This window comes from Luteibacter sp. ME-Dv--P-043b (genome assembly GCF_030209605.1).
Lineage (GTDB): Bacteria > Pseudomonadota > Gammaproteobacteria > Xanthomonadales > Rhodanobacteraceae > Luteibacter.
This window is the reverse complement of the sequence record NZ_JARVRT010000009.1, coordinates 1-46,281: the sequence shown is the minus strand read 5'-3', so window position 1 is coordinate 46,281 and position 46,281 is coordinate 1. Positions and strand designations below refer to the sequence as shown.

Annotated in this window: 36 protein-coding genes, 2 tRNA genes and 1 pseudogene; 14 read left to right on the top strand and 25 right to left on the bottom strand. The window is 64.5% G+C overall.

Features of this window, described 5'->3' with window-relative positions; genetic code table 11:
• Positions 1-131: 131 nt before the first annotated feature.
• On the bottom strand, positions 132-2,402 hold the full coding sequence (locus tag QRN34_RS06660; protein ID WP_285403151.1) for a thiamine pyrophosphate-dependent enzyme: 2,271 nt from the start codon (positions 2,400-2,402) through the stop codon (positions 132-134).
• A 29-nt stretch (positions 2,403-2,431) separates the two neighbouring features.
• On the bottom strand, positions 2,432-3,601 hold the full coding sequence (locus QRN34_RS06655) for an acyl-CoA dehydrogenase family protein (protein WP_285403150.1): 1,170 nt from the start codon (positions 3,599-3,601) through the stop codon (positions 2,432-2,434).
• A gap of 172 nt (positions 3,602-3,773) precedes the next feature.
• Between QRN34_RS06655 and QRN34_RS06650 the strand changes: the two genes are divergently transcribed.
• A complete protein-coding gene (locus QRN34_RS06650) occupies positions 3,774-4,649 on the top strand; it encodes a DMT family transporter (RefSeq protein WP_285403149.1) in 876 nt (291 codons plus the stop codon).
• A gap of 29 nt (positions 4,650-4,678) precedes the next feature.
• Here QRN34_RS06650 and QRN34_RS06645 read toward each other — a convergent pair whose 3' ends face one another.
• The 3 genes from QRN34_RS06645 to QRN34_RS06635 all read right to left on the bottom strand — a co-directional run bounded on the left by QRN34_RS06645 (position 4,679) and on the right by QRN34_RS06635 (position 11,759).
• A complete protein-coding gene (locus tag QRN34_RS06645; RefSeq protein ID WP_285403148.1) occupies positions 4,679-5,617 on the bottom strand; it encodes a 5'-nucleotidase in 939 nt (312 codons plus the stop codon).
• A gap of 97 nt (positions 5,618-5,714) precedes the next feature.
• Entirely contained in the window at positions 5,715-6,473 is a 759-nt protein-coding gene (locus QRN34_RS06640; protein ID WP_036143126.1) for an NAD kinase, read from the bottom strand.
• 366 nt (positions 6,474-6,839) lie between these two features.
• Positions 6,840-11,759: an NAD-glutamate dehydrogenase domain-containing protein gene (locus tag QRN34_RS06635; protein ID WP_285403147.1), complete on the bottom strand. Its 4,920-nt coding sequence runs from the start codon at positions 11,757-11,759 to the stop codon at positions 6,840-6,842.
• A gap of 272 nt (positions 11,760-12,031) precedes the next feature.
• Here QRN34_RS06635 and QRN34_RS06630 point away from each other — a divergent pair, with 272 nt between their 5' ends.
• The 3 genes and pseudogenes from QRN34_RS06630 to QRN34_RS06620 all read left to right on the top strand — a co-directional run.
• A complete protein-coding gene (locus tag QRN34_RS06630; protein WP_036143130.1) occupies positions 12,032-12,688 on the top strand; it encodes a TetR/AcrR family transcriptional regulator in 657 nt (218 codons plus the stop codon).
• Positions 12,685-13,905 carry an efflux RND transporter periplasmic adaptor subunit gene (locus tag QRN34_RS06625; RefSeq protein ID WP_285403146.1) on the top strand — a complete coding sequence of 407 codons (1,221 nt, stop codon included), beginning with the start codon at positions 12,685-12,687 and terminating at the stop codon, positions 13,903-13,905. The genes QRN34_RS06630 and QRN34_RS06625 overlap by 4 nt, the downstream gene beginning before the upstream one ends.
• A gap of 12 nt (positions 13,906-13,917) precedes the next feature.
• Positions 13,918-17,073, top strand: a pseudogene (locus tag QRN34_RS06620) (multidrug efflux RND transporter permease subunit); the annotation flags it as partial.
• A gap of 350 nt (positions 17,074-17,423) precedes the next feature.
• Here QRN34_RS06620 and QRN34_RS06615 read toward each other — a convergent pair.
• Positions 17,424-18,584: an acyl-CoA dehydrogenase family protein gene (locus QRN34_RS06615; protein ID WP_285403145.1), complete on the bottom strand. Its 1,161-nt coding sequence runs from the start codon at positions 18,582-18,584 to the stop codon at positions 17,424-17,426.
• 176 nt (positions 18,585-18,760) lie between these two features.
• Between QRN34_RS06615 and QRN34_RS06610 the strand changes: the two genes are divergently transcribed.
• Genes QRN34_RS06610 through metH form a run of 3 tightly spaced genes read left to right on the top strand, consistent with a single transcriptional unit; the run spans position 18,761 to position 23,480 of the window.
• Positions 18,761-19,705, top strand: a complete 945-nt coding sequence (locus QRN34_RS06610) for a metalloregulator ArsR/SmtB family transcription factor (protein WP_285403144.1) — start codon at positions 18,761-18,763, stop codon at positions 19,703-19,705.
• Positions 19,702-20,784 carry a homocysteine S-methyltransferase family protein gene (locus tag QRN34_RS06605; protein WP_285403143.1) on the top strand — a complete coding sequence of 361 codons (1,083 nt, stop codon included), beginning with the start codon at positions 19,702-19,704 and terminating at the stop codon, positions 20,782-20,784. The genes QRN34_RS06610 and QRN34_RS06605 overlap by 4 nt, the downstream gene beginning before the upstream one ends.
• Complete coding sequence (gene metH, locus QRN34_RS06600; protein ID WP_285403142.1) at positions 20,781-23,480, top strand: methionine synthase; 2,700 nt, start codon at positions 20,781-20,783, stop codon at positions 23,478-23,480. Before QRN34_RS06605 ends, metH begins: the two co-directional genes overlap by 4 nt.
• Before the next feature lie 7 nt (positions 23,481-23,487).
• Here metH and QRN34_RS06595 read toward each other — a convergent pair whose 3' ends face one another.
• From QRN34_RS06595 to QRN34_RS06560, 8 genes are all read right to left on the bottom strand, one after another.
• The gene (locus QRN34_RS06595; protein WP_285403140.1) at positions 23,488-23,820 is read right to left on the bottom strand and encodes a lipid-A-disaccharide synthase N-terminal domain-containing protein; all 333 of its coding nucleotides are present in this window, start codon (positions 23,818-23,820) and stop codon (positions 23,488-23,490) included.
• Positions 23,821-23,920: 100 nt separating this feature from the next.
• Positions 23,921-23,995, bottom strand: a tRNA-Val gene (locus tag QRN34_RS06590).
• A gap of 55 nt (positions 23,996-24,050) precedes the next feature.
• Positions 24,051-28,049, bottom strand: a complete 3,999-nt coding sequence (locus tag QRN34_RS06585) for a PilC/PilY family type IV pilus protein (RefSeq protein ID WP_285403138.1) — start codon at positions 28,047-28,049, stop codon at positions 24,051-24,053.
• Between the two features lie 116 nt (positions 28,050-28,165).
• The gene (locus QRN34_RS06580; protein WP_285403136.1) at positions 28,166-28,720 is read right to left on the bottom strand and encodes a hypothetical protein; all 555 of its coding nucleotides are present in this window, start codon (positions 28,718-28,720) and stop codon (positions 28,166-28,168) included.
• A 55-nt stretch (positions 28,721-28,775) separates the two neighbouring features.
• Positions 28,776-29,909 carry a PilW family protein gene (locus QRN34_RS06575; protein ID WP_285403134.1) on the bottom strand — a complete coding sequence of 378 codons (1,134 nt, stop codon included), beginning with the start codon at positions 29,907-29,909 and terminating at the stop codon, positions 28,776-28,778.
• A 104-nt stretch (positions 29,910-30,013) separates the two neighbouring features.
• Positions 30,014-30,478 carry a hypothetical protein gene (locus tag QRN34_RS06570; RefSeq protein WP_285403132.1) on the bottom strand — a complete coding sequence of 155 codons (465 nt, stop codon included), beginning with the start codon at positions 30,476-30,478 and terminating at the stop codon, positions 30,014-30,016.
• Positions 30,479-30,488: 10 nt separating this feature from the next.
• Positions 30,489-31,067, bottom strand: coding sequence for a GspH/FimT family pseudopilin (locus QRN34_RS06565; protein ID WP_285403130.1), 579 nt, complete (start codon positions 31,065-31,067; stop codon positions 30,489-30,491).
• A complete protein-coding gene (locus tag QRN34_RS06560) occupies positions 31,064-31,522 on the bottom strand; it encodes a type IV pilin protein (RefSeq protein WP_285403128.1) in 459 nt (152 codons plus the stop codon). The genes QRN34_RS06565 and QRN34_RS06560 overlap by 4 nt, the downstream gene beginning before the upstream one ends.
• 199 nt (positions 31,523-31,721) lie before the next feature.
• Between QRN34_RS06560 and QRN34_RS06555 the strand changes: the two genes are divergently transcribed.
• The 3 genes from QRN34_RS06555 (at position 31,722) to QRN34_RS06545 (ending at position 32,674) form a co-directional block, all read left to right on the top strand.
• On the top strand, positions 31,722-31,901 hold the full coding sequence (locus tag QRN34_RS06555; RefSeq protein WP_285403127.1) for a hypothetical protein: 180 nt from the start codon (positions 31,722-31,724) through the stop codon (positions 31,899-31,901).
• Between the two features lie 116 nt (positions 31,902-32,017).
• Complete coding sequence (locus tag QRN34_RS06550) at positions 32,018-32,278, top strand: hypothetical protein (RefSeq protein ID WP_285403125.1); 261 nt, start codon at positions 32,018-32,020, stop codon at positions 32,276-32,278.
• 159 nt (positions 32,279-32,437) lie between these two features.
• On the top strand, positions 32,438-32,674 hold the full coding sequence (locus tag QRN34_RS06545; RefSeq protein ID WP_285403123.1) for a hypothetical protein: 237 nt from the start codon (positions 32,438-32,440) through the stop codon (positions 32,672-32,674).
• Positions 32,675-32,683: 9 nt separating this feature from the next.
• Here QRN34_RS06545 and QRN34_RS06540 read toward each other — a convergent pair whose 3' ends face one another.
• Complete coding sequence (locus QRN34_RS06540) at positions 32,684-33,109, bottom strand: helix-turn-helix domain-containing protein (protein ID WP_285403121.1); 426 nt, start codon at positions 33,107-33,109, stop codon at positions 32,684-32,686.
• A gap of 111 nt (positions 33,110-33,220) precedes the next feature.
• Here QRN34_RS06540 and QRN34_RS06535 point away from each other — a divergent pair, with 111 nt between their 5' ends.
• From QRN34_RS06535 to QRN34_RS06525, 3 genes are all read left to right on the top strand, one after another.
• Positions 33,221-33,985, top strand: coding sequence for an SDR family oxidoreductase (locus tag QRN34_RS06535; RefSeq protein WP_285403119.1), 765 nt, complete (start codon positions 33,221-33,223; stop codon positions 33,983-33,985).
• Between the two features lie 102 nt (positions 33,986-34,087).
• Entirely contained in the window at positions 34,088-34,525 is a 438-nt protein-coding gene (locus QRN34_RS06530; protein WP_285403117.1) for a hypothetical protein, read from the top strand.
• Between the two features lie 76 nt (positions 34,526-34,601).
• The gene (locus tag QRN34_RS06525) at positions 34,602-34,940 is read left to right on the top strand and encodes a cupin domain-containing protein (RefSeq protein ID WP_285403115.1); all 339 of its coding nucleotides are present in this window, start codon (positions 34,602-34,604) and stop codon (positions 34,938-34,940) included.
• A 223-nt stretch (positions 34,941-35,163) separates the two neighbouring features.
• Here the strand turns inward: QRN34_RS06525 and QRN34_RS06520 are convergent, their stop codons facing one another.
• The 7 genes from QRN34_RS06520 to murJ all read right to left on the bottom strand — a co-directional run bounded on the left by QRN34_RS06520 (position 35,164) and on the right by murJ (position 43,669).
• Positions 35,164-35,361 carry a DUF3606 domain-containing protein gene (locus QRN34_RS06520; RefSeq protein ID WP_285403113.1) on the bottom strand — a complete coding sequence of 66 codons (198 nt, stop codon included), beginning with the start codon at positions 35,359-35,361 and terminating at the stop codon, positions 35,164-35,166.
• Between the two features lie 1,036 nt (positions 35,362-36,397).
• Positions 36,398-36,473 (bottom strand) — tRNA-Thr (locus QRN34_RS06515).
• Between the two features lie 43 nt (positions 36,474-36,516).
• Complete coding sequence (gene ispH, locus QRN34_RS06510; protein WP_285403110.1) at positions 36,517-37,458, bottom strand: 4-hydroxy-3-methylbut-2-enyl diphosphate reductase; 942 nt, start codon at positions 37,456-37,458, stop codon at positions 36,517-36,519.
• Between the two features lie 47 nt (positions 37,459-37,505).
• Positions 37,506-38,012: a signal peptidase II gene (gene lspA, locus QRN34_RS06505; RefSeq protein WP_036143164.1), complete on the bottom strand. Its 507-nt coding sequence runs from the start codon at positions 38,010-38,012 to the stop codon at positions 37,506-37,508.
• Positions 38,013-38,094: 82 nt separating this feature from the next.
• Positions 38,095-40,956, bottom strand: coding sequence for an isoleucine--tRNA ligase (gene ileS / locus QRN34_RS06500; RefSeq protein ID WP_285403108.1), 2,862 nt, complete (start codon positions 40,954-40,956; stop codon positions 38,095-38,097).
• Between the two features lie 48 nt (positions 40,957-41,004).
• A complete protein-coding gene (locus QRN34_RS06495; RefSeq protein WP_285403106.1) occupies positions 41,005-41,961 on the bottom strand; it encodes a bifunctional riboflavin kinase/FAD synthetase in 957 nt (318 codons plus the stop codon).
• Positions 41,962-42,061: 100 nt separating this feature from the next.
• A complete protein-coding gene (gene murJ, locus QRN34_RS06490; protein ID WP_285403104.1) occupies positions 42,062-43,669 on the bottom strand; it encodes a murein biosynthesis integral membrane protein MurJ in 1,608 nt (535 codons plus the stop codon).
• A 200-nt stretch (positions 43,670-43,869) separates the two neighbouring features.
• Here murJ and rpsT point away from each other — a divergent pair, with 200 nt between their 5' ends.
• A complete protein-coding gene (gene rpsT, locus QRN34_RS06485) occupies positions 43,870-44,133 on the top strand; it encodes a 30S ribosomal protein S20 (protein WP_036143173.1) in 264 nt (87 codons plus the stop codon).
• A gap of 245 nt (positions 44,134-44,378) precedes the next feature.
• Here the strand turns inward: rpsT and cgtA are convergent, their stop codons facing one another.
• The 3 genes from cgtA to rplU form a co-directional block, all read right to left on the bottom strand.
• A complete protein-coding gene (cgtA, locus tag QRN34_RS06480) occupies positions 44,379-45,446 on the bottom strand; it encodes an Obg family GTPase CgtA (protein WP_285403101.1) in 1,068 nt (355 codons plus the stop codon).
• 87 nt (positions 45,447-45,533) lie between these two features.
• Entirely contained in the window at positions 45,534-45,791 is a 258-nt protein-coding gene (gene rpmA, locus QRN34_RS06475; RefSeq protein ID WP_036111438.1) for a 50S ribosomal protein L27, read from the bottom strand.
• A 20-nt stretch (positions 45,792-45,811) separates the two neighbouring features.
• Positions 45,812-46,126 (bottom strand): 50S ribosomal protein L21, encoded by a 315-nt coding sequence (rplU, locus tag QRN34_RS06470; RefSeq protein ID WP_036143179.1) that lies wholly within the window; start codon positions 46,124-46,126, stop codon positions 45,812-45,814.
• Positions 46,127-46,281: the final 155 nt, after the last annotated feature.

The following is a 46,281-nucleotide window of genomic DNA, read 5'->3' as shown; positions in this document are numbered from 1 at the left end:
GAATAGATACACGGCCGCGCACGCGGCCCTTCCTTGACGGGTCGCCGCAGGCGTGACCACGAGGGTGGCACCCGCCGGCTCTTGCCTCGCAGCCTCGCAGCCTCGCAGCCTCGCAGCCTCGCAGCCGAACCCTAACCGCCCGCCAGCGCATCCGCCGCGGCGACGATGTCGTCGTCGCCGGGAAGAACCAGGAAAGCCGCGCCCGCCAGCGGCGTGAAGGTATCGGCGCCGACCACACGACGCAGCGGCAGGTGACCCAGCCCGGCTTCCACGATCGCCGTGATCACGCCCTCGCCCACCCCTGCACTCTTGCGCCCCTCGTCCACGACCAGGATGCGCTTCGCCCCGGCCGCCTGGGCGGCGATGAAACCGTCGTTGAGCGGCACCAGCCAGCGCAGGTCCACCACGCGCACCTTCCAGCCATGCGCCGCCTCGATGCGCCGCGCGGCGCGCAGGCTCATCGGCACACCGTTGCCGAAGGTGAACACGACCAGGTCCGTCGCATCCTCGTCGTACACGCGTCCCTCGCCCAGCGGCATCGCCTGCCCGAGCGCCGGATAGGCGAACTGCCACTGCCCGTCGCCGGCCTCGTAGAGGTCCTTCGTCATGTAAAGGGCGATCGGCTCGAGAAACGCGGTAACCCGGCCATCCACCTTCGCCAGCGCGGCCAGCGTGCGCAACATGGTGGCCGCATCGTCGCCGCGGCTCGGGCAACCGACGACGAGGCCGGGAATGTCACGCAGCGCGGTGATCGAGTTGTCGTTGTGGAAGTGCCCGCCGAAGCCGCGCTGGTAACCCAGCGACGCCACGCGCATCAGCATCGGGTTGCGATACTGGTCGTTGGAGAAGAACTGCAGCGATGCCGCCTCGCCACGGATCTGGTCGCAGGCGTTGTGGAAATAGGCCAGGTACTGGATCTCCGGCAGCGGCAACATGCCCATGTTGGCGTAACCCTGGGCCAGGCCCAGGATCATCGTCTCGTCCAGCAGCGTGTTGAATACGCGCGTGTTGCGGAAGGCCTTGTGCAGGCCCTTGGTCACCGTGTACACGCCACCCTTCTGCGCCACGTCCTCGCCGAACAGCAGGCTTTCCGGATACTTGGCCATCAGGTCGTGCAGCGCCTGGCCGATCTGGACGGCCATATGCTTTGGCGGCTGCACCTCGGGCAGGCGGTCCACGCCACCGAAGACGCGTTCGCGCTCGGCCGTGTCGCCACTACGCTCGGCTTCCGCGCGCACCGCATCGGGCGTGTAGGGCGCCAGCGGTGCCATCACCTCGGCGAGCGAGGTGATGCGTGGCCGCCGGTCGGCTTCCTCGGCCGCCTCGAAACACCGGTCGCGGGTGGCGTTGTAGAGGTTGAGCAGATCGTCCTTGGTGTACAGGCCCGACGCCAGCGCGATGGCCGCGCTGCGCAGCAGCGGATCGGTGGCTTCCAGCGCCACCAGTTCCTCGATCGCCCGCCATTCGATCTCGAAGTCGGTACCCGCGTGGCCCATCACCCGCGTGGTGGTGAGATGCAGGAAGGTGGGCCGGCGCGTGTGCCGGCAATGCTCTACCGCGCGCTGCACATCGGCATAGCCGCCGGCCAGGTCCAGGCCATCCGCGTGGAAGTAGTCCAGATCCGCACGGTGGCGGAAGTTGTTGGCCACCCAACCGCCAGGGGTCTTCACCGAGATGCCGATGCCGTTGTCTTCGCACACGAACAGTACGGGCGCGGGCAGCTTCTGGTAAGCCGTCCACGCCGCGGCGTTGAAGGCGGTCTGCGCGGTGGCGTGGTTGGATGAGGCATCGCCGAACGAACAGATGGCGATGGAATCCTGCGGGATCGGCAGCGCATGGCCGATCCGCCGTGCCTGCTCGATCGCAATGGCGGTGCCCAGCGCCTTCGGCAAGTGGGAAGCGATGGTCGAGGTCTGCGGCAGCACCCACAGCGGTTTGCTGCCCCACACCTTGTGCCGGCCACCGGAAGCGGGATCGTCCTGGCTGGCGGCGAAGGACAACGCCGAATCCATCACCGGGTCCATACCAGGCAACTTGCGGAAGCGCTCGGCCATGAAACCGCCGCTGCGATAGTGCAGGAACGCCGGGTCGGTGTGACGCGTGAGGCGCGCCACCATCGCGTTGCCTTCGTGGCCGGACGACCCGATGGTGTAGAACACCTTGTTCTGCACGCGCAGTACCCGCGCCATCAGGTCGAGGTGCCGGCTGATCAGCTGCGATTCCAGCAGCTCGCGGAAACCGCGCGCATCCAGCGCGCTGCCCGACAGGACCGGTTGGTCGTCGTCCGGCGCGCGGGACACGTCGCCCTGCCAGAACTGCACGAACTCGACGAAGTTCTGGTCGACGATTTCGGCTCGGTTGAAGCCCTTGTGGCGGGCGGCGATCGGGTGCGGGACGGACATGGAGGCAGGAGACTCGCTGGAAAGGAAGCTCAGAACGCGTTGATGCCCGTGAGTTCACGGCCGACCACCAGCTGGTGCACGGTCTCGGTGCCCTCGTAAGTGATGACCGATTCCAGGTTCAGCGCATGGCGGATCGCCGAATGCTCGGTGGTGATGCCCGCGCCACCGAGGATGTCGCGGCAATCACGCGCGATGTCCAGCGCCATGCGCACGTTGTTCCACTTCGCCAGCGATACCTGCGTCGGCTGAAGGCGACCGGCATCCTTCAGGCGGCCCAGCTGCAGCGACAGCAGCTGCGCGGTGGTGATGCGACGGGCCATGTCGGCCAGGCGGATCTGTACGGCCTGGTTGGCCGCCAGCGGACGACCGAACAGGATGCGCTGGGACGAGTAGTCGAGCACTTCCTTCAGGCAGGCCTGCGCGGCACCGATGGGGCCCCAGGTGATACCGAAACGCGCCTGGTTGAGGCAGCCGAGCGGACCCTTGAGGCCCTTCACATTCGGCAGGCGGGCGCTGTCGGGCACGCGGACATCGTCGAGGAACAGGCCCGACGTGACGGATGCACGCAGGCTCATCTTCTTGTGGACTTCCTGGGCGGTGAAGCCCTTGGTGTCGGTCGGCACCACGAAACCCTGGATACCGTCGTCAGTCTGCGCCCAGACGATGGCGATATGGGCCAGGTTGCCGTTGGTGATCCACATCTTGGCGCCGTTGATCACCCAGTCGCCGCCGTCCTGGCGGGCCACGGTTTTCATGTTGGCCGGATCGGACCCGCCGTGCGGCTCGGTGAGCCCGAAACAGCCGATGACCTCACCCGCCGCCATGCGCGGCAGGTACTCGCGCTTCTGCTCCTCGGAGCCGTACGCGAAAATCGGATACATGCACAGCGAACTCTGCACGGAGGCGAAGCTGCGCAGGCCCGAATCGCCGCGCTCCAGCTCCTGGCAGATCAGGCCGTAGCTGACGGCGTTCATGCCGGCGCAGCCGTACTCCTCGGGCAGGGTGGCGCCGAGCAGGCCCAGTGAGGCGATCTCGGACACGAGCTCGGACGGGAAGCGGCCCTGTTCGAAAGCATCGCCGATGATCGGCAGCACCTTCTCGTCGACGAAGCGGCCGACGGCGTCCTGCACGGCACGCTCCTCGTCGGTGAGCAGCGAGCGGACATCGTAAAGATCGAGCGGGTCGAGACGGTGAGCCATGCGGATACTCGTACGTGGGCGGCCGGAAACCGCCGATTGTAGACCTCCAGGCCAGGGGCGGTCATGGCGTCCCGCAACATGTGGGCCCAGCGAGTACCTGAACCCGCTCGCGCGCCAAGGGAGGGGGACGCCTGCATAATGGGCCGCCCTCCCCCCGCTGCAGGATTCCCCCATGTTCAAAGGCGTCCTTCTCGGCTTTGCCTGCTACGCCGCCTACGCATGGAGCGATGCCTTCGTGAAGTCACTCGAAGGCTCACTGCCACCCTACGAGGCGGTGTTCTTCGGTGCCGTCCTGGCCATGGCGGCGTTTCCCTTCCTGAAGAAGCCCGGCGACCGCTGGAGCGAGATCGTGGTCTCGAAGATGCCCGGCCTGTGGCTGCTGCGCGCCATGGCGGGCGCCATCGGCAACATCACCGCGGTGATGGCGTTCACCGCCCTGCCCATGGCCGAGGCGTTCTCGCTGATCTTCCTGCTGCCCATCTTCGTCACCATCCTCTCGGTGGTGTTCCTGCGCGAGCACGTGGGCTGGCGGCGCTGGTCGGCGGTGGTGGTGGGCTTCCTGGGCGTGCTGGTGGTGCTTCGCCCCGGATTCCGTCACCTGGGCCAGGGCCATGTGGCCGCGATCATCTGCGGCATCACCGGGGCCCTGTCGATCATCGCCCTGCGCATGGCCGGCGCGACCGAGAAACGCATCACCCTCTACGGCGCCGGCGTGGTCGGGCCGATGATCGCCGGCTTCATCATGATGCTGCCGCACTTCGTCTGGCCGGACGCACACCAGTGGTTGCTGGTGCTCGGCTACGGCCTGCTCGCCGCGGCCGGTGCCGTGCTGCTGATGCTGGCCACGCAGAACGCACCGGCGGCGCGCGTGGCACCCACGCAGTACAGCCAGATGCTGTGGGCCATCCTGTTCGGCTACCTGATCTTCCACGACCACCTGGACTGGCCGATGCTGGTAGGCATCGTGCTGATCCTGGGCGCCGGCCTGTTCACCTTCGTCCGCGAGGAAAAGAAGACTGACTGGTGGCGGTGGACGAACATCGTCTGAGCCAGGCGGCCCGTCGAGCCGCCCGGCGTCTAGGGGTTGGACACGCCGTGCGGCACGTGCCCGGTGGCCACGTGCCGCCGGGCCGATTCCACGTTGGCCGGGGAGTCATCGAAGAAGATGTCGGCGCCGAACGCGTCCAGGAACGGGCCCTTGTCGCGGCCACCAAGGAACAACGCTTCGTCGATGCGCACACCCCACCGGCGCAGCGTGAGGATCACGCGCTTGTGCGCGGGCGCGGAGCGGGCAGTGACCAGGGCCGTGCGGATCGGCGAGGTCTCGGCGGGAAACGCCGCCTGCAGACGATGCAGTGCAGCCAGGAAGCCACGGAACGGGCCACCCGACAGCGGCTCGGCCCATAGCTCGGATTCGCTGCGATGGAACGCATCCAGACCCTGCTCCTTGGACACCCGCTCGCCTTCGTCGCCGAAGATCACCGCGTCACCGTCGAAGGCGATGCGCAGCTGCTCGCGGGAGCGCTGCGGGGCCGTGGACGGCAGGATCGTCGCGGCGGCGACACCGGCACGCAGGGCACGACCCACATCCTCGGCATTGGCGGAGAGAAACAGGTCGGCGCGGAACGGCGCGATGTAATCGGAGGTGGGCGCACCGCTGGTGAAGGCGGCGCGCGAGATGCCCAGCTTGTAGTGCTGGATCGCGTTGAAGATGCGCAGGCCGGTATCACCCGAGTTGCGCGACAGCAGGATGACCTCTACCGGGGGGACATTGCCGGACAGCGCGTTCAGGCCGAGCAGCTTCTGCACCAGCGGGAACGCCACGCCCGGTTGCAGCAGGTCGTCCTCGTGCTCGATCTGGAAGGCGCGGTAGGCATCCAGGCCGTCGCGCTCGAACAGGTCGTGGCTATCTTCCATGTCGAACAGCGCACGCGACGAGATGGCGACGACGAGGCGGTTGTCGCTTATGGCGCTGTCGGCGTGGGCGTTGGTGGCGTCTTGGGAGGGATGGGTCATAGTGGGTTTGGGGGGTGCATGATTTACGTGGGTCGGGCGCTGTGGCGCCTTGTTTTCGCGCACATCGTGCGCTCCCACCCTCGCGGTGCGGGTGGGGTCAAGGGGCGAATTGTTCGTCGAGGATGCGTTGCTGGAGGTTGTGTTCGGGGTCGAACAGCAGGCGCACCGCGTTGCGGCGGGATTGCTTTATCTCGACCGACTTCACGTCGCGCACCTCGTGGAAATCCGCCGTGGCGCTGATCGGGCGCTTGTTCGGGTCCTTGGTGTGCAGGGTGACGCGCGTGGCGTGCGGCAGGATGGCGCCGCGCCAGCGCCGTGGGCGGAACGGACTGATCGGCGTCATGGCCAGCACGTTGGCGTCCAGCGGCAGGATGGGACCGTGCGCGGAGAGGTTGTACGCCGTGGAACCCGCCGGGGTGCAGACGAGCACGCCGTCACAGACGAGTTCATCGAGCTTCAGGTCGCCGTTGAGGCTGACCGTCAGGTGGGCCGCCTGGTTGCTCTGGCGCAACAGCGCCACTTCATTGAAGGCCAGGGCACGGTGCTCCGTGCCGTCGCAGCAGGTGGTATGCATCTCCAGCGGATGGAGCACGGCCGGGTGGGCCCGTTCGATACGCTCGGGCAACTGATCGAGGTCATGCTGGTTCATCAGGAAGCCCAGGCGACCGAGCTTCATGCCGTAGAACGGCAGGCCGAGGGTGCGATGGGCATGCAGCGTACGCAGCATGAAGCCGTCGCCACCGAGTGAGACCACGATCTCGGCGTCTTCGGGCGCCACGCCCTTGTAGCGTTTGACCAGCGCCGCACGGGCGCGCTGGGCCACATCGGTTTCGCTGGCGACAAAGGCTAGACGCATGGGAAAAGGGGTTCCATATCCAGTGCGGAGCTTAGTCCCTAAATGCGGCGGACGGATAGGCCGGGGTGTTGCGGGGTGGATGGTGGGCGTTGGGGTGTGGCGGGATGGTTGGGTGCGGCGGATTGCCCGCGGACGCGGGATCGCCGACATCGTCGGCTCCTACAAGGCATCGCGATGCCTGTGTAGGAGCCGACGATGTCGGCGACAAGGCACCACATTGCCCTGGTAGGAGCCGACGATGTCGGCGATAAGGCATCGCGGTGACTGGGTAGGAGCCGACGATGTCGGCGATGCGGCCGCCAGGCCGCTGGAGACGCCGCCACAGACCCGCGTGGTCGCCGGCCATGCGGCCGGCGACCACGCCGTTTACACCGGAATCTGCGCCAGCTGGGCCAGGCGGCGGACGGCGACCGAGGCGATCGGGTAGTCGGCATTCTGGGTCAGGATCTCCGCCAGCATGGCGCGGGTGTATTTCAGCGTGGCATCGTCACGCTGCAGCCAGGCCTGCACCGGGCTGACATCCGTGCGATCGCCGGCGACCGAGAGCACCTGCAAGGCCAGGGCGCGATGCTGGGCGTTGAGCTCGTCCAGCAGGGAACCACGGGCCTGCGCGTGCCATGCGCCTTCAACCGGCAGCGCCTCGATCTGGCCGCGCAGCCATTCCAGGTCCAGCACCTCGGCCAGCTCGTAGAACACATGCGCCACGGCGGCCATGTCCTTGCCGCTCTGCTTGGATACCTCGACCATGTCCAGCGCCGCACGCAGCACCGGCACCCGGGCCAGGCGTACCGCCAGGGTGTCGGGAACGCCCAGGCCTTCCCACTTCTCCCGACTGGCGTCGAAATCGCCACGGCCGGTGTCGGTGAGCGCATCGGGCAGGGCCTTGCGCAGCACCGTCACCTCGTTGGCGAAGCGATCCACGTTGGCGGCGATATCCAGCGTGCCGCCCGGACGGTTGAGCAGCCAGCGGGTCAGGTGACGTAGCAGCGACCAGATATGCAGGATCGCGTCGATCTGCGTGTCCTCGGCCACCGCGCCGTCCAGCTTCTCGATCTCGGCCCACAGCTCGCGCGCATCCAGGATCTCGCGGGCGGCGGTGTAGGCCTTGGCGATGGACGCCGGGCCGTGGCCCGTGTCTTCCTGCATCCGCATCATGAACGTGGCGCCCATGCGGTTGATCGTCGAGTTGGTCACCGCGGTGGCGATGATCTCGCGCTTCAGGCGATGGCGCTGCATGTGCTCGGCGTACTTCTCGTGCAGGGGCAGAGGGAAATAGCGCACCAACTCGCGCGACAGGTACGGGTCTTCAGGGACATCCGATTCCAGCAGTTGCTGGAACAGGCGGATCTTGTCGTACGACAGCAGCACCGACAGTTCAGGACGGGTGAGGCCCTGGCCACGCAACTTGCGCTCGGCCAGCTCGGCCGCGGTGGGCAGCGACTCGACCGCGCGGTCGAGCATGCCTTCCGCTTCCAGCGTGCTGATGAAATGCGCCATCGAACCCAGGCGGCGCACCGACTGGTGCTCCATCACGGTGATCGCCTGGTTCTGCCGGTAGTTGTCCCACAGCACGAGGCGGCCCACTTCGTCGGTCATCTCGGCCAGCTGGCGGTTGCGGCCCTCGAAGGTCAGCTCGCCGCGCTGCACGGCATCGTTGAGCAGGATCTTGATGTTGACCTCGTGGTCCGAGGTGTCCACACCGGCGGAGTTGTCGATGAAGTCGGTATTGAGCAGCACGCCGGCCTGGCTGGCTTCGATGCGGCCCTTCTGGGTCATGCCCAGGTTGCCGCCCTCGCCCACCACCTTGCAGCGCAGTTCGTTGCCGTTGACACGTAGTGCGTTGTTGGCGCGGTCGCCGACATCCGCATGCGTTTCGCTGGCCGCCTTGACGTAGGTGCCGATGCCGCCGTTCCAGAGCAGGTCCACCGGCGCCTTCAGGATCGCCGAAAGCAGGTCGGTCGGCGCCATGTGCGTGGCTTCGCTGCGAATGCCGAGCACCGCCTTGATCTCCGCCGACACGGGAATGGACTTGGCCGTGCGCGGCCAGACGCCGCCGCCCGCCGAGATCAGCGAGGTGTCGTAGTCGGCCCACGAGGAACGCGGCAGGGCGAACATGCGCTCGCGCTCGGCGAACGAGGTCGCGGCATCCGGATTCGGATCGAGGAAGATGTGGCGGTGATCGAAAGCGGCCAGCAGGCGGATCTTCCGCGACAGCAGCATGCCGTTGCCGAACACGTCGCCCGACATGTCGCCCACGCCGACCACGGTGAAATCCTCGGTCTGGCAATCACGACCCATGGCACGGAAGTGGCGCTTGACCGACTCCCACGCGCCCTTGGCCGTGATGCCCATGCCCTTGTGGTCGTAGCCGTTGGAACCGCCGGAGGCGAACGCGTCGTCCAGCCAGAAGCCGTGCTCCGTGGAAATGGCGTTGGCGATGTCCGAGAAGGTGGCCGTGCCCTTGTCCGCGGCGACTACCAGGTAGGGGTCGTCCTGGTCGTGGCGAACCACATCGTGCGGCGGCACCACGGCACCCTCGACGAGGTTGTCGGTGATGTCCAGCAGCCCGTTGATGAACATGCGATAGCAGGCGATACCCTCGGCCAGCTGCGCATCGCGATCGGCACTCGCCGGCGGCCGCTTGACGAAGAAACCGCCCTTGGAGCCGACCGGCACGATGACGGTGTTCTTCACCATCTGCGCCTTCACCAGGCCCAGCACCTCCGTACGGAAATCCTCGCGGCGATCCGACCAGCGCAGGCCGCCACGCGCCACCGCACCGAAGCGCAGGTGGATGCCTTCCACGCGCGGCGCGTACACGAAGATCTCGCGGAACGGCACCGGCTTGGGCAGGTCGGGCACCTGGTGCGAATCGAACTTGAAGCTGATGTACGGACGGAACACGCCGTCCCACGACTGGAAGAAGCTGGTGCGCAGCGTGGCGTGGACCAGGGCCAGGTAGCTGCGCAGGATGCGGTCTTCGTCGAGGCTGGACACGTTGTCCAGCAGCGCGTTGATGGCCTCCTCGATACCGGCGACCTGCTCGTCTCGCGAGCGCGACAGCGACGCCACCAGCGTGTCGATCAGGCCGGGATGGGCGGACAGCGTGTCCTCGCCGATCAGCGTGTGCATCTCGTGCGAGAGCATCGCCTCGGCGGTGGCGCGCTCGGCGCCGTCGAGGTGCTCTCGACGTGGGTCGAAGCGCGCGTTGAACAGCTCGACGATCAGGCCGGCGATGGCCGGATACCGGTTGAGCGCATCCTCCATATAGGCCTGCGAGAACGCCACGCCTGTCTGCAGCAGGTACTTGGTGTAGCTGCGCAGCACGGCGACCTGGCGCCAGCCGAGCTTCGCGCCCAGCACCAGGCGGTTGAAGCCGTCGTTCTCGGCGTTGCCCCGCCAGATCTGCTCGAAGGCGTCCTCGAACAGCGTGCCCACTTGCGCCACGTCGAATGCCAGCCGGCCCACGGGCTGCACTTCGAAATCCTGGATGTACAACAGGCTGTCGCCGACCCGAACCTCGTACATGTGCTCGGTGAGTACGCGCAGGCCCAGGTTCTCCAGCTGCGGCAGTACCTCGGACAAGGCGATGTCGGAACCGGAGCGGTAGACCTTGAAGCGCAGTTCTTCCGGCCGATGCGGCGGGTGGTAGAACGACATGCTGATGGCGTCGGGGCCATCCAGCCCCGCCAGCGCGCGTACGTCGGCGGCGGCCACCTGCGGGGACACCTCGTCGACGTAACCGGCCGGCAGCAGCTTGCCGTAGCGATTGGCCAGGATGATGCCTTCCTGTTCGCTGGTCTTCTCGATCAGGCGATCGCGCAGGTCGTCGTGCCAGTTGCGCGCGATGGCCGTGATCTGCGCCTCGATACGCGCGGCATCGTAGACCGGGTGATCGCCGATGCGCGGGCGCACCACCACGTGCAGGCGCACCAGGGCGGCTTCGCCCATCAGTACCGCGGAGTCCACGTGCTCGCCGTGGAAGGCTTCGCGCAGCACGTTTTCCACGCGCTCGCGCACGCTGGTGTTGAAACGATCGCGCGGGACGAACACCAGGCACGAGAAGAAACGGCCGTAGCTGTCGCGGCGGATGAACAGGCGCGTACGCGTGCGCTGGGCCAGTTCGAGCAACCCGGTGGACAGGGCGTAGAGCTCATCGGTGCTGCACTGGAACAGTTCCTCGCGTGGCAGCGTGTCGAGGATGTGGCGCAGCGCCTTGCCCGAGTGGGAATCGCGCTTGAGGCCCGAACGGGTCATCACCGCTTCGCATTTGTCGCGCACCAGCGGCACGTGCTGCGGATGGGCCATGTACGCGTTGGACGAGAACAGGCCGAGGAAGCGCTGCTCCGCCACCGGGCGGCCCGCGTCGTCGAACTTGAGGACGCCGATGTAATCCATGTAGCCCGCGCGGTGGATGGGCGAGCGCGCGTTGGTCTTGGTCAGGATGATGGCGTCGGTGGCACCCGAGCGCGGCAGTTCGCTGGCCACCAGGGTGCGCAGCGAGCGCGGCGCCAGCGAGCGTTCCGCCGTGCGCAGGATGCCCAGGCCGGAGCCCTCGACCGTCTTGAGCACGTCGTCGCCCTGTCCCGGCGCCACCTCGTACTCGCGATAGCCCATGAAGGTGAAATGGTCGTCGGCGACCCAGCGCAGGAAATCGCTGGCCTCGCTCACTTCCTCGGCCGTATACGGCAGGGAGCGACGGCCCAGGTCGTCGGCGATCTCGTTCATCTTGCCGCGCATGGCACGCCAGTCGTCCACCGATTCGCGCACATCGGACAGGGCCGATTCGACGTGGGCCTTGAGCGTGTCCAGCTCGGTGTCGTCGATGCGGTCGATCTCGAAGCGCATGATCGACTCGGTGGTCGTGCCGCGGCCGATCGCCTCGAGCACGCCGGTGGCCGAACGCAGCACCGGCACCACGGGATGGATGATGGCGTGCACGTCGGCGTGCGTGGCGGCGACCATCGACACGGTATCGACCAGGAACGGCATGTCGTCGGTAACGACCTCGACCACGGCGCGCGTACCGGATAGCCCCGGGTTGTAGACACGGACCTTGGCCTTGCCCGGCGTGCGCTCACGGGCGAACGACAACAGGTCGGCGATCAGCGCGGCCCAGCGATCCGGCGCGTGCAGCGCATGGTCGGCCGGCGCGATGCGCTCGAAAAAGGCCTGGATAAAAAAGTGCGCCTCATCGAGGCGCTCCGCGGGGTAGTCGATCTTCTTCAGTTCAGCGAAGACGAGGGCTTCGAACTGGCCGCTTTCGGCGGTGCGAATCGCATTCATGGGCGGATATCGATGTGGGGACGGGAAGGAAATCCGTGAAAGCATAGCGCCCACGCAGGGGATGTAGCCACACCGCAGGTTTGCCTTGGCAAGGCGCTTTTTCACTGCATCGCGACATCCGGCGTGTGCAGCTTTCGGTCCGGCCGGCAACAGGGCCTCGTCCGCGTCGAGCTGCGATGCAGCAATTCGCCCGCGAATGGCACGGCTGCCCGTTGACGCTGGTCCGAAGCAGATACTAAACTGGACGGTATAGTCCAGCAGGTAATCGGTCGATGTCGCACCTGGAGTTACGCCCCGCGTCGGATCATCAGCAGCGGGTGCTTCAGGCGGCGTGCGCCCTGTTCCTGCGTGACGGTTACCGGGTCAGCATGGGGGCGGTGGCTCGCGAGGCCGGCGTATCCAAGCAGACCGTGTACGCCCATTTCGAAAACAAGGACACCCTGTTCCACGCCGCCGTCCAACAGCTCGCCCACCCCTTGCACGCGAGTCTTGCGCCTGAGAGTCGCGGTCTGGCCGACACCCTGTATGCGTTGGCACAGGCGCACCACACGTACGTGATGGACCACGAGCACGTCGCGCTGGGCCGAATGTTGATCGCCGAGGCGCCCCGTTTCCCGGCTGCCGCGAAGACCTTCTTCCGCACGGCGATCGGCACGGTCGCCGTGCGGCTGTCGCGCTGCATGGCCGAGGCCATGGACGCAGGCGGCATGCGCCGGGACGACCCGGAGGTGGCCGCCGAGCTGTTCCTGGCCATGCTTCACGGCCTGGAAGGCGACCGGCGGCTCTTCGGGATGCAGGCGCGGGGGCAGGAAGCGCAGGACGACTGGGCGCGACACGCGGTAACCGTATTTATGCACGCGTACGACATCCCCACGGATGACCGGCCGCGAAAGATCAAGAAACCTGGAATAGGAACGGAGTTTTCATGAATCCCCTGCCCCTGCGCACGTCCCTCATGGCCTTCGGCCTGACCGCGGCGCTCGCCGCCTGCCACAAGCAGGAGGCGCCCCAGCAGCCGCCTCCGCCCGAGGTGGGCGTCATCACCGCCCAGCCCCAGGATGTTCCCCTGGTCCAGGACCAGGTCGGCCGCGTCTCGGCCTTCCGCACCGCCGACGTGCGCGCCCGCGTACCCGGCATCCTGCTGCACCGCCTTTACGACGAAGGCACCGACGTGAAGGCCGGCCAGAAGCTGTTCAAGATCGACCCGCAGCCGCTGACCGCCGAGCTCGACGCCCAGCTGGCCGCGCTCTCGTCGGCCAAGGCCGCCGCGGCCAACTACAAGGCCACGGCGGATCGCTCGCGCGGGCTGATCGGCAAGAACTACATCTCGCGCCAGGACCTGGACACGGCCGAGGCCAACGAGCGCACCGGCAACGCCTCGGTGAAGCAGGCCGAGGCCAACGTCCAGTCCGCCCGGATCAACCTCGGCTTCACCGACGTGGTCTCGCCCATCGACGGCCGCGCCGGTCGCCAGCAGGTCACCGAGGGTGCCCTGGTGGGCCAGGGCGACACCACGCTGCTGACCCAGGTCGACCAGATCGACAAGGTCTACGTCAACTTCAACATGTCCGTAGGCGACCTTGACACCATGCGTGGCGCCGCCGCCAAGGGCAATGTCACCCTGAGCGACACCGACAAGTCCACCGTCAGCATCCAGCTGCCCGACGGCAGCGACTTCGGCGAGCAGGGCACGATGGATTTCTCTTCCGCCACGGTGAACCCGCAGACCGGCACGGTCGACCTCCGCGCCTTGCTCACCAACACGGGCACGCGCCTGCTGCCGGGCCAGTTCGTGACGGTGAAGGCCAACCTGGGCAGCCTGCACAACGTCTACCTGGTGCCCCAGGCCGCCGTGCTGCGCGACGCCAACTCGGCCTACGTGCTGGTCGTGGACAAGGCCACCAGCAAGGACCAGGCCGGCAAGGAGCAGACCATCGACTCCGCCGCTGTCCGCCGTCCCATCCAGACCGACCGCATCGCGGGCGGCAACTGGGTGGTCACGGGTGGCCTGAAGCCGGGTGACAAGATCATCGTGCAGGGCGTGCCCAAGGCCAAGGAGAACGCGCCCGTCAAGGCGTCTCCTGCCCAGCCGGCCGCCGATCCGGCGAAGGCGGGCTCGTCCGCCGCGCCGGCCGGTCAGCAGTAAGGGAGTTCCGTCATGCCGAGTTTCTTCATCGACCGCCCCATCTTCGCGTGGGTGCTGGCGATCCTGATCAGCCTTTGCGGCACGATCTCCCTGCTCAACATGGGTATCGAGTCGTATCCCAACATCGCTCCCCCCCAGGTCACCGTTACGGCGACCTACCCGGGTGCGAGCGCGGATACGACCGAAAAAACCGTGACGCAGGTGATCGAGCAGCAGCTGACGGGTATCGACCACCTGATCTACTTCAGCTCGCAGTCCAGCTCGTCGGGCCAGGCCACGATCACGCTGACCTTCGACACCGGTACCGACCCCGACATCGCTCAGGTGCAGGTGCAGAACAAGGTGTCGCTGGCCACGCCGCGCCTGCCTTCGGAGGTGACCCAGCAGGGCGTCGTGGTGGCGAAGGCCAACCCCGACTTCCTGATGTTCATCGCGCTCACCTCGTCCAACAAGGCGATCGACAGCAACGCGCTCACCGACCTGGTGTCCTCGCGCGTGCTCGACCAGGTGGCGCGTCTGCCCGGTGTGGGTAGCACCCGCCAGCTGGGCGCCGAGTACGGCATGCGCGTTTGGCTCAACCCGGACAAGCTGCGCGGCTACGGCCTCTCCGCCACCGACCTGCGCACCGCCCTGTCGGCGCAGAACGTGCAGTTCGCCGCGGGCTCGCTGGGTACCGACCCGGCCACCAACGGCCAGGGCTTCAGTGCCACGGTGTCCGCCGAAGGCCGCTTCACTTCGGCCGAGGAGTTCTCCAACGTCATCCTGCGTGCCAACAACGACGGCACCGTGGTTCGCCTGAAGGACGTGGCGCGCGTTGAGCTGGGCCCGCAGAACTACGGCTTCGCCACCGAGTACAACGGCATTCCCACCGGTGCCTTCGGTGTGCAGCTGCTGCCCGGCGCCAACGCGCTGGACGTGGCCAACTCCGTCCGTTCCAAGATGGACGAGCTGGCCAAGAGCTTCCCGGACGGCGTGACCTGGTTCGCCCCGTACGAGTCAACCAAGTTCGTGGTGATCTCGATCGAGGAAGTGGCGCACACGCTGGTGGAGGCGATCATCCTCGTCTTCCTGGTGATGCTGATCTTCCTGCAGAACTTCCGCGCCACCATCATCCCCACGCTGGTCATCCCGGTGGCCCTGCTGGGTACGTTCATCGGCCTGGCGCCGCTGGGCTTCACCATCAACCAGCTCACCCTGTTCGGCATGGTGCTGGCCATCGGTATCGTGGTCGACGACGCCATCGTGGTCATCGAGAACGTCGAGCGCATCATGTCGGAGGAGCACCTGCCTCCGAAGGAAGCCACGCGCAAGGCGATGGGCCAGATCACCGGCGCCATCGTGGCGATCACCGTGGTGCTGGCGGCGGTGTTCATCCCGTCCGCGCTGCAGCCGGGCGCCTCGGGCATCATCTACAAGCAGTTCGCGCTGACCATCGCCGTGTCCATGGGCTTCTCGGCGTTCCTCGCCGTGACCTTCACCCCGGCCCTGTGCGCCACCCTGCTCAAGCACGAACCGGAAAAGCGGAAGAACGTCGTCTACCGCAAGTTCAACCAGATGTTCGACTGGACCACGCACAAGTACGGCGGTCATATCGACTCGGCCGTGCGCCATGGTCCACGCTGGATGATCGTGTTCGTGGCCGTCGCCGTACTCACGGGCTTCCTGTATACACGGCTGCCGTCCAGCTTCGTGCCGGACGAGGACCAGGGCTATGCGCTGGCCATCGTGCAGCTGCCGCCGGGCGCCAGCCTGGCCCGCACGCAGAAAGTGCAGGAGCAGATCCGCGGCATCCTGCTGAAGAATCCGGAAGTGGAAGGCGTCTTCCAGATTTCGGGCTTCAGCTTCGTCGGCCAGGGCGAAAACGTGGGCATGGACTTCATCCGCATGAAGGACTGGTCCGATCGCGACATCACCGTGCCCGAGTTCCTGGGCAAGGCCAACGGCCAGATGCAGGGCGTGCGCGATGCCACGGTGTTCGTGGTCAACCTGCCGACCATCCGCGGCCTGTCGCAGTTCGGCGGCGTGGACATGTACCTGCAGGCCCGCTCCGGCCAGGAACGCACCGAGCTGACCCAGGCGCGCAACCAGTTGCTCGGCGCCGCGGCGCAGGACAAGTCGCTGGTGGGCGTGCGTCCCAACACGCTCGAGGATGCTCCGCTGCTGCAGCTGAAGGTCGACCGGACCCAGGCGCAGACCATGGGCCTGTCGGTCAGTGACATCTATACCGCCATCCAGCTCACCCTGGCGCCGGTATACATCAACGACTTCCAGTACGGCGGACGCGTGAAGCGCGTAATGATGCAGGCCGATGCCCCGTACCGCATGGGCACGGATGCGTTCGCGCACATCTTCACGCCGAGCACGCTCGCCGCCTCCAGCGCCAGCGGTTCCACGAGCACCACGTCCACCGTGGCCAGCGCGTCCACCGCCACGGACAGCAGCATGATCCCGCTGTCCACCGTGGTGCATTCGGACTGGACCATGGCCGCCCCGACCCTCACCCGTTACAACGGCTACTCGGCGGTGGAAATCGTGGGCAACAATGCGCCGGGCACGTCCACGGGCCAGGCCATGAGCACGATGGAGAGCATCGTCAACGACAAGCTGGGCAAGGGCTTCGGCTTCGACTGGACCGGCACCTCCTACCAGGAAGTGCTGGCGGGTAACTCGGCCACGGCGCTGATGGTGCTGTCCATCGTCATCGTGTTCCTGTGCCTTGCCGCGCTGTACGAGAGCTGGTCGATCCCGGTGGCGGTGCTGCTGGTGGTGCCGCTGGGCCTGCTGGGCGTGGTGGTGTTCTCCATGCTGCGCGGCCTGCCGAACGACATCTTCTTCAAGATCGGCATGATCACCGTCATCGGCCTGGCCGCGAAGAACGCGATCCTGATCGTGGAATTCGCGGTGGAGCAGCAGCAGGCAGGCAAGACACTGCGCGACAGCGTGGTCGAAGCCGCCCGCCTGCGACTGCGCCCCATCCTGATGACCTCCATGGCCTTCATCCTCGGCGTGCTGCCGCTGGCGATCTCCACGGGTGCGGGTGCCAATTCCCGCCACGCCATCGGTACCGGCGTGATCGGCGGCATGCTGTTCGCCACGATCCTCGGCCTGCTGCTCATCCCGGTGTTCTACACCTCGGTGCGACGCATGCTGGGCGACAAGCTGGACGAGGTGTCGCACAACATGCCGCACGTGGGCCATGACGGCGACCACGATCCGGACGGTGGCGGCCATGACGGCAACGGTGGTGGCAAAGGCCCGAACGGCCCGACCAACCTCCACCCGCACGCCCCCAACGTCGGTGATGTCCGGGCGTTCGACTCGGACCCCCGGCGCGGCACCGACCGACCGTAACCCCCGGTCGATTGCAAACGAAAAAGCCCGGCAATGCCGGGCTTTTTCTTTATCCGCGGATGATCCCGTCGGCTACCTTTCCGTATCGTCCATGCATCCGTGCCGGCCATGCTTCACGTAGGAGCGCACGATGTGCGCGATGTGCGCGATCCGGAAAAACCGAACGCTTACCGCAACCCCGTCTCCGCCCGCGCAATCACCAACCGCTGGATCTCGCTCGTGCCCTCGTAGATCTCGGTGATCTTCGCATCGCGGAAGTATCGCTCCAGCGGCATCTCCTTCGAGTAACCCATGCCGCCATGGATCTGCACGGCCTGGTGGGTGATCCACATCGCCGATTCCGAAGCTACCAGCTTGGCCATCGAGGCCTCGGTGCCGAAGCGGCCACCGTTCTTGTCGGCCTGTGCCTTGGTCCAGGCGGCGCGCAGCGTGAGCAGCAGCGACGTGTCCAGTTTGCACTTCATGTCGGCGATCTTGGACTGGGTCATCTGGAACGTGCCGATGGGCTGGCCGAACGCCTTGCGGTCGCGCGACCACTGCAACGTGGCCTCGTAGGCGGCGCGGGAAATACCCACCGCCTGGGACGCGATGCCGATGCGACCGGCGTCCAGCACGCCCATGGCGATGCCGAAGCCCTTGCCCTCCGCGCCCAGCATGTCTTCCTGCGGGCAGATGTAGTCGTGGAACTCAATCTCGCAGGTGGCCGACGCGCGGATGCCCAGCTTCGGCTCCGTCTTGCCGGCCAGGAAGCCGGGGCGCTGGGTATCGATGACGAAGGCGGACACGCCACGCGCACCCATGCCCGGCGTGGTGACCGCGAACAGCACGATGTAGCGGGCCACGGGGCCGGAGGTGATCCAGCTCTTCTTGCCGTTGATGACCCAGTCGCCCTCGGCGTTCTTCACCGCGCGCGTATGCATGTTGGAAGCGTCGGAGCCCGACTGCGGCTCCGTCAGCGCGTAGGCGCCGATGGCCTCGCCCGACGCGATGGCGCGCACGTACTTCTGCTTCTGTTCTTCCGTGCCGTTCTTCAGGATGCCGTTGCAGAACAGCGAGTTGTTCACCGACATGATCGTGGAGGTGGCGGCGTCGGCCGCGGCAATCTCCACCATGGCCAGCACGTAGGACACCGGGTCCATGCCCGCGCCACCGTATTCCTCCGGCACCTCGATGCCCATCAGGCCCAGCTGGCCCATCTCCTGGATGTTCTCCAGCGGGAACTCCCCCTTGGCGTCCAGTTCGGCCGCAACGGGAACGATGCGCTTCTGGGCGAAGTCGCGGGCAATGGCCTGGATCGACAGCTGGTCGTCGGTAAAGCGAAAATCCATGGGGGTTCCTCGCGCCGGCCTTCACGGGCGGCAGATCGTGGGGGTGGAGGTGGTAATCCGGTCATTCTAACGGTCGTTCGAGCGGTTGCCGCCCTGCACTGCAACATGTGGCCTTGACGCTGGCCGGGTCGGGCCCCATCCTTACGCATCTTTCTATCGCGATATAAGGATGCAGGATGGACCTGTCGACGGCCTCCGCGGTGCTGCGACTCCTGGCCGACCCGACGCGCGTCCGCCTGCTCGCCCTGCTGGACCGCGAGGAACTGACCGTGGCCGAGCTGGCCGCGGTGCTGCACCTGGCCCAGCCACGCGTGTCCACTCACCTGGCCAAGCTGAAGGAAGCCGAGCTGGTGCGGGATCGCCGCGCCGGCGTCTCGGCGTATTACCGGGCCAACGCCGAAGCCGACCCCACCCTGGCCGCCCTGGTCGCGTCGTTGCGCGACACGCTGAGCGACGCCCTGCTCCGCGAGGACGCGGAGCGACTGCCCGCCGTGCTGGCGCAGCGCGCGCGTGCCGAAGGCTGGGCTGATACGGTGGCCGGCGACATGGAGCGCCATTACTCACCCGGGCGCACCTGGGAAACCCTGGCCCGTTCGCTGCTGCAGCTGCTGGCCACCGGCGACGTGTTGGACATCGCCTCCGGCGACGGCGTCACCGCCGAACTGCTGGCCCCGCACGCCCATTCCATCGTGTGCATCGACAGCTCCGACCGCGTGGTGGATGCGGCGCGCCAGCGCCTGAGCACCTTCGGCAACGTGGACGTGCGCACCGGCGACATGCACGCGCTGGACCTGGCCGACGAACGCTTCGACCTGGCCCTGCTGCTGCACGCCCTTACCTATTCGGAACGCCCCGACGCGGTATTCGCGGAGGTAACCCGTGTGCTCAAGCCCGGCGGGCGCGTGCTGGCCTCCACGCTGGGCGAGCACGATCACCGCGCCGTGGTGGAGCCGTTCGACCACCGCAATCTGGGCTTCACCTGCGAATCGCTCACGGCGCTCGCCATGGGTGCCGGCCTGGAAGTGGTCAGTTGCGAGCGCCTGAGCCGCGAGCGCCGCGCGCCGCATTTCGAAGTCATCAGCCTGCTCGCCCGCAAGCCCGATACCCGGAGAACCGCATGAGCGCCCTGCCCTGGCTGCACCCCGATCGCGTCGCCCTGATCCACAAGGGGCTGGCCGAACGCATCATGATCCTGGACGGTGGCATGGGGACCATGCTGCAGGGCCATCGGCTGGACGAAGCGGGCTATCGCGGCGACCGCTTCGCCGGCAGCCTGGACAGCGCGCATACGCACCACCATGACCACCCCGGCGAGTGCGATCTGAAGGGCAACAACGACCTGCTGTTGCTGACCCAGCCCGAGATCATCCGCGGCGTGCACATGGCTTACCTTGAGGCCGGTGCGGACTTCGTCGAGACCAACACGTTCAACGCCACGCGGGTCAGCCAGGCCGATTACCACCTCGAACATCTCGTGCCGGAACTGAACCGCGAAGGCGCCCGCATCGCCCGCGAAGCCTGCGACGCCATGACCGCGCGTACCCCGGACCGGCCGCGCTTCGTCATCGGCGTGCTCGGTCCCACCAGCCGCACGGCGTCCATCTCGCCGGACGTGAACGACCCGGGCTTCCGCAACATCGACTTCGATTCGCTCAAGGCGAACTACGTCGAGGCCGCGCGCGCACTGATCGAAGGCGGCGCCGACACGATCATGGTCGAGACCATCTTCGATACGCTGAATGCGAAAGCCGCGCTGTTCGCCCTGAGCGAACTGTTCGACGAACTGGGTGCCCGCCTGCCCGTGATGATCTCCGGCACCATCACCGATCGTTCCGGCCGCACGCTGTCGGGCCAGACCGCCGAGGCGTTCTTCTATTCGGTGGAGCACATCCAGCCGTTGTCCGTCGGCCTCAATTGCGCGCTGGGCGCGGAGGATCTGCGCCCCCATGTGCAGATGCTCTCGCGCATCGCCGGCAGCGCCATCAGCACGCATCCCAACGCAGGCCTGCCCAACGCCTTCGGTGAATACGACGAAAGCCCCGAAGCCATGGCCGAGACCATCCGCGGCTTTGCCGAGGAAGGCCTGATCAACATCGTGGGCGGCTGTTGCGGCACCACGCCGGCGCATATCGCCGCTATCGCCGCCGCCGTCGCGCCTTACCCGCCACGCCAGACCAGGGACATCGCGCAAGCCGCATGAGCATCCGATACACCCGTCTCTCCGGCCTCGAGCCGCTGGTCCTCACCCCGGACCTGAACTTCATCAATGTCGGTGAACGGACCAACGTCACCGGCTCGGCGCAGTTCCGCAAGCTGATCAAGGAAGGCCGCTACGAAGAAGCGGTGGACGTCGCGCGCCAGCAGGTGGAAAACGGCGCGCAGATCATCGACATCAATATGGACGAGGGCCTGATCGATTCCGAGGCGGCCATGACCCGCTTCGTCAACCTGATCTCGTCAGAGCCCGACATCGCGCGCGTGCCGATCATGGTCGACTCCTCCAAGTGGAGCGTGATCGAGGCCGGCCTGCGCTGCATGCAGGGCAAGGGCATCGTCAACTCCATCTCGATGAAGGAAGGCGAGGCGCCGTTCCTGAAGCAAGCACGCAAGGTGCGCCAGTACGGCGCGGCGGTGGTTGTGATGGCCTTCGACGAGGTGGGTCAGGCCGACACCAAGGAACGCAAGGTGGAGATCTGCTCGCGCGCGTTCGAGTTGCTGGTGAACGAGGTGAACTTCCCGCCGGAAGACATCATCTTCGATCCCAACATCTTCGCGATCGCCACGGGCATCGAGGAACACAACAACTACGCCGTGGACTTCATCGAGGCCACGCGCGAGCTGAAACGGCGGTTCCCGTCGTCGCACATCTCCGGCGGCGTGTCCAACGTGTCGTTCTCGTTCCGCGGCAACAACCCGGTGCGTGAGGCGATCCACTCCGTGTTCCTGTACCACGCCATCGCGGCGGGCATGGACATGGGCATCGTCAATGCCGGCGGTTTGTCCATCTACGACGACCTGCCCGAGGAACTGCGCGAGCGTGTCGAGGACGTGGTGCTCAACCGCCGCGACGACGCTACCGAACGCCTGCTGGAAGTGGCCGACCGCTACAAGGGCGGCAAGGCCGAGGCCGTGGTGGAGACCGCGGCATGGCGCGAGAAACCCGTGATCGAGCGCCTCACGCACGCCCTGGTGCACGGCATCGACCAGTACGTGGTGGAAGACACCGAAGAGGCCCGCCAACTGTCCACGCGTCCGCTCGACGTCATCGAGGGCCCGCTGATGACCGGCATGAACGTGGTCGGCGACCTGTTCGGCGCGGGCAAGATGTTCCTGCCGCAGGTGGTCAAGTCCGCGCGCGTGATGAAACGCGCCGTGGCCCACCTGATTCCCTTCATCGAGGAAGAGAAGAAGATCTCCGGCAACGTCACCAAGAACAACGGCAAGATCATCATGGCGACGGTCAAGGGTGATGTCCACGACATCGGCAAGAACATCGTCGGCGTGGTGCTCCAGTGCAACAACTTCGAGGTGATCGATCTCGGCGTGATGGTGCCGACGCAGAAGATCCTCGACGTGGCCCGCGCCGAGAACGCCGACATCATCGGCCTGTCCGGCCTGATCACGCCGTCGCTGGAAGAGATGAGCCAGGTGGCACGCGAGATGCAGCGGCAGAATTTCCACGTGCCGCTGATGATCGGCGGTGCGACCACCTCGCGCGCACATACGGCGCTGCGCATCGAGCCGCACTACACGTCGCCCACGGTGTGGGTGAAGGACGCCTCGCGCGCCGTCGGCGTGGCGCAGTCCCTGGTCAGCAAGGACCTGGTCGACGACTTCATGCTGAAGGTGCGCGCGGAGTATGCCGAGGTGCGCGAGCGCCACAAGGGCCGTGGCACCGGCAAGCAGCTGGTGCCGCTGACCAAGGCACGGGCGCAGCGTTACCAGGGCGACTGGGCCGCGTATACGCCGCCCGAGCCAAGGCAACCCGGCATCACCGTGTTCGACGACTACGACCTGGCGGAACTGCGCCGCTACATCGACTGGTCGCCCTTCTTCAACGCCTGGGAACTGGCCGGAAAATTCCCGGCGATCCTCACCGACGAGGTGGTCGGCACGCAGGCCTCGGAACTGTATACCGACGCGCAGGCCATGCTGGACCGGTTGATCGCCGAAAAATGGCTGACCGCCAAGGGCGTGATCGGCTTCTGGCCCGCGGCCCAGGTGGGCGACAGCATCGAGGTGTACGCCGAGCCCGGCACGGGCAAGCGCAAGCCGATGGCCGTGCTGCACCACCTGCGCCAGCAGGTGGACAAGCCCGTGGAGCGGCCGGACTTCTGCCTGGCCGACTTCATCGCACCCAAGGACAGCGGCGTGCAGGACTGGGTGGGCGGCTTCGCGGTCACCGCCGGCATCGGCATCGATGAGCACGTGGCGCGCTTCGAAGCAGACCACGATGATTATTCGTCGATCCTGCTCAAGGCCCTGGCCGACCGCCTGGCCGAGGCGTTCGCCGAGCGCCTGCACGAGCGGGTCCGCAAGGAGTTCTGGGGCTACCAGCCGCAGGAGTCGCTGGACAACGATTCGCTGATCGCCGAGGCCTATCGCGGCATCCGCCCTGCGCCGGGCTATCCCGCCTGCCCCGAGCACAGCGAGAAGCGCACCCTGTTCGACCTGCTCGATGCCACCACGCACACCACGGTGCAGCTCACCGACAACTTCGCCATGTACCCCACGGCGGCGGTGTCCGGCTGGTACTTCTCGCACCCGGACAGCCAGTATTTCGTCGTGGGCCGCATGACCCGCGAACAGGTGGACGACTATGCCCGCCGCAAGGGCTGGGAGCGGACCGAAGCCGAGCGCTGGCTGGCGCCCTACCTGGACTACGACCCGGACTGAGCCGGGATCAGGTGTCTTCCGGACCGCCCGGCTTGACCGCTTCCTTCGCGTTGCGCTGCTTCAGGTGCGCGAACACGTTGTAGAACGAGACCAGCATCGGGAAAGCGGTCTGGATGATCCCGACCGAATCGTTCTTGCCCCAGATGAAATACGCCAGCGTGAGGACGCTGCCGCAGACCGAGAGGTACCAGAAGGACATCGGCACGGTTACCTGCTTGTTCTTCTTCGTGGCATAGAACTGCACGAACCAGCGCGCGGTGAACAGGATGGTGCCCAGGAGGCCGATCAGCTTCCAGGGTGTCAGGGTGAGCATGTAAAGGTCGGCGAGCGCTTGGTGCATGGCGGTATCCGGGGGCGGCGACCGGCGCATTGTACCGGCGGGGAGCGGAGGGGTGACCAAAAGAAAACCCGGCGCTAGGCCGGGTTTTCAGGGTATCGAGTGGTGGGCGGTACAAGGATCGAACTTGTGACACCTGCCGTGTGAAGGCAGTGCTCTACCGCTGAGCTAACCGCCCATCGAGCGGGGCATTTTACGAGACACCCTGCCCCTCGTCAATCCTCTCCACCGACCTAATTCAGGATCTCTCGCCAGTTGGTTCGGGTCACGCCGTTGATCGCACTGCCGCTTTGAATATTCGCTGTGGCCGGCAAGCCCGAGGTCTGGCCGTAGAGGAGCACGAACTGTCCCGTGGGGAGCTGTACCGCCTGAAGATTCGTAATGGCGCTGTCAGTCGTTATAGACGGCATCGGCTTACCGTCAGTGCCCAGCAAGTTACTCTGCCCGGAGGCAAACGTCGATGAGTAGACCGAACCCTTGAGCGAACACGGATCGCTAGTAGGGATCAATGTGCCCCAGTTGATGGCAAAGATACCCGCTACGGCATCCGGATCGACAACAATTCGCTCCGTCGCGCCACCCGTGCCGGCCGCACTTCCCGTCAGGTCATACACCCAACCGCTACTTGCGTCCTGAAGGTTCAGATTGGTAGTCAGATCGTTCTTCGCCAGCGTCGCGCGCGTCAACGGCAACCCCGTCGTGCGTGGTGCGGAACCCGAACCGTCGCGCAATGCGTACATCGATTGCACCTGCGTATCGGTGAGGTCGCTCGTATCGAGGAACTTTCCGGTACCCACGAACACCCAGCGACGCGTATCGAGGCCCGATGCCGAGAAGTCGGTTTCAATGCGCGGCGCCGTAGTGATGGGCTGCGCGACACCGGCGCTATCCTTGAGCGTGGCAAGAACAACCGGCGCAGGATAGCTACCGTCTCCGCTCATGGAAAGATCGAAACGCCATACATTACCCTGCAGATCGCCTGCATAGACCTGCTCGATAGTGTTGTCAGAGATGTCCTGTGTGAACGCAGAGGGTCTGGCCAGCCCGATCGGGGAGGTGGTACTACCGATCGCCGTGTTCATCGTTTCCAGCAACTGACCCGTCTTTGCGTTGATTATGAAAAGATAACCCTTGCCATCTGCGTTGTTATAACCCGACGTCACCAACACCACCCAACCGTACTTGCGTGTCTTCACCACCAGGGGCCGCGCATAGGTATAGCCAAGATTGGGATCGGTGAACTCCCAAAGCACCTTGCTCTTTATATCGTCCATCGACGGGGCAGTATTACCGATAACTGAGGGCACCTGCGTTACATCGAGAGCGTACAAACCCTTGCCACCCTTGCCCACACCACCGACGAGCAGCGTGTGCCAGTCCGGTGTGGTTCCGCGGGCGCCTTGCTTGGCCGGGGCAGTGGAAGTCCAGGCAAAGTCGACGTCGGCTACCTGCGGCGTCTGATCGACATAAAAGTGGTGGGAATAAGAGTTGGCCGTCACACCTTTCAGATTGCTGAGCGCGGCAAGTCCGTCGACATCAGCATTGCTCGGACCGTTAAACAGAAAGGAGGGCACATACACCCAAAGCTCCTGCCCGCCGCCACCAAACGTGACACCTGTAGGCGTTGACGAAAAATCCGCGGCGAATGCATGCATCATGCCGTCGTTGGCGCCCACATAGGTAACCGGCGCACGATTACTGACCGATGCGACGAAGGCTCGATAACCAGGGTTGGACGAATCGACATACTGATTGCTCAGCGCCGCCTGCACCAACGTCGCCTGCGAGTTGACGATGTCACCGAGAAGACCGCTGCGAACTCGGAACTTTGTCCCTTCATTGCTGCGGTCACCGCGAAGATAGTCGAGAAGGCTTGAGTCGTTACGCAAGGCTGTCTTCTGACCATTCGACAAATCGTTCCAAGTGAAGGAGATGCCTGCGCCAGCCTTCATCGTCGCAATACGGCGAAGATCACGCCACCCTTTCACCGTACCGTCCGAACTCACGTAGCTCGCCATTAGCAAAAGCTGGCCTGCAGCACTCCACTGGTTGCCATTGGCAACCGGTGAAACATTGGCTCCAACGGCAGCGGAAGCGACGTAACCATTGACGTCGCCCGTCCAGACGCCGGGCAAGTAGCTGGTGTTGTAGGTAGGAAAGCCCGCCTGCGGCGAATTGTAAGGCGCCGTATTGGCGGCGACATTGGAAAGTACACGAGTAGGCGAAACGCTCGGGCCTGCGGCGCTCAGCGACTTTGTCGAAGAAACATTACTGAAGATCGACGCCAAGCCGGCCACGATGAGGTCCGGCCGATTACCGATAAAATAGTTGTCAGGGCGTAGATCCTTGGCTTTCTGAGTCGACGTATTGGTGTGCCAAGTTAAAAAATTTGCAGGCCGCCCGTCGCCGTTGATGTCGTTGAAACCACCGTATTTGGCAGCGAGCCAGTACATGTTGGGGCCGTGATTACCTGCAGCACTAGCTACGTTGAAAATCTCATAATTTGTCGCGCCGGAATACGTATTAGGCTCCATAACGTCAACCACGTATGTGTCGACCGTCTGCTTACCGGTAAACGTGCCATCGGTGCGAATATCCTGCGTATGTGCGAAGTACGCCAGGCCCGCCATGTTATAGGTGGAATCAGTACCGGCACCCGGCTCGGCGATCGATGCCAGTGCCGTGGTTCCTTGCAACTGAGCCATAGTCGTGCTGGCTGCCGTATTCGTGGACGGGTCTGCCTCGAGAAGCGGCAGGTTCCCGAGTGCATTGACATACTTCCCGGCGTCAGCTCCGCTGACCACAGGAAGCGTAGTGCGATTGACGGTACCGCAAGTGCCGCTATTACCGATGGCGCCTGTAGAGGTAGGAACACCCGAATCACAATGGGTGTGGGAGTCGCCGATCATCAGGATCGCATTACTCTGGCACGTATATGCCATGGGATCGTTCGTATCCCATACTCCGCTTGCATCTGGCCGACCTTTGAAAACGGGAAACGTCGTATCAAGCGAGTTCGTCGAAGTGACGTAAGAGGTATAGGCATCGGCCAAAGGCACATGCATATAGTATGCGAGCGTAGCCCAATACAAATCGGCAATGGTGTCATATCGCTCGTAGTTATTCGTGTTACCGAACTTATTGAGATAATTGATGACGCCAGAATCTGTAGGTGCCGAGCCCGATGCTGTCAAACCTTCCGTGGACGCGGGGTTAGTATAAAATACCCCATTGACCGAACTCCATTCCGCCTTGGCATTAACCTGCCGAGCACCATTTCCGTTGTAAGTCGTAGGCCCGTTATCGTGCAGTAACGCGCGAATCGCACCGTTTGGATAGTCCGCATTGGTCGACGTGAATTTGTAAGCATATGCTGAAGCACCCACGCGGATACGCTCAAAATTCTGCTGAATAAGGCCCTCTGGCTTGTAATTGCTGCCGTAGGCCTTGCAGTTGGCCTCTAGAAGCGTCGGCACGCAAACCTTCACCTGCGCGTTGAAGACCTTCTGCTTCGTGGCATCCTTCTGTGAAAAGTCAGAAGCGGTCGACACTATGAACTGTGTTCCTTGATTGTAAGAACGAATATACAGCGTCGATTGCCCACTGAGGTCCGAATCACCTACCACTGTCGACGGAGAAACGTTGGATTTGGCGTTGAGCTGACGATCAGGAAAGTTACCCGTACTGCTTTGACTACCCAGCTTTGAGCGCACAAGTACCGTCGTGTCGACGGTATCTAATGAACGCGCACCACCCGTCAGGGCCTGACGAAACTCGTCCAGGGACGTCATCAGAGACCAGTTGAGCATGTTGCCGCTCCAGTATCCCGTACAATCCGAGGCCACTTTTACAGGCGTGAAGTAACCATTCACACTATCGTATGAATAGCACTTTGCATTGTCGAAGTAGCCGAGGTACCGCATGGCAGTGTAATAGCAAATGCCGCCACCGTTGCAGCTGGTGATGGACTGCACCACGCCATTGCTGTCGGTGTAGACGTAGGGGATGCCCTGCGCATCCTTGTAAGCCGCGACGACGGCAGTCGGATATTCGACTGACAAGGCGAGCATTAGATTCGCCGGCACGTTGGATGCGCTGTACAAGGGCATATCGGACAGGGTAGTGCCGCTGGACGTCGCGGCCGAAGCAATGCCACCAAGCAGAGTCACGAAGAAGAGGACTGGCACAAGCAAAAGGCGAATATCGGAGATGAATCGCTTCGAGGTATGCATAGCTTTTCCGTAGGGCACACAGCCCGAAGTTTTCACAAGGCCGACAAATGCCGGACACCCTCACAACCTGTCACTACCTGCCCTTTCGGATCTCGCATGCACTGCCCGCTAACGGCTCAGCGCAGGATCGTCTGAACGAACGCCACCGAATTCTTCCCGCTTTCCACCCGCACACTCAATCTATATGCCGCAGCGGAACCCGTCGTATTGAACGGAATGCCTGGGTCGCTTGTCGTGTTGGAACTTGTGCCACCCGTCAATGCTTTGCCGGGAACCACGCACGTCGTGAGGGTTGCAGGGCCTGTCGTCGGGCACAGGCGCTCGATCATGTAATAAACATGATTACCAGAACTCACCGTTCCATAAGTTACCTCATGAATCTTCGAGTAATCCGGATCATAAATTGCCTTGGGCAAGTCCGGACGAACCTCGGAAGCCGTCTGCACAGATGAGTAATAACCAATTGTCGTGTCGCTCTGATCACTGGTCGGAGGCGCATAGACCGTCAGCGACTTGACCTCACCATAGGCTCGCTCAGCCTCCTGCAGCGCGGATTGCCGAAATGCCAGGGTGCCCGCCACCGAGTTCGATGTATCGACCGAATGCATGAGAGCAACTACGGCAAGCAATGTCACGATGAGCACAATCAGAGCGATGAGCGTAGCGACCATGCCGCGCTGTCGCGAAGGACCACCTTGGAAGACCTTCAATCTACGCATGCTCACCTCAAAAATACTGCTTGATGTAATTGTTGCGAATGGGGATGACCATGTCGTATACCTTGTAGCGATAGCTCGACGATGTGGTAATCGTGTACTGGTTGGCCGTGGCCTGGTCGGGAAACAGCGTAAGCGTGGTCGGGCCGGTATAGCCGATGTAACCCGCCCCCTGCACCGACGCAGCGGTGGCCGGGGCCGCACGCTCCATCTGCCGGCTTTGTACGACGACGGCGACACGCACGGCGAGAATTTGCGCGCGCGCCAGAACGGCTGCCGGCGTGTCGGTCGCAGGACTCAGTGCGGCAATACCCCACGTGGCGCCCGACGGCTGCACCCACTCGTCGATAATCCCATCGCCCGCCACGTGGCCCGTGCCCGCCCCGTCGTCAACGCCGTACAGCGCCTTCATATTGACGACGCTGTCGGCAATTGGAACTCCCGGCAAGGCAGCGGAACTGGTCGCAGACCTCTGCAGAAGATCGTAGGAAAGTAGCGAGTTGGTCGTGGTATCGACACCAAAAAGAGTGACCGCGGGATCAAGGCCCCAGTCCATGAGATAGGCTGAGCCGGTGTATGTACCATCAAAGCTACCCGACGGCGCATCACCAGCGGTTAGCACGATCGTGCCCGTACCTGATCCGATCGTGACACTCTGCGCCTTGCCCAGCGTGCATGAACCGCTTTTGTCTGAAATAAGCACGTAATCGCCCGTCGCGAAACCAAAAGCGTTATCGACCACCACGTTCGCCCCGGACGTGGACGTCACGTTGGTTTTAAAAACTCTTAAGGAAGGGTTGCCCCGTACAATTCCTATAACGTCGGGATTTGTGGCACCTCCGCTGGCAACAAGAACAGGGGTGGCCAACGTCCTCAATGGCCAGTTGGCGAAAGGTGCTGCTAAAGCACTGGCACGAGGGAGGCGTTTGGTAGCTTGCGAATAGGCCGTAATCGCACAACCCCATACGCCATAGTTCTTACCTTGCACTAGCGCGCTGCCTGCGGTGCGGATTTCGCGTTCCAGCGCAACAGCTGCGAAGCTGCCACTCTGTTGCGCGTCGCTGCCGGCCGTCGTTGTGCGCTTCTGCGATTCGAAAGCGGCGAATGCCGACATGATGCCAAGCGTGCAGATAATGCTGATCACGATGCCGACCATGAGCTCGACTAGCGAAAAGCCCGAAACATCGTTTGCTCTGTACTCATGTACCGAGCCACCATGCGACCTGTTCATACTCCCTGGCCTCTTTCTCACGTGCGATCGATCTGGGTAATAGTGACGTACTGGTGTGCCGGGTCGGCATTTGCGGCGTTAGGACTCTTCCACCGCACGGTGATCGTAACTAGGCCAGCCGCAGTGATGGCAACCGTCGGAGGGTAGGCAGCGACGCCTGGAAGGCAATTCGTGGAAGCCTTCACCTGACTGCAGTCAAGCTGATTCAACCATGCAGCATACGCGGGCGCAGTGAGCGTGTTGGGGTCGCCCTGGAAGTTTGCAACGAGCGTAGCCGTATCGGACGTCCACATCTGTGCCACGAGGCGATCCGCCTGCAAGGCGGCATCGGTGCGGTATTTCGCGTCGGCCGCCAGCAGCGTTGCATTCGCCTGCACAGCCAGCAAACCCATCACGCCTACCGAAAAAATGAGGATGGCTATCAAGGCGTCGATCATCACGAAGCCAGACCGGTGGCTAGCGCGCAACCTGAGACGTTTCATGAGCACACCTTTAGAGACAACCGTTTGCGGCAGTGCTTCGGGAAAGACCCGCGTCGCACATCTGGATCGATCCGCCTGCACTTATGGTGGTGGCAAGCCTTCGTGTACCCGCCGCGCTCGAAGAGGTATCGATGCGAATAAGCGCATTGCTGCCGAAGTCTGAACTTAGTGGGCGTGCGAGCGGCGTAAAGGTTATCCCGCCAGGGGGGCTACCCGTAACAGGAGAAAAATTGGTCAATGCAGCGACCGTCTTGTCCGTGGATACGATTACCCCGGCGGTTTCACCGGCGGCGTGGACCTCGATGAGGCTGGCGGGGACGCTGGGATCGCACGCGGTAGCCGTTACGGCCAGCTGGCAGACCTGCCAGGTCGTATCGGTGGACGTCAGCTCGAACCGGACATTGACGCCTCGCTGAGTCGCTTCGTTACGTGCAAGCCTGATGCCATTTTGAATGGACTCGGCCGCACCACGCACGCGCGTATTGGCTGTCCAAACACGGTAGTTCGGTACAGCGAGCGCCACGAGAATCGCCACGATGGTGATCGTGATCAATAATTCGACCAAGCTGAACCCGCTCATCCGCTTCATGTGCAGTCGCCGGACTTTCGCACCACCCAGCAAGAACTCGTCGGCGCAGTCCATTTTGGCGGCAGGCCTGTCGTTTTCCGCGTATTCGTCTGGTCGATGGTGAAAACGAAGCTATCCGCACCTTTACCTGCAATGCCCGTTGCCATTGCGAGGTAGGTCGATTGGGTTCCGGTGCACGTGTACGTAAAGAAATTGGTTGCGGCCGCGGGAAGCGGAGCGCCACAGGCTGCTCCATTCACATAGGAACGATTGTCCTGGTAATACTGCTCCATCTTCGTTCGATAATCGGACAGTAGATTCTGCGCCTCGGTCAACTTGGACCTAGTCAGATAGTCGCGATACATCGGAATCGCGATCGCCGCGAGAATGGCAATAATCGCCACCACAATCATGAGTTCGATCAGGGTAAAACCCGACGACGCGCGAGTGTCGCGCGACAGGATGCGTTGCTTCACGATGCCCCCAAAAACAGATAAATCCGTTAGCCCAACGTACCCTCGGCCTACAAGCAAGCCAAGTACCGCTAGACGAACGGGAGTATTTCGCCGACAAGCGGCTTGGACCGTTCCCGTCATGGACCGGCGACGCACCGGGTACGGCGAGTTCACGCCATGTGGCCTCACATAACGCCGAACCCCATTGAGGAAATTCGCCATGACCCACGACCGCCAGGACGTCACCCACCCCGACCACGGCCAGCCCACGCACCCCGAGACCGAGGCCGAGAAGCAGTCCCGCAAGGACAAGGCCAGCGAGAACCTCGACCATGCGCTGGAAGAAAGCATGGACGGCAGCGATCCGGTATCGCCTTTCGTGCCCGCCAAGGCCCCCTGAGTAAGCCGGGGCCGCAACGTCGTAACGCCACCCGCCGACATCGTGCCGTAGCGTTGGGATAACGAAGCGGTCACGGATCGGCGGAGACAATAGCGGGGTTAAGTAGGAGTGCCCCAGTGCTAGCGCAATATGTTTTCACAGCCGCCAACGCCATTTTTCGCATCGTCCGCCACGGTCATCGCTGGCGCGCCCTGCGCGACGCCGTTGAGCTGGGCCGGTTCGAGACGGCCGAGGCTGCCATGATCGGCTTGCGCGACATGTGCCGCGATGTTCGCCTGCCGCGCCGCCTCACTGACTGGCGTTTCCTGCCGCCCGCCGCCCTGGGCCATCTCGCGCCGCCCAGCCCGGCCGTGCTCGCCCGCCTGTCGGCCGCCTGATGCGTTGGACCACCGCAGGTGGTTGAAGGATCTGCCGTTCCGGCTGCCGATTCGGCGCAAGAGTCCGACGCCTCCACCGATAGAAAGGTAACCGAGCGACCCGACTGCCTGTCCGAGGCTTCCGAGGGCTCGCCGGGAGGCGGTGTGCGAGGCGTAGTGATGTGGTACCACCCCGAGTTGAAGATGGCCCTGGTGGAAATCGAAGACGGGTTCGCCGTAGGGGCCGTCGAGGAAGGTTCGTGCACCATCGGCGATATCCTCAGTGGCCAGTTCCGCCGTGACGAGGTCGAGCACCTCTGCAACTTGAGCACCGGCGGCTCCGTGATGTTTCACGTCGAGGCGGATCACGTCTCCGAAGGCGAAGCCAACGACCTGCTCGGCCTGCTGCGGGACTGAGCAGGGTCGTCAGTCGTCCGCCTGCCGCGCCTTGAAGGCAGCACGTGACGCGACGATGGCATCGTGGTGCTCTTCCGCCCACAGCCACACCCCGCAGAATGCCGCGCCCAGGCTCAGTCCGATCGGCGTCAGCTCGTATTCCACACGCGGCGGAACCACGGGATACACAGTGCGGGTGACCAGCCCATCGGCCTCCATCTGGCGCAGCGTCTTGGTCAGCATCTTCTGGCTGACGTCACCGATGAGCTGGGCCAGGCGGCCGAAACGCAAGCGACCGTGGTCCGCCAATACCTCAAGGCAAAGCATCGTCCACTGATCGGCGATGCGCCCGATGATGTCGCGCACCAGCGCATCCAGCGCGGCGTCGGTACGCTGCTCGCCCAGGGCGCGACAGGGCTCGTCGTAGTGGGGCTTGCGCGGTGATGGAGACGACATGGAGCGGACCCTTGGTTACCGTTCGGTAAGTATGGAACATTCCGGAGCCTACTTTCCACGGGAGAGTGATGGTTCTAGCCTTGGCCTTACCTATTCACTACGAGGCGACCCATGGACATCAAGGGCAATACCATTCTCATCACGGGCGGCGGTTCCGGCATCGGTCGCGCCCTGGCCGAGGCTTTCCATGCACGCGGTAACCAGGTCGTGATCGCGGGGCGTCGTCAGGCCGCGCTGGACGAGACCACCGCCGCCAACCCCGGCATGGCCTCCGCCTTGCTCGACATCGAGGCCCCCTCTTCCATTGGTCAGTTCGCGGAACGGCTTACCCGTGAGCATCCCGCGCTCAACGTGGTGATCCACAACGCCGGCATCATGCGGCCCGAGGACATAAAGGACGGCGCCACGGATGCCGCCGAGGCCACTATCGCCACCAACCTGCTGGGCCCCATCCGCCTCAACGCCGCGCTGATCGGCCATTTGCTGGCGCAGCCGAAGGCAACGGTGATGACGGTGTCCTCCGGCCTGGCATTCACCCCGCTCTCGCTCACGCCGACCTACTGCGCCACCAAGGCGGCGATCCACTCGTACTCGAACTCGCTGCGCTACCAGCTCCGGAACAGCAACGTGCAGGTGATGGAGCTGGTGCCCCCTTACGTGCAGACCGAGCTGATGGGCGAACGCCAGAAGAGCGACCCGAATGCCATGCCATTGGACGTGTTCATCACGGAAGTGATGGGGCTGATCGAATCGCAGCCGGATGCCCACGAGATCCTGGTCGAGCGGGTCAAGCCGTTGCGCTTCGCCGAAGCCAGCGGCAACTTCGAGGCGTTCTTCCAGCAGTTCAACGACCAGATGGCCAGGCACGCGCCCTGACGGCATCTTTTACGACAGCGTTACCCGGAAAGCGCCCGGGTAGCGCAGCGTTTTTACGCATCGCCGCCGGATACTGGACTCCCTTTCATGGAGTCACCGGCAATGTCGATCGTCGTGATCACGGGCCCGCGCCACGGCGCGGCACACGCCACTTTGGCCGACGAGGCCATGTGTCGCCTGTGGGACCGCGCGCAGGCCGCCGGCACGGACCTCCTCTGGCGTCCGTGCAGTGACTTCCACGACGTGGTGATGCAACTGGATCACTCGCCCGCCGACCACGCGCAGCTGGTGCTGCTGGATGTCGATGCCGACGAGGTGCCCGCCTGTGACGTAGGGCCGCTACGCGATGCGCTGGCGGCGTTGCATGTGCCCTACATCGAGATGCACGACGACAGCGACGCCTCCGACGCGTCGGCACTGGTGCCGTCGCATCCGTCGCTGGTGAGCGTGGTGGTGCCGGGCGACACGATGGCCGGGTATGACATGGCGCTGTCGATCGGCTTGCGGTATCTGGCGTGCGATGTGCGAATGGCGGCTTGAGTGGGCGTTGCCGGCGGCGATAACTCACATCGCATACTCGGCGTGGCTATCATGGACCTGCGCGCAGGACCACCTGATGGACCGCACTCCGAGAGTATTCATCGTGAAAATTATTCGCAGCAAAGACTTTGTAGCGTCGAAAGCCTGGGGAGCCCTGGATATCGCCAATATGCGAGGCATCACTACCAGGCTTCACTGGGCGGATCAGCCCTATAAATGGCACGTCAACGATGGTGAAGAAGTCTTCGCCGTGCTGGATGGTCGCGTCCGGATGCTCTATCGGGAGCACGGGTTAGAAAAGTCAGTCACCCTCGAAACAGGCGACGTGTTCTATGCGTCGGTTGGTACAGAGCATGTAGCTCACCCGATCGGCGAGGCGCGCATCCTAGTCATAGAGACCGCCGGTAGCGTGTAGTTAATATCGGGGGCCATGGTTCCGGAGTTCCTTACTCTGCCTCTATGGGCGACGCCATCTTTACCGGCGAATACTACGGGGGCGCGGTTCCGTGCCCAGCCAGTCGTAAACAAGACTGATGCTGCTGGTCAGCAGGACGTCGCCCGGGCAGTCTTTGCCACCGGACACTCCGCGTGACCGAAGCCCTGAACGCCATCGGGCACGACCGTACGTAAGGGCCAGCCTACGCCGAGTGCACCTGTGGCCAGCTGTCCAGGAATGCCTTCACATCCTCCGCATCGTTGCCCACTTGGTGGGTCGCATCGAGTAACGCCTGCGGAACGACGCCAAGGACAAGAGACCACAGCTGAACATCGTTCGGGTCGTCAAGCCGGATGCGCCTGTCAATCGTGTAACCCATTTCGTTGTCTTTAGTGTCCACGGCGATGCTCGATGGTTGAGTATTGCGAATTAAGCGGGGCGGTCGAAAACCCGAGTTTCTATGAGTTTTTCGACGTAGATACGTAGCTGATCAAGCCGTCCCGTACCATGATGCGGACCGCGTATGAGCATGCGCGCTGAACGGACGCAGCGTCGCAACGTTCGCTCCGTAGCAATGCAGCTTGCAGCCCCTCTATCGCTTCGCGCGTTTCACCAAACCCTCGATCTGCTGCCATCTCGCGCAACGCGAACGAGTGGGCCCTGGCTTGGCTAACGTCTTCGGATTTAAGAGCAAGGAAGAGCTCAAAGGCTCTCCGCGATACCGCGTGATGACGCCCCACCGGCGATAGACGGCCAAACAGAGTCACCCATACGTCGTCGGCAGCGCCATCGGATATCTGGAGCGCATCGTCGAACGCCCTGCCGGCGTTTATTCGTTGCTGAAATTGTTGCCGGAGCATGTGCCCTCCCCCTTAGGAACTCACTAAATATCGGGAAGCATCACGCGTGCCAAATCCAAGCCTTTGATTTCAAAACTAACTTATTCAGGCCTTGCCGAAAAAGGGCCACTTTTTGCCGAGCCGGGGCACAACGTGGCGAAGGCGACCACGCTCGTCGGATGCGCCTCGGATCGAACGAGTCGAGCCCTCCCCAAGTCATGCATCCAAAAATGGGGACCGCCGTATCTAGCGATATGCCCATACAAACTGCCGCCGTGCCAACCTTGAAGCCCTGATAGATCAGCCGGAGGCTGATGACGTATCCACTCGGCAGGCACAAGCGGTGTACCTCGGGCGAGCACGTGCTTTAAAGCCCAAGGGCTGGATGAGCGATCCACGCACCTGCGAAGGGATTCAGATGGCGGGGCGAATGGCCTCGAACCGTTCCGGACGGTTGTTCTTCTGCGATGTCATGGCCTTCGACATGGGGTGATAGACCATGCCATGGGTGACCGAAGGCTGGGCACAAAAAAACCCGCTGTGAGGCGGGTTCAGATGCATTCCATGGAGTCTTGTGGACGGCCCTGGATAGATACTTGGTGCCGGAAATAGGAATCGAACCTACGACCTCATCATTACGAATGACGCGCTCTACCAACTGAGCTATTCCGGCGAGAAGCGGAATTCTAGGGAAGCTTGGCCTCCGGTGCAAGTCCTCAACCGGCCAGGCGGAGTTCCTTCGGCAGCGCGAAGGTGATGTTCTCGGCCTCGCCGTCCAGTTCGCGGACGGTGCCCGCGCCCCACGACTGCAGCCGGGCGATCACTTCCTGGACCAGTTTCTCCGGTGCGGAGGCGCCCGCGGTGACACCGATACGGGTGCGACCCTCCAGCCATTCGCGCTGGATGTACTCGGCGCCGTCGATCAGATAGGCGGTAACGCCCTGCTTCTCGGCCAGCTCCTTCAGGCGGTTGGAGTTGGAGCTGTTGATCGAGCCCACCACCAGCACCAGGTCCACGGCGTCGGCCAAGCGGCGCACGGCGTCCTGCCGGTTCTGGGTGGCGTAGCAGATGTCGTCCTTGCGCGGCCCCTCGATGGCGGCGAAACGCGCCCGGAGCGCCGCGATGATGGCGATGGTGTCGTCCACGGACAACGTGGTCTGGGTGACGAAGGCCAGCTTGTCGGGCTGCGACGGCGTCAGCTCGGCGACATCTTCCACGGACTCGACCAGGTAGATGCGGCCCTCGTTGGCCCGGTTCCACTGACCCATCGTGCCCTGCACCTCGGGATGCCCGGCATGGCCGATGAGAATGACGTCGTGGCCGGCGCGGCCCAGGCGCGCCACTTCCATGTGCACCTTGGTGACCAGCGGGCAGGTGGCGTCGAACACGTTGAGGCCGCGGCGGTCGGCTTCCTCGCGGACGGCCTTGGGCACGCCGTGGGCGCTGAAGATCACGGTGGAGCCGTCGGGTACGTCGTCCAGTTCCTCGACGAACACGGCGCCATCGGCGCGCAGGCGCTCGACGACGAAGCGGTTGTGGACCACTTCATGACGGACGTAGATCGGGGCGCCGTACGACTCCAGGGCGCGCTCCACGATCGCGATGGCGCGGTCGACGCCGGCGCAGAAACCACGGGGATTGGCGAGCAGGATGTCCAAGGGGACCTCGGTAGGAGCGATGGCCGCCGGGCGGCCGGACACCGCGATTATCGCACGGTCGGCTTATCGGGGCCGCTGAACAGGCTGAACACGATCAGGGCCACGGCGCCGACGCTGATGGCGGAATCGGCCACGTTGAACACCGGGAACGGGTAGCTGCCCAGGAACACCTGGATGAAATCGGTGACCTTGGCCGCATGCACGCGGTCGATCACGTTGCCCAGCGCACCGCCGACGATCAGCGCCAGCGGCAGCGCCGTCCGCCAGTCGCGTCGCGGCGTACGCGCCAGCCAGACCGTCAGTGTCACGCTGATGACGGCGGCCAGCAGCACGAAGAACCAGCGCTGCCAGCCCGCGCTATCGGCCAGGAAGCTGAAGGCCGCGCCGGTGTTGAAGGTCAGCGTCCAGTTGAGGATGCCGGGTATCACCGGGTGCGGCGTCTCGGCCGGCTGCAGGGCGGCCAGCGCCCACCACTTGGTGAGCTGGTCGAGCACGATCATCGCCGCGGCGAGCCACAGCCAGGACAGGGCATTGGGTTGGGGGCGTGCGGTCATGCGTAAGGCCAGTCAGCGAAGGCGAAGCGGTCCGCGCCGCCGGCACGGCGACGCGGGTGGTGCGTGCGGGGCAAGGACGCCCTCAGAACCAGCGGCGATCCTCGCCCTGCCCCGTCACGTTGTCCACGCAGCGACCGCAGATCTCCGGGTGCGCCGGATCGACCCCGACATCGGGGCGGTGGTGCCAGCAGCGGATGCACTTGGCTGCATCGCTGACAGCGGCGGACACGTAGACCTCCGCGCCGTCCAGCTCTACCCGCTCCGCCGAGGCCGGGCGACTTTCCAGGTCCGCCAGCGCCACGTCCGAGGTGATGAAGAAGAAGCGCAATTCGCTCGCCGACGCCGCCAGCGCGACCTGGGTGGCCTTGTCGGCGTGGATCGTCAGCGTGGCATCCAGCGAGGCACCGATCTGGCCAACCTTGCGCATGCCCTCGAGCACGCGGGACGCCGTCTCGCGGATGGCCAGCAGGTGGCTCCACCAGCCGCGCGTCTCGGCATCCTGGCGCGCGTCCAGGCCCTCGTACCACGTCTCGAACAGCGGCGATTCCTCGCGCGTGCCCGGCAGCTGAGCCCAGGCCTCTTCGGCCGTGAAGGTGACGATCGGCGTCAGCCAGCGCAGCATGGCCTCGGCGATGCGGTACATGGCGCTCTGCGCGCTGCGGCGGCCACGGCTGTCGGTCGGCATCGTGTAGAGCCGGTCCTTGGTGATATCCAGGTACAGCGCGCCCAGTTCGTTGGTGCAGAAGTTCTGCACACGCTGCACGATCTCCGGGAAGTCGTAGCGCTCGTAGGCCGCGACGATCGCAGCCTGCGTGTCGGCGGCCTGCTGCACGGCCCAGCGGTCCAGGTCGAGGCAGGCGTCCGTGGCGAGCAGGTGCTTGTCCGGATCGAAGCCGTCCAGGTTGCCGAGCAGGAAGCGCACCGTGTTGCGGATGCGCCGGTAGGTATCGGCCACGCGCTTGAGGATCTCGTCCGACAGTGACATCTCGTTACGGTAATCGGTCGAGCAGATCCACAGGCGCAGGATGTCCGCGCCGAGGGTCTTCATGATGTCCTGCGGCTCGATGCCGTTGCCCAGCGACTTGGACATCTTGCGGCCCTGCGCGTCCACCGTGAACCCGTGGGTCAGCACGTGGTCGTACGGCGCGCGGCCGTGGATGGCGGCCGAGGTAAGCAGCGAGGACTGGAACCACCCGCGATGCTGGTCCGAGCCCTCGAGATACATCACCTTGTATTCGCTGGCGTTGCCGGCCTGCAGCTCCGGGCGCGCACCGACCACGGCGAAGTGGCTGGTGCCCGAATCGAACCACACGTCCAGGACGTCGGTGACTTTCTCGTAGGTGTCGGCGTCGTCGCCGATCAGCTCGCGCGGGTCCAGCGTGAACCAGCAGTCGATGCCCTCCTGGGCCACCTTCTGCGCCACTTTCTCCATCAGGGCGACGGAGTCCGGATGCGGCTCGTGCGTGTTCTTGTCGATGAACAGGGTGATCGGCACGCCCCAGGTGCGCTGGCGCGAGATGCACCAGTCCGGGCGACCTTCCACCATGCCGCCGATGCGCTCTTCACCCCAGCCCGGCACCCAGCGCACGGAGCCGATCGCATCGAGCGCGGTGCGGCGCAGGCCGGCGGTCTCCATACCGATGAACCACTGCGGCGTGGCGCGGTAGATCACCGGGGTCTTGTGACGCCAGCAATGCGGGTAGCTGTGGGTGAGCTTGGCGAAGGCCAGCAGCACGCCACGACCACGCAGCAGGTCGACCAGTTGGTCGTTGGCCTTCCAGATGTGCGTGCCGGCCAGTGAGACATCGCCCGCAAGCGGCAGGTCCGAACGATAGACGCCGCGGCCGTCGACATAGTTGAGCGTGCCGATGCCGTAGTGCTGCCCGACCGCGAAGTCTTCCGCGCCGTGGTCCGGCGAGGTGTGCACGGCACCGGTGCCGTCTTCGTCCGACACGTGGTCGCCGAGGATCAGCGGCACCTGCCGGTCGTAGAACGGATGGCGCAGCGGCTTGTTTTCCAGCACGGCGCCCTGCACGCGGCCGAGCACACCGCCGGTGGTTTCCACGCCGTAACGGGCCAGCGCCTTCTCCACGAGGGCCGAGGCGATCACCAGCAGCACCCGCTTGCCGTCGCGCGACGGGCCCTCGACGAGGGCGTAGTCGATCTCGCCACCCAGCGACACCGCCTGGCTGGACGGCAGCGTCCACGGCGTGGTGGTCCAGATGGGCACGGCGACGATGGCATCGCCCACATCCACGCCGAACTCGGCACCGAGGTCCTTCGGGTACACGGCGTCGTAGGCCACGTCCACCGCCGGCGAGGTGCGCTCGGCATACTCGATCTCGGCCTCGGCCAGCGCCGAGCCGCAGTCGAAACACCAGTACACCGGCTTGGCGCCGCGGACCACGTGGCCGTTGTCGACGATGCGCGCCAGCGCGCGAATCATGTCGGCCTCGTAGGTGAAATCGAGCGTGCGGTACGGCTTTTCCCAGTCGCCCAGCACGCCCAGGCGCTTGAAGTCGGCGCGCTGCAGGTCGATCTGCGCCATCGCGTACTCGCGGCACTTCTGCCGGAATTCAGCGGCATTGAGCTTGTCGCCCGCCTTGCCGAACTTCTTCTCGATCGCGATCTCGATCGGCAGGCCGTGGCAATCCCAGCCGGGCACGTAAGGCGCGCGGTAGCCGGCCATCAGCCTGGACTTGACCACGACGTCCTTCAGCACCTTGTTGACCGCGTGGCCCAGGTGGATGGCGCCGTTGGCGTACGGCGGGCCGTCGTGCAGCACGAACACCTTGTCGCGACCGGCGGCCTTGGCCTGGATCTGCGCGTAGCGGCCCACGCGCTCCCACGTGGCCAGCCAGCCCGGCTCACGCTTGGGCAGGTCGCCGCGCATCGGGAAAGCCGTCTGCGGCAGGTTGATGGTGTTCTTGTAATCCTGGGTCATCGCTGGCAACCGTGGGTTTCGGGGCGGACGCGCGGTGCGCGCGTTCCGTCATGCATCGACAAGTATGGGGTTCATGCCAAGGGCCTGCCGGGCGGCGATCTCGTCCTGGCGCATCTGCGCGGTCAGGGCGTCAAGGCCGTCGAATTTTTCTTCGTCACGCAGTTTCCGGACGAATTCCACGGCGATGCGCATGCCGTAGAGGTCGCCGGAGAAGTCGAACAGGTGGGCTTCCAGCAGGGGCTCGGCCACTTCGTTCACGGTGGGCCGGACACCCAGGCTGGCCACGCCGGGCCAGCTGCACGGGCCCTCGCCCACACCGATGCGCACCGCGAAGATGCCGCGCACGGGACTGACCCGCTCCGGCAGGTGCACGTTGGCGGTGGGATAGCCCAGGGTGCGGCCCAGCTGCTTGCCGTACTCCACGTGTCCGTCGATGACGAACGGGCGGCCCAGCAGGGTGGCGGCATCGGCGAAACGGCTTTCGCCCAGCAACTGGCGCACCCGCGTGGACGACACGCGCTCGCCATCCACAAGCACCGGCGCCACGGCATGGGCCGTGAAGCCCAGCTCGGCGCCCATCGACTGCAGCAGGGCGAAATCCCCACCGCGACGATGGCCGAAACGGAAGTCCTCGCCCACCCACACCTCACGGGCGGCCAGACGCCCGACGATGACGCGACGGACGAAGTCCTCGGCGGACATCTGCGTCAGGGCTTCGTCGAAGCGCAGGGATAGCAATTGATCGATGCCGGCCGCCGTCATGCCTTCCGCCTTCTCGCGCATGCCCGACAGGCGCGGCACCGGGTCCTTCGAGAAGAAAGCGCGGGGCAGCGGCTCGAAGGTGATGACCGCAGGAACCAGGTCCTGGGCTTCGGCACGCTGGCGCACTTCGGCAAGGATGGCCTGGTGGCCCAGGTGGAGCCCGTCGAAGGCGCCGATCGCCACGACGCTGCCCTGGGGGGCGAGGCACGGGCCGTCGACGTCGCGGTGCAGTTGCAACGTCATGCGTGGTCGCCCTGGAATCGATGCGGAATAAAAGCCATCGGGCCAGTATAGCGGCCCCATTGCGCCGCACAATGCGACGCGGCAACGGTAGCCGGGCCCGTCAGCGCGCGCGGAGGTCGCGCAGGCGGAATCCGAGGGCGAACAACGCCGTGACGTAGGCACCCCCACCGGCGGCGACCAGGATGGCGAGGTGGCCGACGCGCTCCCACTTTTCCACGTCGCTCCACTCCGGCCAGACGTGCAGGCCGGCCAGCAGTACCACGATCATCGCGGCGCAGGCCACCGCCAGGCGGACCAGGTGCCGGCCCCATCCGGGCTGCCGCGTATACACACCGGCTTTGCCCAGCCAGCGCCACAGCAACAGCAGGTTGATGTAGCTGGCCAGGGCGCTGGCCATGCCCAATGCCATGTGCAGCCCCGGAATGGTCGCCAGCGCCGCCATCCAGGAGCCCGCTTTCTGCGCCGGGGTGGCCCAGAGGAAGAACAGCAGGCCCAGGAAAGCGACGTTGAACACCATGTTGGCCACCAGCGAGGCCACGCCCGCGCGGACGGGCGTGCGGGTGTCCTTGCGGGCGTAGAAGGCCGGCAACACCACCTTGACCAGGGCGAACGCCGGCAGGCCGAAGCTCAGCGCGGAAATCGACATCGACGCCATCTTCGTGTCGAACGCCGTGAAACGGCCGTGCTGGAAGATGGTCGCCACCAGGGGAAACGACAGGATCATCAGGGCGAACATGGCCGGCACCGCGATCAGCAGCGTGGTGCGCAGGCCCCAGTCCAGCGCGCGGGAGAAGCCGTCCTTGTCGGTGGCCACATGGTGTCGCGACAGCGAAGGCAGGATCACCGTGCCCAGCGCAACCCCGAACACGCCCAGCGGCAGTTCGAGGAAGCGGTCGGCCTGGGACAGCCAGCTCTGCGAGCCGGCGATCAGCAGCGAAGCGATCACCGTATCCAGCAGCAGGTTGATCTGCGCCACGGACGAGCCGAACAGGGTCGGCACCATCAGCGTCATGATCCGGCGCACCTCCGGCGAGCGCCAGCCCCAGCGCGGCAGCGCCAGCAGATCCAGCCGCTTCAGCGTGGGCAGCTGGAACACCAGTTGCAGGAAACCGGCGACCAGGATCGCCCAGCCCATCGCCATGATCGGCGTCTGCAGACGCGGCGCGAGCCACAGGGCGCCGGCGATCATGCACAGGTTGAGGATCACCGGGGTGAGCGCCGGCAGGCCGAAGCGGTGGAAGCTGTTGAGCGCGCCACCGCTCAGTGCGGTGAGCGAGACGAACAGCAGGAAGGGGAAGGTCAGGCGCAGCAGGTCCACCGTGAGGTCGAACTTGCCCGCGGAGTCCACCGCGCCCGGCGAAAACAGCGCGGTGACCTGCGGCGCGAAGATCACCCCCAGCGCCACGACCACCAGCAGCACGCCACCCAGTGTGCCGGAGGTGCGCGCCATCAGGTCCTTCAGGTCGGCGTGCGGCCGGGTTTCCTTGACCTCGGTGAACACCGGCACGAAGGCGGTGGAGAACGAGCCCTCGGCGAACAGCCGGCGCATGAAGTTGGGGATGCGAAAGGCCACCCAGAACGCATCCGTGGCGGCGTTGGCACCGAACGACGCGTTGATCGCCATGTCGCGTACCAGGCCGAGCACGCGAGAGATCATGGTCATGCCGCTGAAGGACAGCATGCCGCGAAGGAGACTGGGGGTTTTCATCCGTGCCGGGGGTTGCCTAAACGCGTAGTTTGACAGCGGCGACCGGGCGGAGGACAGTCCACCTTCTGGAAATTTCCGGGCGGTCACCGCCGGATCGCCCGACGGGCCTGCCCGCGCGGGCCCTAAGCTATTGACGCGCCCCGGCTTTGGCCTCAAAATGGGCGTCTTTCTTAAAACCAACCGAACTCTGGAGCTTCACCTTGGCCAACATCAAGTCCGCGAAGAAGCGTGCGCGTCAGTCGGAGCAGCGCCGTCTGCGCAACGTCAGCGCGCGTTCCATGGTGCGTTCCGCACTGAAGAAGGTCGTCAAGGCGATCGACGCCAAGGACAAGGCCAGCGCAGTCAGCGCGTACGCCATCGCCGTGCCGGTGATGGATCGTTACGCTGCCCGCGGCCTGATCCACAAGAATAAGGCCGCTCGTCACAAGAGCCGCCTGAACGCGAAGATCCGCGACCTGGCGTAAGCCTGCGCGACATCGCTGTTTACGGAAAAGCCGGCGCAAGCCGGCTTTTTTGTGTGCGTTTTTTCAGGGAGATCGCGCTCATCGTGGATCGTGGATCGTGGATCGTGGATCGCGCACATCGTGCGCTCCTACACGGGTAGGCGGTGCGTCACGCTTTGTAGGAGCGCACGATGTGCGCGATAGGCCGGCACGACGCAAAACGACGCCCCGGCAATACCGCACCCACCCCACTACGCCACCCCGCGTTACTCGCCCCGCATACGCACGTCGTTGGACACTTCCTTCTGGTCGCGGTGCTTCTCGCGCTCGGTGTCGAAGAACTGCTGCACCTTCAGGCAGACATCCCACGTGCCGATCTCCGATGCGGCCGACACCAGGAACCAGGGCTCCTTCCATTCCAGTCGGGCAACGATGTCGTCGGCAACCTGCTTCAGCTCGTCCTCGTCGGAATAGACGTCGGACTTGTTGATGACCAGCCAGCGCGGACGTTCAACCAACTCGGCATCGAAGTTCTTCAACTCGTGCTCGATCGTACGCACCTGCTCCACCGGGTCCGAGCCGTCGATGGGCCGGATGTCCACCACGTGCAGTAGCAGGCTGGTACGCGACACATGGCGCAGGAACTGGATACCCAGGCCCGCACCCTCGGCCGCACCCTCGATGATGCCGGGGATATCGGCAACGACGAAACTCTGGTCGGTGCCGATGCGCACGACACCCAGGTTCGGATGCAGCGTGGTAAACGGGTAATCCGCCACGCGCGGCGTGGCCGCCGACACGGCACGGATGAACGTGCTCTTGCCTGCGTTGGGAAAGCCCAGCAAGCCGACATCCGCCAGCAGGCGCAGCTCCATCTTGATGTCGCGAACCTCACCGGGCGTACCCGGGGTGAACTTGCGCGGCGCGCGGTTCACCGAGCTCTTGAAATGAATGTTACCGAGGCCGCCACGACCGCCCTGCGCCACCTTCAGGCGCTGGCCGTGAGCCGTGAGGTCGCCAATCACCTCATCGGTATCGACGTTGGTGATCACCGTGCCGACGGGCACGCGGATCTCGACATCGTCGGCGCCCTTGCCGTACATCTGGCTACCCATGCCGGCCTGGCCGCGCTTGGCCTTGAACGAGCGCATGTGGCGGAAGTCGACCAGCGTGTTCAGGCCCTCGTCCGCCACCAGCCAGACCGAGCCGCCGCTGCCGCCGTCGCCACCATCCGGTCCACCGAAGGGGATGAATTTCTCTCGACGGAAGCTGACGCAGCCGTTGCCGCCGTCACCGGCCGAGACTCTGATTTGCGCTTCGTCGACGAATTTCATGGATAGGAACCTGGATAAAAAGTGATGCCGCTTTACAAACGAAAAGCCCCGCCGTGGGCGGGGCCTTCGTTATCGCGTCGGAAAGGCTTACGCCTGGACGACGTCGACGAACTTGCGACCCTTGTCGCCGCGGGTCTTGAAGGCAACCGTGCCATCGACCAGCGCGAACAGGGTGTGGTCGCGGCCGAGGCCGACGCCCACGCCAGCGTGGAACTTGGTGCCACGCTGACGAACGATGATGTTGCCGGCTTCGACAGCCTGGCCGCCATAGATCTTCACACCGAGATACTTCGGGTTCGAATCGCGACCGTTACGGCTGGAACCTACGCCTTTCTTATGTGCCATGACTCATATCCTCCGGCAGATCAGGCGTTGATGCCCGTGATCTCGATTTCGGTGTAATGCTGACGATGTCCCTGCGTGCGCTTGTAGTGCTTGCGACGACGGAACTTGACGATGCGGATCTTATCCGCGCGGCCGTGGGCGCGAATCTTCGCGCTGACGGTGGCACCGGCGACCAGCGGGGCGCCGACGGTGATCGACTCGCCTTCGCCCACCAGGAGGACCTGGTCGAACTGGACGGTGGAATCGACTTCAGCGGTGAGCAGCTCGACGCGCAGGACTTCGCCTGCCATCACACGATACTGCTTGCCACCGGTCTTGATGACTGCGTAGCTCATGGTTATTTCCTGTTGCTGATTATGTAGTTCTTTTTAGGTGTTACGGGTCGTGCGAACTGCCAATTATAGCCAGTGGGAAAAGGTCAGGTCAATCAGAGGCGTAGGAGCAACTGTCTTTTTCAGGCCTCTACCGTTCCGTGCCATGGAGTCTGATC

Coding starts and splice junctions, on each gene's coding strand:
- QRN34_RS06660 (WP_285403151.1), bottom strand. CDS start 2,402: ATGTCCGTCCCGCACCCGATCGCCGCCCGCCACAAGGGCTTCAACCGA.
- QRN34_RS06655 (WP_285403150.1), bottom strand. CDS start 3,601: ATGGCTCACCGTCTCGACCCGCTCGATCTTTACGATGTCCGCTCGCTG.
- QRN34_RS06650 (WP_285403149.1), top strand. CDS start 3,774: ATGTTCAAAGGCGTCCTTCTCGGCTTTGCCTGCTACGCCGCCTACGCA.
- QRN34_RS06645 (WP_285403148.1), bottom strand. CDS start 5,617: ATGACCCATCCCTCCCAAGACGCCACCAACGCCCACGCCGACAGCGCC.
- QRN34_RS06640 (WP_036143126.1), bottom strand. CDS start 6,473: ATGCGTCTAGCCTTTGTCGCCAGCGAAACCGATGTGGCCCAGCGCGCC.
- QRN34_RS06635 (WP_285403147.1), bottom strand. CDS start 11,759: ATGAATGCGATTCGCACCGCCGAAAGCGGCCAGTTCGAAGCCCTCGTC.
- QRN34_RS06630 (WP_036143130.1), top strand. CDS start 12,032: ATGTCGCACCTGGAGTTACGCCCCGCGTCGGATCATCAGCAGCGGGTG.
- QRN34_RS06625 (WP_285403146.1), top strand. CDS start 12,685: ATGAATCCCCTGCCCCTGCGCACGTCCCTCATGGCCTTCGGCCTGACC.
- QRN34_RS06615 (WP_285403145.1), bottom strand. CDS start 18,584: ATGGATTTTCGCTTTACCGACGACCAGCTGTCGATCCAGGCCATTGCC.
- QRN34_RS06610 (WP_285403144.1), top strand. CDS start 18,761: ATGGACCTGTCGACGGCCTCCGCGGTGCTGCGACTCCTGGCCGACCCG.
- QRN34_RS06605 (WP_285403143.1), top strand. CDS start 19,702: ATGAGCGCCCTGCCCTGGCTGCACCCCGATCGCGTCGCCCTGATCCAC.
- metH (WP_285403142.1), top strand. CDS start 20,781: ATGAGCATCCGATACACCCGTCTCTCCGGCCTCGAGCCGCTGGTCCTC.
- QRN34_RS06595 (WP_285403140.1), bottom strand. CDS start 23,820: ATGCACCAAGCGCTCGCCGACCTTTACATGCTCACCCTGACACCCTGG.
- QRN34_RS06585 (WP_285403138.1), bottom strand. CDS start 28,049: ATGCATACCTCGAAGCGATTCATCTCCGATATTCGCCTTTTGCTTGTG.
- QRN34_RS06580 (WP_285403136.1), bottom strand. CDS start 28,720: ATGGTCGCTACGCTCATCGCTCTGATTGTGCTCATCGTGACATTGCTT.
- QRN34_RS06570 (WP_285403132.1), bottom strand. CDS start 30,478: ATGAAACGTCTCAGGTTGCGCGCTAGCCACCGGTCTGGCTTCGTGATG.
- QRN34_RS06565 (WP_285403130.1), bottom strand. CDS start 31,067: ATGAAGCGGATGAGCGGGTTCAGCTTGGTCGAATTATTGATCACGATC.
- QRN34_RS06555 (WP_285403127.1), top strand. CDS start 31,722: ATGACCCACGACCGCCAGGACGTCACCCACCCCGACCACGGCCAGCCC.
- QRN34_RS06545 (WP_285403123.1), top strand. CDS start 32,438: ATGTGGTACCACCCCGAGTTGAAGATGGCCCTGGTGGAAATCGAAGAC.
- QRN34_RS06540 (WP_285403121.1), bottom strand. CDS start 33,109: ATGTCGTCTCCATCACCGCGCAAGCCCCACTACGACGAGCCCTGTCGC.
- QRN34_RS06535 (WP_285403119.1), top strand. CDS start 33,221: ATGGACATCAAGGGCAATACCATTCTCATCACGGGCGGCGGTTCCGGC.
- QRN34_RS06530 (WP_285403117.1), top strand. CDS start 34,088: ATGTCGATCGTCGTGATCACGGGCCCGCGCCACGGCGCGGCACACGCC.
- QRN34_RS06525 (WP_285403115.1), top strand. CDS start 34,602: ATGGACCGCACTCCGAGAGTATTCATCGTGAAAATTATTCGCAGCAAA.
- lspA (WP_036143164.1), bottom strand. CDS start 38,012: ATGACCGCACGCCCCCAACCCAATGCCCTGTCCTGGCTGTGGCTCGCC.
- ileS (WP_285403108.1), bottom strand. CDS start 40,956: ATGACCCAGGATTACAAGAACACCATCAACCTGCCGCAGACGGCTTTC.
- QRN34_RS06495 (WP_285403106.1), bottom strand. CDS start 41,961: ATGACGTTGCAACTGCACCGCGACGTCGACGGCCCGTGCCTCGCCCCC.
- murJ (WP_285403104.1), bottom strand. CDS start 43,669: ATGAAAACCCCCAGTCTCCTTCGCGGCATGCTGTCCTTCAGCGGCATG.
- cgtA (WP_285403101.1), bottom strand. CDS start 45,446: ATGAAATTCGTCGACGAAGCGCAAATCAGAGTCTCGGCCGGTGACGGC.
- rpmA (WP_036111438.1), bottom strand. CDS start 45,791: ATGGCACATAAGAAAGGCGTAGGTTCCAGCCGTAACGGTCGCGATTCG.
- rplU (WP_036143179.1), bottom strand. CDS start 46,126: ATGAGCTACGCAGTCATCAAGACCGGTGGCAAGCAGTATCGTGTGATG.